Here is a 53,473-nt window from a genome sequence, read left to right as displayed (position 1 = left end):
GTGTCTTCATTGGTCGCAAAAGCATCATCGACAATATCCACTACAGGATTAATGGTAATGCCTACGGTATCGCTGTCGAGCAGCGCACCATCGGTGGTGCTCATGGTCAAGGTATCGGAACCGTGGTAATCGGCTACTGGACTGTAGCTTAAGCCGTCTAAAGCCGCAGTGATTGCTGCGGGAGAACCGCTTAAAGTAACCGATCCTGTGCCGTTATTGGTGATGGTCACTCCAGCGGTTGCAACAGCCGTCAAACTGCCATGCAGTACAGAAACGGTCGTCGTCACCACCGCACTGTCAGTATCGGCCACACTCAAGGCATTGCCATTGGCAGAGCTGAACACTCGAGAAGCGTCTTCACTCAGGATCTGTGCGCCAGACACGCTGTTGACCGGAGCATCATTCACCGCATTCACCGTCATAGTAACGGTAGCCGTTTCTGTTGTTCCACCAGAAGTGACGGTGTACGTAAAATCAGTAGTTCCGTTGAAATTAGCGGCTGGGCTAAAACTTAAAGTACCATCGGCATTCAAAAGAACCGTTCCATTCACAACATTGACAGAACCACCTACAGCGATGGCCGTACCGTTAATCGCAGTAATGGTATGACCAGCATTTTCAAACGTATCATTGGCATTAACATCCAAAGTAACAGGGGTATTTTCGTTAGTAATTGCTGCATCGTTGGCTATGTCGGCTACTGGATTAATGTTGATGGTCAAGTTGGATGTATCACTCGTAAAACCATCCGTCATGGTGTACGTAACCAGTGGTACTGGTCCGTTATAATCTGCTAAAGGAGTAAAATTAAATACGCCATTGGCATTAATCTGCAAGCTTCCGACTCCGGCGATAGTTGCCACATCTCCAGCTGCGTATGTGTTTGCATCCCCTGAAACGGTAAAAGTAGCCACGCTCACTGCGCCTTCGATACTATTCGTACCAGTTAGTACATTGCCACTTAAGACGGTGTCTTCGGATACAGTAAGATTTTCATCTGCATCACTAAAAGCATCGTTCACTGGTGTTACGTTGATGGTCAAAGTATTCGGGGTAGGATCAAGGTCTATTCCACCGTTTAAAGTGCCTCCATTGTCCTGAACCTGGAACGTAAAGTTAATTGATCCACTCATATTGGCAGAAGGAACGTATACCAAGGAATTGGCATTAATGGCTGCAACACTAATAATTTGCCCGACAGCAACAGCAGTACCGTTTAAATACAAAGATCCGTCCACGGGTAGTGTGTTGATTTTCACCGCAAGAAAATCATTAGCGGAACTATCATCAGGATCGGTAAAACCAAAATCTGCTGCCTGGATAACAACTGGTGTGTCTTCTTGGGTCAATATGTTTTTATCTGCACCTTCTGGTGCGTCATTTACTGAACTGACACTTAAGGAGAGAGTAGTACTGTTCTCCATAGTTCCGTCAGACATTGTATAAGTCGTGGTTGGAATTGAGCCGTTATAATCCACTACGGGAATAAAGCTAAAATCTCCATTAGCCAATAGAGTTAATTGGCCTTTACCGCTAATTAAAGCCGTCTGCCCTGCTTGATACAAGGTAGAATCACCATCTACTCTGAAGGTAGTGATGTATACGGAATCACCTTCAGGATCGCTTTCATTGGCCAATACATTGCCAGTCAAAGTCGTTTCTTCTCGAGTATTGTAATTTTCTGAAACTACATAAGGAGCATCATTTTCACCATGAATATTGACGGTTATCTGTTGCGTGGTACCGTCCATAGAGACTGCATCAAAAGTAACTATACGTACTTCACCTGCTCTAAGCGCATCAACCATGGGACTGTTACTATGCAACTCATAAGTCCATGTTCCTGAATTTTCCAGGGAAAATGTTCCCAAAAGACCTGTTCTTACTTCAGGAATAAAACCATTAATACTGGTTATTTGGGCCGTAAATTTAGGCACCCCTGCTATTGAATTGTTAAGACCACCTGATTCACTGACATCACCAGCAAATATACCACTTATAATTTGAGGTGGGATAATAATATCAGGTATTACCAACGTGTCTAATTGTGTTGAAATTTCATTTTCTGGTCTATACACAATTCCCTGAGGCTCAACCGATGAGAGATAATTATCAAAGGACGCAGCAAAGGTAGAATATCCTGAAAAAACATGTCCTGAGCCATACAAAGGATCTATATAAAAGGAATCACCACCAGATCCAGTAATTTCGATACCGGCCGCAGTCGCACCAAGAATATCAAGGATCAGGGAGGGATCAATGCCTTTTGCCAATGCTTCTTTGATGATTTCTTCAGTCATATTCAAGGCACCAAATTTTAATGCCGGAGAGATTCCATCAAGAGGAAAAGGCTTATTTAAAGCTAATGACTCTGGAAATCCTTGAATAAATTGGATATAGGCCTCACCACTCAAGAGCGTGAGTACATCACCTTGATTCAGTGTTGCGCCTGGCTTGACAATCTGTGCTTCTCCCTGCGCATTGACTTTTTCAAGTATTCCGTTAAGAGCTCTTACAACACCGATGACTGCTTGTGTTAACATCATCTATCCTCGTGAAATTGGAACTACTCAAATTAAGAATAGCTCAAATGTAGAACAAATTAGCCAATTGATTGTAACAAAACTGTTAATATTTGAATCATTATGTATCAGTGAATCAATCCTTAATTACAGCACACTGAATAAATGAAAAGGATGTCTAATAGCGTAAATAGAATACTTAAAGAGCATCATCTTATTAATTACAAAATTAACCTATAATGATTTACAGTCACTGTAATAATTACAAGTATGTAAAGAACCATTAGAATTAAAATAGCAACAAGAGATCATCCAAATCAATAAATAATGCCACTATTAAGAAAAAAACGATGAAAAAAGAATCCAGAAAAAAATTAAATTGGAAAGAACGAGTTACCAACAGCTACTGTGCTTGCGACCGATTCATACGTTTTGTTATTGAACATTTTATCAAGGATGAATGTGCTTATATTGCCTCAGCTTTGTCATTCGCCACTTTGCTTGCAATAGTACCGTTGATGTCTGTGGGCTTAGCTATATTCTCCGCTTTTCCAATGTTCCAAAGCATGTCGGAGCCTGTGCAAAGCTTTATTTTTGATAATTTCGTTCCCGCTACAGGAAAAATCGTGCAAGCCTATGTACAACAATTTGCGGCTCAGGCATCCAGATTGTCCATTTGGGGTATTGCATTTCTTATCTTCACAGCACTGCTGGTTATGTTTACGATTGAACGGGCTTTTAATAAAATATGGAGAGTGACTGCAGCACGCCATGGAATAGCTTCATTCCTTATCTATTGGGCAATAATCTCTCTGGCACCGGTAATTTTGGGATTGAGTCTGGCTGTTAGTTCCTATTTAATCTCTATGCCTTTGTTTGCAGCACACCAACCGCCATTTATCCTATTGCACTACTCGCCCTTACTACTCTCTCTAATCGGTTTTACTTTCCTTTATTCTATAGTTCCAAATTGTCCGATTAAGATAGCGCACGCATTTTGGGGTGGTTTAGTGGCCGCCATTTTATTTGAATTGGCAAAACAAGCTTTTGCTTATTATCTGATTCAATTCAATACGTATGAATTACTCTATGGTGCTTTTGCAACGGTGCCTATATTTTTTATTTGGGTATACTGGGTTTGGCTGATTACCCTTTTAGGAGCAGAAATAAGTTATGCATTTTCCGTCCATCATCAACGCCGGGAAGGCAAATCTCTTGATGGATTCTCACACGCTTTGCTTTGGTTGCATCAACTTTGGTTAGCTCAGCGGCATGGGAAAGGACTCAGTTTTAGTGAGCTGGTCGATACGAGCAATCAACCTTTTAGCGAGGATGTTGATGAAATGATAAATGCTCTTATCCATCTTGAACTGATTCATGCGACAGCTGACGGTCATTACATGCTAAGCAGGGATCTAAGTCAGATCACCTTGTATGATTTAACTCAATTTTTGCCCTATCGTCTTCCAACACATATTGAACTGGATTATTCCAAATCATCTCTGGCCGAACAATGGCGTGCAACATTTAGAAAAAATGATAAAGGCTTACAAAAATCGCTTAATATTAATCTGGAAGAATTGTTTCGTAAAACGGTACATTGAAAAAATGGTTAACAAATCCCTGAAGTACAGTTTACTCCGGGATCGTTAACCATTAATTAACCGTTATAGAATATAACGAGCCAGATCTTCATCAGCCAATAACTGACCCAGATTTTTATCAACGTAAGCTCTGTCAACATGAACAGACTCCCCGGACTTATCCGTGGCTTCAAAAGAGACAACTTCTAATAAACGCTCCATGACAGTGTATAAACGCCGGGCACCAATATTTTCCATGCGTTCATTCACCTGCCACGCAACTTCGGCAATACGCCTGATGCCTGTTTCATCAAAAGTCAGGGTTAGACCCTCAGTTTCCATCAGAGCAGCATATTGTAAAGTTAATGAAGAACTAGGCTCGGTAAGAATCCGCACAAAATCCTCAACTGTTAAAGCAGACAATTCAACTCGAATAGGCAAACGTCCCTGTAATTCAGCAATCAGATCAGAAGGTTTCGCAACATGGAAGGCACCGGATGCAATAAACAGGATGTGATCTGACTTAACCATACCGTACTTGGTAGATACAGTAGTTCCCTCAACTAATGGAAGTAAGTCTCTTTGCACCCCTTCACGTGATACATCACCGCCACTGCCTTCAGAACGCTTGGCAACTTTATCCAATTCATCAATAAAAACTATTCCATTTTGTTCAACGCTTTCTATGGCTTTAATCTTGATGTCTTCTTCATTGATGAGTTTGGCTGCTTCCTCTTCTTGTAGTATTTTCATCGCTTTAGCGACAGTCATTTTGCGTGTTTTGGTACGATGAGTGCCTACTTGCTGAAACATGGATTGCAATTGACTGGTCATTTCTTCCATACCCGGAGGAGCCATAATTTCAATACCCACTGGTGTTGCAGCTATTTCAATTTCAATCTCATTATCATCAAGTGTTCCCTCTCTTAATTGTTTGCGAAACACTTGTCTTGCTGTAGAGTCTTTTTCTCCAGGTGTAAGACTACCGCGTGCAGGAGGCAGCAATACATCTAAAATACGCTCTTCAGCAGCATCTTCAGCCAAATGTTCGACTTTCTTCATGGCTGACTCACGTTCTTGTTTAATTGCAATATCCGTTAAATCACGAAGAATGGAATCTACATCACGTCCTACATACCCTACTTCAGTGAATTTAGTGGCTTCAACTTTAATAAACGGAGCTTGAGCGAGCTTTGCCAGTCTTCGAGCGATTTCTGTTTTACCAACACCCGTTGGCCCAATCATCAAAATATTCTTAGGCATAATTTCACTGCGTAATACTGGATCTTTAATTTTCATTCGACGCCAGCGATTTCGCAAAGCAATAGCTACAGCTCGCTTTGCATCGTCTTGGCCAATAATGTGTTTATCCAGTTCCTGAACTATTTCTCTTGGTGTCATTACTACACTGTTATTTGTTGTCATTATTCAATTCTTCTATGGTTAAGTTGTTATTGGTATAAATACAAATATCTCCCGCTATAGTGAGGGCTTTACGTACTATATCTGCAGCGGATAATTTGGTATTTTCCATCAATGCTTTTGCAGCCGCTTGGGCAAAGGGACCACCTGAGCCTATAGCGATTAGACTTTCTTCGGGTTCAATAACATCGCCATTACCCGTGATGATTAACGAGGATTTACTGTCAGCTACGGCGAGCACTGCTTCAAGCCGCCTTAACATTCTGTCTGTTCTCCAGTCCTTGGCAAGTTCAACTGCCGCCCTGACCAGATGACCTTGATGCATTTCCAGTTTGCTCTCAAAACGTTCAAAAAGGGTAAACGCATCGGCAGTCCCGCCCGCAAATCCGGCAATCACTTTGTCTTTATACAAACGTCTTACCTTGCGTGCATTTCCTTTCATTACAGTATTACCCAGGGTAACCTGACCATCTCCCCCGATAACTACCTGATTACCACGACGTACTGAGAGTATTGTTGTCCCACGATATTGTTCCAAAATAAAATCCTCAAATCATACAGAAAACCTACACATGGGGATGATAATGAAAAATTCAATGGGAGCTTGGTTAAAAAAATGAAATACCGTGCGGTAAAGTATCCACTTTGAGGTATTGAGCCAGGCTCTGACCAATATCTGCAAAGGTATCACGCCGTCCAATAAAACGCCCTTGTAATTTAGGGCCGAAAGCTAAAACGGGAATATGTTCTCGGGTGTGATCAGATCCCGGAAAAGTAGGATCGCAACCATGATCTGCAGCGATTATGACAATATCATCTGGATTAAGTACAGCTGACAATTCAGGTAAACGGGCATCAAACTCTTCAATAGCATAGGCATAACCTGCAACATTACGTCTGTGTCCGTATGAAGAATCAAAATCAACAAAATTGGTAAAAACCAGACTGCCTTGCGGAGCAGTTTTCATGGTGGCAAGCGTCGCATCAAACAACGCCATATTACCGTCTGCTTTAATTTCCTGAGTGACGCCTTGATGGGCATAAATATCCGCAATTTTTCCTATTGCAATAACCTCTCTTCCTGCATTCTTTAGATAATCCAGTAACGTTTTTTCAGGAGGTAAAGTAGCATAGTCTTTACGATTAGCGGTGCGTTTGAAAGAACCGTGCCTACCGATAAATGGTCTGGCAATCACTCGGCCGATTTGATACTCATCCACAAGATTTCGCGCAATCTCACAAATATCGTACAAGCGTTGCAAACCAAAGGACTCTTCATGCGCTGCGATTTGGAACACACTGTCAGCGGAAGTATAAACTATTGGTTTTCCAGAACGAATATGCTCTTCACCCAACTCATCGAGTATGGTTGTACCGGAAGCGTGTTTTTCACCTAAAACACCAGGTAATCCCGCTTGTTTCACAAAAGAATCTATCAGTTTTTTAGGGAAGCAATGAGGCGTGTCGGGAAAATATCCCCATTCAAAAGAAACAGGTACACCAGCGAGCTCCCAGTGCCCACTTGGCGTGTCCTTGCCCAGACTCTGCTCAACTGCATAGCCATAATAACCCTCTGGCTCTGGCATAGTCGCTAAATCGACAAATTTTAGTCCTGAGCTGGCTACCGCTGCATGAAATAAACCCAGTTTGGCTAGATTAGGGCACTTTAAAGGCCCTTGACGTAGGCCCTCAATATCGCAGGCGCCACGTTCACACGCTTCATAAATATGAACAAAGGTATTAGCACCCTCATCACCATAACGTGAAGCATCCAGACTGGCACCTATGCCAAAAGAATCCATCAATAAAATACAAACTCGTCCTGTCACTATTGATACTCAGCTTGTTTACAATACGTCTCTTTTAATCCAATCAACAATAAAAATGCGATCACCAATCCGGCTGGTAATATTATCGCAGCATGCTGATACGCTTCTAACAAATAAACGGGAACCTCGTTAATCATATGCATGCCGCCGTAATTGGTTAACAAATTACTAAACACATTTTGATAAACCAGGTATCCGCCTTGAGTTAATATAGAAATAACACTTACTGCCGTTGCAGTCATCACCGGAGAACTGCTTTCAGCAACCAGAGCGTAACTAATAACCTGAGCAGAAGTAAAGAACCCCAACAGGAAAAAAAGAACGGTCATAACATTCACAGAAACAGGAAGATACAGTACCGCTAATACCGTAAGCATGGAAGCAAAGACACCCAGTTTCATAGGTAGAATTCGTAAACCCACTTTATCAGATATCCATCCAACCAAAGGCGAACCAACGATAGCTCCCAAAAACAACATGCCATTGACCATAGAAGCCTGTTCAGCACTAATACTCAACCGCTGTTCCAGATACAAGGTACCCATCATGGCGCCAAATACGGCAATTGCCATATTCATCAAGCTGGTATAAAAAGCAGCACGAACATACTGAGGATTAAGATAGGCACTTTTGGCTGCAGCCATAACTTTCAGAGGTTTTCCCTCTTTTTTCACAGCAAAATGCGGCCTTTCCTTAATCCAAAAAAACATGACAACCAACATGGCAAATCCAAGTATTCCAACATCCAGAACCGCCTGTCGCCAACCGACATAAGCAACAAGTTTGGTTAATGGGTATTGAGCCAGCATTCCACCCGTCATAGCCATAGTAACTATGGCTCCGGTAACCAAAGCCATTCGTTTGGGCGGAAACCAGTGGGAAGCCAACCTAACGGGGCCAAGAAAACAAAATGCACTTCCTATGCCCGTGATAAAACGACAGAACAATGCAACATAAAACGAATGCGAATAAGCAAGAATAAATGTACTCACCACACACAAAGACATGGCAAATAAAATGGTATTTTTAATCGAATATCGGTCCAGTATCATTCCCGCAATAAACAGAAAAAGAACATTTGATAAATAATAGATGCTGGATAAATAAGCCATTTTATCGGCTTGAATATGATAATCTTGCATGATGTTTGCAGCGATAGAAGCAAACATATTTCCTTGAATAAACTCGTAAAAGAAAAACAGAGTTGCGGCAAAACAGACTATCCAGGGTAAAAAAGATGATTGCCTGACATCATATTCTCTCAACTCATCCACTCTCTGCATTATTACTTCTCCTGATTGTTATCGTTTGCAGTATGTTTCTCGGGTCATTAACACAGCAATTAAAGCCGCAAAAGCAGCTACAGGGAACATCCACATGGCAAATTGAAAATCTGCAACGGTATATTCAGAAACTGCAACACCTGCATGATGCGACATCAGCCATCCAAATAATACCTGGCCAACTCCGCCGCCGCCCATGATAATCACTGAAGCAATACCAGTAGCAGCCCCGGTGTTTTCTGGTTTATTGCTTTCTGCAACCAGGGGGTAAGATATCACCTGGGTACTGGTAAAAAAACCTAAAGCGAAAAAGATAATGCCAAGAAGGGTTTGAGAAAGAACAACATGCATAAATAATGGAATAACCGTTATTAAAGTAGCTACTGCCCCAAAAATCATCAACGGTTTACGGCGTCCTTGCGAATCAGAAAGCCAGCCAACCAGCGGACAACCAATCACACTTCCCATAAAAATCAAACTCACAACATTACTGGCTGCAATGTCAGGTAAATGATGAACCACCTGAAGATAACTTGCACCCCACAAGGCACACAAAACCATAATTGGTAAATTAAGAAGAGAAGTAAACAAACCAGCCAACCAGTTTTGTTTGTTGCGCAGCGCCTTGATAAAGCTGGATAAAACCTCACCCTGGTTGGTGCGAGTGAGTACTGGCGAATCGGCAGGTTTATCCTGAACAACCAAATAAATCCAGATTAATAAAACCGCTCCAACTGCACCATCAATAAACAATGCGCGTCGCCAACCAAAAAGTTCATAAAGATAGGCAAAAGGAGTATGAGCCATCATCCCGCCTATGAAAGCCATGGTTACCAGGGATCCAATAACCAGCGCCTGCCTGCGTGGCGGAAACCAATGAGAAACCAAAACAACGCATGAGAGAAAGCAAAACGCATTGCCAATCCCAGAAAGAAAATGAAAAAAGGAGGCCAGTAGAAATGACTCAGTCGTTGCAAAACCAACGGTTCCAACAACACAAATCAACATGGCGGTCAGAATAACCCTGCGTGTAGAAAAACGGTCAAGAATTATCCCAGCAGGTAAAAGAAACAAAATATCAGCCCACAAATACGCACTGGACATCCAGCTTAATTGAGTAGCGTCAATGTGAAAATCATCTCGTAACGGCTGATTGATTACATCAAAAATATTCAGCTGGAAGAACTCATAGAGAAAGAATAGGCCTGCAGATAAGCAGACGATCCAAGCCATTAAGTCACCACGAGGTATGCATGTTCTTGAATCTACTGCGACAGAATGCGACACTGTTACTCCTTCACAAGGCTTAAAAGTTGCGGCAAATTATACCAAAAACTAAAGAAGATTGGTATCTTTATTGAACAATTTATTGCTAAATTCTGAAAATCCCGCTTCTTTACGCTTAAAATGCAGTCTGCAGGTTGAAACATAAGATTCATTACCTCCGATTAAAACCTGTTCCCCTTCCACTACCGCATTCCCATAAGCATCAATTCGCATATTCATAATTGCTTTACGCCCACAATGGCAAATAGTCTTCAACTCTATCAGTTCATCCGCCCAGGCCAGTAAATATTGACTTCCAGGGAATAGTTCCCCTCTAAAGTCAGTTCGTAAACCATATGCTAATACAGGAATGGACAACTTATCAGTAATTTCAGTTAGTTGATGGACTTGTTCTCTGTTAAGAAACTGTGCCTCATCAATGAGCACGCATGCGTATTGCATCCCTTTTTGTTGAAATGTGCAGGTAATCGCATACAAATCGTCTGTTGGATTAAATGCAAAAGCCTGTTCTGCCAAACCAATTCGCGAAGTAATGGTTCCTGATTGGTAACGGGTATCTATCGCTGGGGTAAACAACAAAGTGTGCATTCCACGTTCTCTATAATTATGACTGGACTGCAACAAGACCGTGCTTTTACCTGCATTCATTGCAGCATAATAAAAATAAAGTTTTGCCATGATGGAATAGGCTCGTCTGAAAAGGCGCTACTTTACTATGACTTGATTAGAGAAACTACCATTATTGGAAAGGAAATCGAATTAAACGCACCCAACTGATTTTTATGAAATCAAATCGCTTAGATTAATTACTTTACACACGGTAGGTAACACCCCATGTCATCCCGAATGGAATGAGGGATCTCCTGAATTTGGCACTGTGCGATTCAAGGAAAGACCCTTCACGCCACTCAGGATGAGTGACGCTTTAAGTAAAAGCTATAACCAAACCAAATTAACAATGAAGTGCGGGGCTATGCATCAGAAAAACAGTATTTTCCTTATAAGTTACAGTCGCAACCCGATTCCATTTCGCAAACAACTCTGCTGGAATCTGCTCCACATTAAGTTCATTAATGACCAAATAGTTATCTGGATTTTTAGCGAACAATTGACACAGATAATTAATATCTCGTGTGGCGACCACCTTGCCAGAAGTGTAAAATTGTGCCGAAAACCAGGTATAAAAATCCCAATAAACCAAGCTGCTTCCTGGAATGGGGTGTTGATTCAACCAGGCAGTAACGACAGGCTTTTGCGTTTTGGCAACACTATCAGGTTTTACCGCAAATACGACTGTAGCCAGCAAAAAAACCGCTCCGCTGACCAAAGAACAATGAGCTATCCATTGACTCTTTTCCAAAGACGGATTGGAACGATTCCACACTTCAGTGAAAAATAAGGCAAATGCAGGCAAAGAGGGAAATACGTATGGGTAGATGATATTGCCAGCAAAAGTAAAGAATACAAGCGGCCCAACCATACAAATAAAAATAAAACTCAACCATCCGTCATCGTCTTTGAAAAATGACGGTAAAATTCGTCCATGCTGTAACAACCACTTACCGCCAATTATACTCCAAGGAAAGACACCAAGAACTGCATACACCCATATCATGCCCCGAGGCGCATTGTGAGCCATTCCGTATTTATCCCCGGTCCATCCAGGGGTTAAAAAGCGATTAAAGTGCTCACCAATGATAAAATAATTCAAGAATCCTGGGGTACGCAGTTCAGCCATAATGTACCAGGGAAGCGCTATGACCAAAAGCAGCACGGTGCCTTTAAACCAGGGCAGCCTCTTCCACAAATTGTTCCACTCATTACGCAACACTACCCAGAAAAATATCGGGATTCCAACCAGAACAACTGCTATTGGGCCTTTTGCCAAAAGCCCAAGACCCAAGGCAATAAAAAAAACATAAGACCAGATTTTATTTTGATTCACCACGGCATGCCAGAAAGAAACTGTTGCCAAAGTGGTGCAAAAGACCAGTGCAGGGTCGGTCATTACTGTGCCTGCGTCCAGAAAAAAATAGAATGTTCCTGCCAGCACCACAACAGATGCCATTCCGACAATGGCTCCACTGTGTTTTTTTGCCAAGTCCCATATCAGTGCCAAAACTCCAATAGAAAGCAAAAGCCCCGGTAAGCGAGCAGCAAATTCGTTAACACCAAATATTTTCATGGAAAAGGCAGAAAGCCATACTGATAAGGGGGGTTTAGCCCAGAAAGGAACCCCGTAATCATGTTGTAAAGTGATCCAATCACCCGTTTCAAGCATTTTGCGTGCTATTTCTCCGTAGCGAGCTTCTGTAGAGTCGTTTAAAGGAATGAAATAACTGGCTATAATGCGGCATAATAAAAGAAAAATTAAAACAAAAACCGCATTGGAATAAAATTTCTGTCGGAACAGATCGTCACTCTTGGTATTCAAATTAGTCCTCGAAAACATTCATCACCCAAACGCTACGGTGCACACAATTAATTCATATTGTGATAGAAAAAGCTCAATATAGTACTCCTAATGAGAAATTATTCAATATTTTTGATTTTTATAGCTCTTCACATGACAAACAAAGTTTTTACCGTTCGCAACAGAGCTTTTCTCATCATGGTTTTAGATCAGCCAAAAATTACCTGTTTATTGTTGTTGAATCCCAGAATCAGCGGGTTGAAAATGTATAATCTAATGATTTAATGACTATCAGAAAAGGGCTTTAAACTTATTTTGCAAGTCACGACAAATTGTATAATGGAAACACATGACGCAAAGAACACTTTAGTTTAAACTGAGGCCTGTAAGTACTTCTTACATCACATTGATTTGGACTTTTGGAGAATAACATGAAGTTTTTTTTAAAGGATTTTGAAAGCCTGAAAGCTGGCTTTTACGAGTGCTATGAGTTCATGCACAAACGTAAAACTACAATTGACGAGAGAAGAAAGGACGGACTTGAGTTTTTAAAAATGGTTATAGAAGAACTCGACTCCCAGATTGCTCGAGAAAAAACTCCAAACCTAGTTCTAAAATTAAATGAAAAATGCGCCAGTGTTCTTTACGGTGCCATGTGCATGATTAAAGAAGATATTGAACGAAACCGACGTGTTGGCGAGTCTAATGGAAAAATGTTCGAGTACATGGACAAATCCATGGGAATAGACGATGAAAATAAACCCAGCCCTCAGCAATATGTCACATTCTACAAAACATTCAATCAGTTTATGCGACAAATATACATAAAAAACAATTCCTTGCATGGTTTTAACACCCGTCACAAGTTCATGAGCCTACCTTTGGAGAAGCTCGTGCAATTTGTTAAAACAAGTTTCGAGTTAGAACAAACTGCGCACGAACATGTCAACAACAATTTAAAAACAGAAGATCCAATAAGCACTGATATCCCCTATTTTAGAGTAGCCAGAGCGATTTCACCTGTTTTAGTTCAACCATATAAATCTTTTTGGGATCTGAAAGAAAAACTGCGTCAACTTATTGTTAATGAAAAAGCAGATAAAAATGTAACTGAAATAAATCAAATTCGTAACAAACAAAGAGTAAATCAACTCGAACTCCTTGAGAAACTGGCAGAAAATTTATCCTCTACAAGCCCCTCAATTATCAGCGATCAGGTAAAAACAGCAATACTTGCGGGAGCAATGTATTTGGTTCGTGGACAAATAGCCATAGAATACCATCAAGATCCCACTGGCACCGACGATAATAACTCGCTTGTTCACAAGGAATTAACTTCAATCCTTGATGCTAAAAACTCAATCAAAGAGTTTACAGAGCAACTGGTTACAGCCGCTCATGACTACATACGCCATCAATTAGTTCAAAAAAACGAGGATACAGAATCGATAAGATCAGCACATCGCTTTTCTACGGTAGACTTTTCGTACTTAACATCATTGCTAAACTTGGCACAAGCAATGATACGCAAATGTCGTGACGCAGCACTTGAACGTTGCGTTAACTTGGCTAAAAACGCAGAGGAAGCAGGAAAACCTAAAGCGGCAACTTCAAGTGCCAGTTCTTCTATATTCAGAATGTTTAGCTGGTGGCAAGCTGTCGATGAAAGCGAAGAACACAAAGAACAGGATGAAGAAAAAGCGGTAGCTGCCTCTTCCTCAGCCTACTAAAAATGCAGTTTTTTGCGTCAGATAATCATTAGGCTCCATGCTTAATGACTAAAAAAGCAGCAGTTCTCGGCTCTGTAAGTCAAACTGCTGCTTATTATCCAATAAAGATTTTTTTATTATCCTGCGAAATAAGCCATTTCGCTTAAATTTTGCTACAATGCGTTTCATCGAATAACCTATAGACCTAAAAGACAGTTAATATCCAATGAAAATCAAATCAGTTACCAATGCCATTGTATTTTGTTTCATCCTGCTAACCCTTTTGTCATCAGCATTATTTGCGCACAAAAAGGAAATCGCTATCACCATTGATGATTTGCCTTTTGTCGGGGAATACCGAAATTTTCATTTGAATATGATCATGAACACCATGAAGGAACACAACATCCCTGCGACAGGATTTATCATTGCCAGAGAAGTTCGTAATGACAATTGGGAGATATTGCAAAAATTTAGAGAGTCAGGGTTTGGATTGGGTAATCACACCTATTCCCATGCCAATCTCAATGCCCTCAAGACCAAAGAATACATCAAAGAAATCAAGCAAGCAGACACCATTTTGGCGCCTGTTTTGACCGAACCAAAATATTTCAGATACCCCTATCTGGCCATGAGTTCAGGAAGCAAAAAAAATAAAATTCTTTGTTACCTGGCCAAAAAGAATTATCAGGTAGCCCCTATTACTATTGACAGTAAGGATTTTGTCTTTAATCAACGCCTGCTATCGGTGCCCGAAATAAAAAGACGGGATTATCTTGGCGAAATGAAGCCCTTTTACCTTGATTTTATATGGCAGCAAACCGTCAAGGCTGAAGAGCACACTGAATATCATCATAACCCTGATCAGGCGCAAATTTTACTCATCCACGCCAATTTGCTCAATGCCTACGTTTTGCCTGATATCATTAAACTTTACAAAGAAAAGGGATATACCTTTGTTAATCTGGAGGATGCTCTCAAAACATTCAAAGAATCTGCGCACTGCCCTAAAACGAACAAAAAACCCCAATTGTTAGCCCAGAAAAAAGTAAACACCCCAATTACAACGGATAAAGAGATAGAATCCTTTATAGACTGGGATTAATTTATCCTAACCCAACTTATCACGCACAATTTATGATATAATTGCGCCAAATACAGCCAAATGAATTGGGGGCTTTACCTAAACCACCCCCAATACCCTTGCATTACATTTAAGGAAACAACATGAGTTTTTCATCATTGGATTTAATCGAACCAATTCTCAAAGCCGTAGAAGAATCCGGCTATACCCAACCCTCCCCTATTCAGGCTCAAGCCATACCTGCTGTATTACGTGGTAGCGATGTTCTTGCGTCAGCTCAGACCGGAACAGGAAAAACAGCCAGTTTTGTTTTACCTGTTTTGCAACAATTGAGCAGCAAACCACGCGCTAAAAATAACCGCACCCGAGTGCTGATAGTCACGCCTACCCGAGAATTAGCAGCACAAGTTCATGAAAGCATTATCCAGTATGGTAAATACCTCAATCTTCGTTCAGCCGTGGTATTTGGCGGAGTAAAAATTAATCCGCAAATGATGCGATTGCGTTCTGGAGTCGAAATTCTGGTTGCAACCCCCGGACGATTGCTTGATTTACATCAACAAAGAGCGATTCAATTTGATGAAGTCGATACGTTGATATTGGACGAAGCGGATCGCATGTTGGACATGGGCTTTATTCATGACATCAAACGCATCATCAAATTGCTGCCTGGAAAACGACAAAATCTGATGTTCTCTGCAACATTTTCCGAAGAAATACGTACTTTAGTTAAGGGAATACTGAATCAACCGGTTGAAATTGACGTTGCTCCACGCAACACAACGGTTGTTGCAATTAAACAAAGAATCCATCCTGTAGATAAAAGCCGTAAATCAGATTTACTTAGTCACCTTATTCACAAAAATAAATGGGGACAAACCCTCGTATTTGCCAGAACCAAACACGGAGCAAACAAATTGGTGAAACAGCTGGCTGAGAATCAAATTTATGCCGCAGCAATACACGGAAATAAATCACAGTCACAACGGACAAAAGCATTGGCTGAATTCAAATCAGGTGAACTGCATATTTTGGTAGCTACTGATATTGCCGCACGCGGGATTGATATTGATCAACTACCCTGCGTTGTCAACTTTGATCTGCCCCAGGTTGCCGAAGATTACGTACACCGCATAGGCCGAACCGGACGAGCAGGCGCATCAGGTTTGGCTGTTTCTTTAGTATGCGCAGATGAAATCGGGCAACTCAATGCCATTGAAAAATTAATCAAACGCAAACTGGATCGTATCGAAATAGATGATTTTGAACCGACCCATCATCTTCCTCATACCGCTGCCCCTATAAAACCGAAAAGACACATGCCTTTTAAAAAGAAACCCGCTCAATCAGGCAATAAAACAGAGCGAAAGCCTTTTGCCAAACGTTCAGGAAAATAACACATATCCTCTTTTATGTAACTTCCCTCGTACTTAATTGAGCTTACCGAATGTTCCCCTCTCCCCTGCGCATAGCACAGGAGAGAAGGGAATGATGTGTATCAGTAGATTCTTTAAAAAATGTTCTACCTGACAGGAGATCCCTTACCTGGGCTTGAGTTTGAGATGACACAGGGAGTTACCAAAAAACGATTATTTAATGTCATACCATATTATTATCGAGTTTTTTTGCACTTTTTGGATAAAAAGTCACAGCAACAAACAAACCAAGCCATAATACCCAAAACACCAATATAAGACGAGTAAATAGACTATACTTAACTAATAAATTGTTAATGAGTGATAGAAGGGGGCTGCGTTGAACAGGAAGTCTGGTAGCTCACATGTTGTGAATAAACTTGATGCGCATAATGTTCTTGTATTATACGCAATTCATCTTTTGTCATTTCAACCCGAATTGCAGCCAATAAAAACGCCCATCAACAAAACGCAACAAAGATCATTTTTTGCGGCATTCACCCTGATTGAATTACTGATAACCCTTTGCGTTCTTTCTATACTGCTTATGGTGGCTATACCGTCCTTCAGGACTATGGTGTTAAACAACAGATTGGCCGCTAATGCCGACTCATTGGTCAATGCCCTGAATTATGCACGCAGTAGTGCATTAAGCCAGGCTATGACGATTAAAGTATGTCCGCTGAGCACTCCTGGTTCAACTGTTTGTGGCGCAGACTGGAACACGGGATGGATTATTGTCACACAACCCACCTCAGGAACAGCCACTCTGCTTAAAAGCCAACAAAGCCCCAGTGGAGCATCCAGTCTGACAGCAAACACTGTTGAAGTTCTTTTTGACCGATTTGGGCTATCAACGACACAAAGTAATTTTACTTTATGTGACGACAGAGGCGGAACATTTGCTCGTTCGGTTGAAGTGCTGACCACCGGGTATGTGCAAAGCAGCTCCACTCCGGGGCAAGCAGTCTGGAACAACGGCACTCTTAACTGTCCATGATGGAGAATTCAGGGTATGTACAACAAACTTAGGGTAAGTCCCCGACAATACGGAATGACTTTGTTGGAAATACTGGTTTCAGTTGTCTTGCTGGCCATTGGATTACTCGGAATTGCCAGTATGCTCATGATCGCAAACAAAGCCAATAACTCCAGTTATGCAAAACTTCAGGCAGTTCAATCGGTATACACTATTTTCGATAGAATCCGCACCAACGCTCAGGCAGCGATTAATGGCAACTATAATATAAGCAATATAGGAAGCAATGGCTTACCCACCTCTGTGCCTACGCCTTCGGTACTGTGCACTACGACAACATGTACACCAAGCCAAATGGCGACCTATGATACCTGGTATTGGCTTACAAAAGACGTTTCCAAGCTCCCAAACGGCAGCGGTTCGATAACTGCGGCGCCGTCAGGTAGTGCAGGAACTACTGTAATTACGGTTACAGTTCAGTGGGATGACAGCCAGGCACAAAATGAGTTAGGTGCAGCAAGTGCAGCATCCTCTAATCCTAATTTTGTCCGATTAAGCATACAGAGCCAACTATGAAAAAATACCCGGTATACCAACACGGTTTCTCTTTGGTTGAACTCATGGTTGCAAGCCTTGTTGGTCTGTTGCTCAGTTATGCGGTACTCGAAATTTATCTGGCACAAAGCCAACTGTATAAAACATCCAATTCTCAGGATTTGATTCAAAGCACAGAAAATGCCATAGCCAACCTGGTTGCTCCGGTCATTCGTGCTGCCGGATTTACAGGATGTGGTAATGTGACATCGGCTGTGTCTAATTTAAATCCCGGTGGCCCTGCTCCTTTAGGCACCATCAACGACAGTCCAACCATGCTCATCGGCTATAGCGGCAGTGCCGCAAGTTATACCATTACCCAAGAAAACCCACCCAACAGCAGTAATGCAAATAACTGGAATCCAGCGCTGGTTTCTTCTCTGGTTGGAACTGTCCAACCAGGAACAGATGTTCTAATCATTCTGGGCTCCGCTCCCAGTAGCGTTCCCTTAGGGGTGACAACAATAGATCCCGGAAGCAGTTCTCTGACCCTGCAAAGTGTCAGTGGCGCCAACTTATCCAGTGGTCAATTTGGGGCAGTTTCTGATTGTATTAAATCAGTTTTATTTCAAATTACCGGGGTAGCAGGAACAACACTTTCTCATGATGCAGGAACAGGAATTCTGCAAAACACAGCAGGCAGTTTTCCTGTAAATTTTCAGGCAGGTGCTCAATTCGTTCAAATCCAGCAAACCGCTTTTTTTGTAGGACAGGGTCAAGGAGGGCAAAGTGCGTTAATGCGTGCCATATTAAACGGAAACAGTTGGACTGTAGAACCCCTTGTGCCCGGCATTAACATAATGAAAGTTCAATACGGCATAGGCACCAATGGGGTGGTCAACCGATACGTGCCGGCAAATGCAGTGACGGATTGGACGCAGGTTTATTCGTTACGATTGGGGTTTTTGATTGAAGGAAAAACAGGCTCTGGCACCTCATCCACTAACCAATACACTGTTTTGGATACGGTCGTTACAGTACCTACTGATAACCGTCTTCGCCATGTATTTGAACTGACTGTACATTTGAGGAATGCCATATTATGAACACCTTATCCTCACTCAATCAATTAAAACAACAAGGATACATTCTCATTACAACATTAGTATTAATGAGTATGCTCACTGTTATGGCTTTAACTCAGTCATCACACAACACCACTCAGACCCGAGTGGCAACAAATGCAACCGATTTTGAAATCAGTTTTGAAAAAACGGAAGGGGCTTTAAATGAGGCCGTAAACAAAGTGTTAAACGGAACCTATACGACGCAAAATTTTCTTGCAAATACCAATGGACTTTATGTCTTTGATCCCGCTATAGCTCCAATCTGGCAAACAGTAAACTGGGGTAGTAGCAGTTCAGTAATCCACAGTTTTCAGGGCAGTTCAGGAACACAATCCAGTTATGTGATTGAACAACTGCCTTCTGTCGTACAGCCTGGACAAAATATGAAATCGCCTACTTACGTGTATCGAATTACTGCACGCTCGGTAGGAGCCAATGGAACATCCTCCGTACTCATCCAAAGTACGATTCAACTTCAACAATAGGGTTTACTATGAATAGGCTCATCAACAAACCAGGACACTACACAAAAATTAGCCTACTGTTGTGTATGATTACGTTTGTATGGACCACAAGCCTTGCCGCCCCCACATTAAGTATTCCTAATATCCCAGTAATCATGGCCAGTCCCATCCATGCTCAAGTATTTATCGCCATAGGCAATTCACAATCCATGGATGGCAATTTAAGCGGAGCCATTATGACCGGCTCAGGTTCACTGGCATCAAGTTTAAGCACTCTTGGCAATTCAAGTTCACCTTTGAAATACAGTGTACCTTCGGGATTTACTCCACCAATTCAGGCAGCCGATGCATCGGGGCAAGCACCTTATACCGTCAATCAAAGTGGCGTTCTGGTTGACAATAGCCCCAGCAGGTTAAACGTCGCCAAACAGGGGGTTGAAGCCATTCTTGAAAATTACCTCCCCACTACCGATTTTGCTTTGGGCGTTTACAGTACCAGCAGTGTGCAAGCTTATAATACCTGGGTTTATTATATGTCTCCAGGTACCAATAATTTCAGCTTTACTAATACCCAGGTCGCTGGAAACCGCTACGTTGTTAATCCTTGTTATAATTACGGTTCGGCTTCTTCAACAATAGCAAGTAACTGTACTTCTATAGCCAGTTTTTTTGGTACAACCCTGGTTTCTTCAAGCCAATACATGCAAATTGGCGCATCAAGTGATGATCCGGAAATTAGCGACGTACTTTACTCTTCTGGCTCACTGGCCGGGGTATTTCTTACCTATACGGGACCAACTCCTGCTAGCCCATTTCCACCCAATTTTTCGATTAGTAATTACAATTCGGGTAATATATTACTCTCATACTCCAAATCCCTACCCAACATAGGCAGTTTTGCTACTGGCCCAACGAATGCCGGATTTGTTCCTTTCTCAAAACAAGTCATTTATGCCCGACGTGGTTTTGGTTATTATGGAAACCAATCGGCAACTACAGGTAATGTTCTAGTCCCAATGACCTCAGCAGGCAGTGTGCCGACAACAACCAGTGTTGCTAATGCGCTCAATGCTTTTTTACCTTATTTAAAACCCGAAACCAACTCTGCATCAACAACTGAAATCAAAGCCTCTGCTGTACAATCACCAATAGCAGGATTACTGACCAGAGCCAATAGTTATCTGACAGCTTTAGGCACTACCAGTGGCAATGGCTGTCCACAACAAAAATTCGTTATATTAATTTCAGACGGTTTACCGACCCTGGATCTAAGCGGTAAGCGTTGGCCTCCATTAGGAAGCGCTGCAGCGGCTGGATATGGCGTATCAGCAACCTTTAACGCCGATGGCTCCCTAAACACCACCAATAACCAGGCATTGACTGACGCTATCAATACCATAAAAACATTAAAAAACAATGGCATAAAGACCTATGTCATCGGTTTGGGGGCTGGAGTTGACCCAACCATTAATTCACAAGCTGCCGCAACACTCACTGCCATGGCGGTTGCAGGAGGAACTGAAAATTATTTTCCAGCAACGAATCCTGATACTCTGGTTGATAGCCTCAATACCATAATGGTGGCCATACAAAACGGTACATTCACTACTTCAGCCGCTGCAGTCAGTTCTACTCATCTCAATAGTGAAACGACTGAATATCAAGCCAATTTTGTATCCAGTGATCTGCCCTACCTGGATTGGACAGGTAATTTATTTGCCATTCAACTGGATCCAAATACCGGTATTCCCTCTGCGACAGTAAACTGGTCAGCACAAACACAACTGGATAATTTGGCAGGGGGTTCTGGATGGTCTAACAGCCGTTTGATAGCCACCTGGGATCCTCTGGCTGCGGCGGGTATTCCCTTTCGCTGGGATAGCCTTTCTGCAGCCCAAAAAGCCCAACTGCAACCCAGCGATGTGCTGGGACAAAGTCGCCTGGAATACCTTCGTGGTAATACCACCTTAGAAAAAAGAAATGGCGGTACTTTTAGAAATCGTTCTCACCTGCTAGGTGATATTGTCGACAGCCAGGTAATCTATGTTGGGGCTCCCGATGCACCGTATCTGGATCCAGGTTATGTCAGCTTTGTAAAGGCTCAATTAAACCGCCAACCCGTCCTTTATGTAGGTGCTAATGATGGGATGTTGCATGCGTTTAATGCACTTAATGGCGAAGAACTCTTTGCCTTTATTCCCAATGCCGTATTCGAAAATCTTCACAAACTAACGGCTCCACTCTATAACCAAAGCCATCAATTCTTTGTTAATGGCTCACCACAAAACGGTGATGTACAATTCGCAGACGGGAGTTGGCATACCATCCTGGTTGGTGGTCAGAATGCGGGAGGTAACAGCATTTATGCACTGGATATTACCAATCCATTGGGTTTAACCTCAGAAACTAATTTAGCCAATTCCGTGCTCTGGGAGTTTAGTGACGCAGATATGGGCTTAAGTTACAGTAGACCACAAATCGGTCAAATAGGCAGTTCATCATCGACCTCACTTAATTTTGCTGTATTTTTCGGTAATGGCTACAATAGCCCAAGCAACTCATCCATAATGTACGCCATCCATCCTCAAACAGGCGCACTCATTAAAAAAATTGACCTGTGTGCCGCAGTATCAGGAGCTTGTGATCCAGCACTTCCTCAAGGTTTATCTTCAGTTGCACTGGCACAGAAAGACGGATTACAAGGACAACCCATTTCTACAGTGTATGCAGGAGATCTGCAAGGAAATCTGTGGGCAGTCAATGTCAGTGAAACCGATCCAGCTAACTGGAGTGTGCGCTTACTGTTCCAGGCACGTGATGCAAACGGTACAGCACAGCCTATTACAACGGCACCAATAGTCACGCTAAACCCTAATTATCCCAGAAAACCAGGATTATTCATTCTTTTTGGTACCGGGCAATTAATTACATCCAGCGATCTGCTCAACACACAAACGCAAACCGTGTATGGGGTCTGGGATAAGCCATTAACTACGATTACCTACGCACGAACTGACCTGCAAGAACAAACGCTAAGCCTTGTTGCCCCGGGTACTTCCGGTTTAGCGACGTCCATTCTGACAGTGACTGCGAATAAAATAAACTGGAACAATAAACTGGGTTGGTTTGCTGATTTGGCAATACCTGGTCAAAGAATAATAACCAATCCAGAATTGATCAATGGCACCTTTATCGCTACCTTAAACACCCCCCCATTAACGGCCTGCGGTGTTGGATTTTCATCTATGTTAATGGAACTCAATTATCTGAATGGCGGATCATTCCTGCGTGCCCAGATTGACATTAACGGCGATGGTGGCTTTGATATTCAGGATCAGTATAATGGCGCTTATGCTGTAGGGATCACATTATCAAACAGTTATGCGAACTCACCTACAGTATTAGGACCTAACCAAAATAATCAAATGATTATATTAATCACGCAATCAAATGGCGTACAGACGTCCATTATCAACCCTAATAATACCCCAAGAAAAATTGGATGGTGGCAAATTGAATAAGGGGATAAACATGAACATGAAACAGGGTCGTTTTAGGGAAGGCTTTACGTTAATTGAGCTGATGATTGCGCTGGTAATTATTGGCATTCTGGTTTCATTTGCCTACCCATCCTATCAGCAATTTATCCAAAAATCCCGAAGAGCCGATGCCTTGGCGATACTCACTCAAGATCAAATTATTTTTGAACGATGCTTTTCGCAAAATTTTTCTTATGCTACAGCCTGCGGTGCCTTACCCGCTTTTCCTCAAGTGACCCCAGAGGGTTTTTACACTGTTAACATTTCAAACCTTACAGCAACGACCTACACCCTAACAGCAACACCTCTGGGTAGTCAGGTGAATGATACTCAATGTGCCAGCATGAGCGTTAATCAAGCCAATGTCAAAACAGCCGTTGATGCAACGGCAACAGCACATCCCGAATGTTGGAATCCCTGATTAAGACGTTACCAAAATACCGAGATTAGAGGTTTTTTTAAATCCTGCTTTACATCAAGGCTCCTTATCCAGTACATTTGCTCGCTCATGGAAAGTCCAACTTAGAATTTAATGGAAATTTTTTGTTTTTTTATGGGCATACTTTATTGGTATACCTTCAATCATTGTTTACCTGCGCTAACCCTGATCATTTTTTTTATTGTTCCCCGCTACCCAATATTCCTTTTGTTTTGTGCGGGTATGCTGGTTGCCCTAACCCATTACTGGATGATTGCGCCAGTTGGAATGCCTGATGCTGAGGTCATTCCTAATGCAGTAATTCAAGGAAGAATTGCCTCAGTTCCTGTCAAAAGTGCAGATAAAACAAAATTTCATTTTAATATTGAACGCATCAACAGTCTTCCAGCCAAGGGGCTTATTCAATTAAGCTGGTATCACAAAGCGCCTGATTTACATGTTGGGCAGGTTTGGCAATTGGCGGTCAAATTAAAAAAACCACGCAACTACCGTAATCCCGGCAGCTCCAATTACGTGCAAACCTTGTCTGCACGACATATTGACTGGACGGGTTATATTCGCAATGGAAACAATGCATTAATTAAAGAACAGTCACCTGTAACCTGGTTGCAAATTCGTGAACGCTTGGGAAATGCTTTGACGCAAAAAGCACCAGACAAAAGAACGGCCGGAATTTTAGAGGCATTAACGTTAAACCTGACAACCCACGTAGGCCAGGAAGAATGGGAATTATTCAGACGCACAGGAACCACTCACCTATTCGGTATTTCAGGAGAACACATTGCCTTGGTATCGGGATTAGTTTTTTTTATTGTGCGTACTTTATGGTCGCTCAGTGTACGTTGTTGTTTGCTCGCACCAGCCCTATCTATTGCCGGGGTTGCCGGATTTGGGATGGCTTTGTTTTATTCTTTCCTGGCGGGTTTTGAACCACCGGTTCAAAGAGCATTGATCGGGTGTTTTTTTTATACTTTATATTGCCTGGGAATACACAGATATACCATCTGGCAGATATGGCGCTATGCGCTTTTTGGTGTTTTATGTCTTGAACCTCATGCGGTATTCATGCAAGGCTTTTACTTTTCTTTTCTGGCCGTCGCCTGTTTACTCCTTACGCAACAACGCTTTGGATTAAAAGGAATCAAAGGAAATCTTGCCTTGCAATTAAGTTGTCTCGTTGGTTTGATGCCCCTGACCTTGTATTGGTACTCCTATGGTTCTATTAACGGATTTATCGCTAATTTGTTTGCAATTCCACTGGTGGGATTTCTTATTGTTCCTTTGGCATTGATAATGCTTATAGTGAGTTCATCCAGTTGGTCTGGCCTGTTAATGTACCCTTTATCCTGGCTAGTTTCGCTCTTGTTTCATCTGCTCAGTTGGACGGAACAATTGGCTGGAATCAATATTATCTGGTCATTAAATTCAATAATATCCGTGCTGTCTCTAATGGCTGCTTTATTGATTTGGATCATACTCCCAATAAAACCCTTGAAATACCTGGCCATAATATGGATCTTGTATCCTTTTGTTCCTTACAAAGAAAGCATAAAACAAGGAGAAGCTTTAATTCGAATTCTGGATGTAGGTCAGGGATTAGCTGTAGCCATTCAAACTCAAAATCACATAGCGCTCTACGATACTGGCGATCAGTTTTTTCAAGGCAGTGACTTGGGGAAAATGGTTGTTCTTCCTTTCCTTAACGATGTTGGTATCAAAAACATTGACGCCATAGTCATCAGCCATCCAGACAGAGATCATCTTGGAGGACTGGATTCAATTGAACAAGAAATCAAAGTAGAGCAATTAATTGTCAATGATCCCCAATTTTATCACCGGGGTTTAAATTGCCATGATTATCCAGAATGGGAATGGGATAAAGTCCGTTTTCGTTTTTTTCCAATTCATGATGATTTTAATGACAAAAATAATAATTCGTGTATTTTACAAGTCAGTACCTCAACCAGCAGCATTTTATTTACCGGCGATATTGAAAAAACGGCGGAAGATTATCTGGTACGCACTTACGGTGAGGAACTGGCCTCAGATGTGTTAGTGGTTCCCCACCATGGCAGTAAAACATCGTCTTCTTATCGGTTTTTACTGGAAACAGCTCCGTTGTATGCCATTGCCTCGCTGGGATTTGCTAATCGCTTTCATTTTCCTCATAACAGAACCCTGGACAATATGAAGTCTTTGCATATTCCATTTTACAGAACAGATGAATGCGGTATGGTTCAAATAAAACTACCATCTCATGGAATACTCAAAAAACCCTCGTGTTATAGTGGAATAAAATAACATAAGAGCTGCAAATGATTCAAAAAAAGAGCAAAACTTGCTAAACTCTCCACCCTTCTTTATTTTTAATGAGCACCATGACCAAATCACGCAATTCCATTCTTTTTCTTGGACTTCTCTCCGCTTTTTCTTTGGTGACGTTTGATTTATACCAACCATCGATTCCTCACATTACCCGTTTATTTCAAACAACCCCCTACCTAAGCCAACTGACTTTAAGTATTTATCTGTTTGTTTTTGGCATCACGCATCTTTTTTGGGGACCACTAATTGATCATTTTGGACGACGGGCCATACTGCCCGGAAGTTTGTTGCTTGCTTTGCTTGGTAGTGTAGTCTGTATTTTTGCACCCAATATCACCACGTTGATATTAGGACGCACCATTCAAGGATTTGCTTTATGCTGCTCCAATTTAATTGCTTTTTCAACATCCAGAGACTTTGAAGATGAAGTGGAACGAGCAAAAATACTCTCCTATATTTCCATGATAGTATCCGCCTCCCCCATATGTGCTCCAGTTATTGGTTCTCTGGTTTTTTGCTATTTAGGATGGCAATTTAACTTTATCTTGATGGCCATAATAGCTCTGATTCTCTACATTCAATCACGGCGAATGCTGCTTGAATCACCCTTCTGGAGCCCGCCAAAAACAGCGTTTAAACCAGGCAAGATATTCAAAACCTACAAGACATTACTTGGTGATTCGTCTTTGTGGTCTTCTGCATTTATTATGATGTTCAGTTTTACGGCAGTGATGCTTACTGTGATTAATTCATCCTATCTGATCATTGATGTCCTTGATTTTTCGCCTTTAGCTTTTGGTATTATTTTTATATTCAACGGAGTTAATATCATCGTAGGAAATTATTTGGGCATTTGGCTCAGAACCTGTTTCAAGATGACCACAACGATTTTTATGGGGAATGGATTGATTATTCTCGGTGGAATGGCAATGTTACTGTGCACCGAATTGTACGGTTTCAGTCTGGAAGCCTTGTCTTTTGCGCTAATTTGTAATTTAGGGATCAGCGTCAGTGCTGCACCAACAATGTCCCTGGCACTCTCTGATTTTAAAGAAAATGCCGGTATGGCTACAGCGTTTATAAGCACCATTCGTCTTTTGGGCTCCTCCATTTTATCCATGATGGTCGCTTATTTCCTAACAAAAAATATTTATGCGTTACCCATAGGATTAATGTGTTGCGGTATATGTGGCTTTTATTCTTCATGGTTGTTTCTACAACATATAACACGTACTGAAAACACACCGATAGAGAAAATAAAAGCAAGCGCTTGATTAACGGGGTTTCATTCAGCCCACCCCTGATTATATGGTTGCCCGCTGGTGCGGGCATGACGAATTTTTTTTGGGGCATGTACAGAAAAGACTTTAGAAAAACTGTTTTATATTTGAACTGATTTATGGTACTCTAAGGCCTTATTTTCAAGCCTAAGCAACGCAATGACACCTGACCAATCTGTAAATCAAAGTAACGAATTCCCGCAAACGTTCGCTCAATTGCCTATAAGACAAGAATTACTCAAAAGTATTGCATCCTTAAATTATGAGGTCATGACCCCGGTACAAATGCAGACTCTGCCACTTATTCTCGATAATGTGGACGTCATAGCCCAGGCAAAAACTGGTAGTGGAAAAACAGCCGCTTTTGCATTGGCGCTTCTTAATCAGTTAAAAATTGAATTTTTTGGTGCCCAAGCACTTGTTCTTTGTCCTACCCGTGAGTTAGCAGATCAAGTAAGCCAGGCGATAAGAAGAATTGCCTGCATGATGCCTAATGTGAAAATCATCAATCTGTCAGGTGGTATTCCTATGAAACCGCAACTGGATTCATTAAGACACGGAGCGCATATTATCGTTGGGACACCAGGCCGAATTTTAAAACATTTAAATAAAGAATCACTGAATCTTGCCAAAGTAAAAACATTGGTTCTCGATGAAGCAGATCGAATGTTGGATATGGGCTTTCTGGATGACATGAAGACCATCATTTCTGCATGCCCAAAATCACGACAAACATTGCTATTCTCAGCGACTTATCCTGACGAAATTAAATCCCTATCGCAACAATTCATGCGTAATCCCCAAGAAGTGTTCATCGCAACGCCCAACACTGAGTTGCCTATAGAGCAACAATTTTATGAAGTGAACAAACAATCCAGTAAATTTCCCTTGCTAAAGGCCATGTTATTACACTATCAGCCAAGTTCGGCAATAATATTTTGTAATACCAAACAACAAACCGCCGATGTTACCGAACAATTGATAGAGGAAGGCTTTAGTGCCATAGCCTTGCATGGTGATATGGAACAAGTCGACCGTGATCTCGCCGTTCTCCGCTTTGCGAATCACAGCTGCTCCCTTCTGGTTGCAACTGATGTTGCCGCTCGTGGCCTTGATATAAAAGAACTGCCTGCGGTAATAAACTATGATTTGGCCTTTGATCACGATGTTCATATCCACCGCATAGGCCGGACAGGAAGAGCGGGTAATAAAGGATTGGCTTTAAGTATTACTACCCCCGCAGACGCCTCGCGGGTTTGTGCTATTGAAGATCAATTAAAGCAACCATTAACCTGGGGAAATACTACTGAATTATTAAACAGTAAAGGTCACATAATTATCCCTGAGATGATCACCCTATGTCTCGCTGCAGGAAAAAAAGACAAAATAAGACCAGGGGATATCCTGGGAGCACTCACTAAAGATGCCGGACTTGATGGCAGTAAAATAGGAAAAATTGATATTTCATTATTCAATTCTTATGTCGCCATCCATCACAGCCAGGCAGATCACGCACTCAAGGCATTAAAGAATGGTACGCTTATCAAAGGGCGTAAAATTATGGCGAGAAGCATGAAATAAATGAAGCACATCATCAGTGATCTGCCCAACCATTCATGCCAAAAAGTACTATAATTAAAACAGGATAAGTATTTAGGAGAATCATCATGACTACCCTGTTTTTGGCAACAGTGATTGGGTGGTACCTCGTTATTGTTAGCCTTTATTCATTGTTTTACTATCAGCAACTCAAATCCATTGCGGCTGAAATTATGGGACAAAAAGGATTGTTTTTTGTACTGGCTATAGTAACTTTGATTTTAGGTTTGCTTCTGGTTGCAAGCCATAATATTTGGGTTATGAGTTGGCCTGTACTCATTACAATCTTTAGCTGGATGGTCTTAATCAGCGGTTTAATTCGCATGTTCTGCCCTGATACGGCAGATAAAATGAGGCAATCCTTCATGGATGATCCTATAAAAATGCGCATTGCCTCTTTAGTATTTCTGATAGTAGGTCTGTTCTTATTAATGCAAGTCTATTACCCATTAATTTAAGATTAATGAAATGAAGCCGTGATGGAAGACGTCACGGCTTTGCTTTTGCCAGACCATAGCTATAATACGTCATCACCGTTAAAGACTATTGAAATTTAAATAAAAATTTCTGCATTTTGACTGACCAAATCATCCCAACTTAGAGAAATCCTCTCATTAAACACTGTACCATTTCCCAGAGCACCCTACTGCGTTCGAGAGGACGATCTTTTAAGACTGCAAAATGGATGACTAATTGCAAATTTAAGGTAATATAGCTCTATAGAACAATTGGCTTGCAACAAATCAAAGTAGCTCATCTTCAATTTTGCAAAAAAGCCAGTATACAAATATCTGCATTAGATTTTGGAAGTAAGGATGCACCTGACTCAGCATACGCTAAAAATACCGAAAATCTTTAGTCCGCATGTCTTTGTCGAATGGGGTATTAAACTTGCTTTTCTTCTCATTCTGCTTTTGGTTATTGTTCCCTTCTCTCCTAAAATGCCAGCACCTGGACTTGATGCCTCCTGGGCTTTAGGACTTAATCAGGCTGTTGCTCAGGGACTTTCATTCGGCAAAGAAATTATTTTTACCTTGGGACCTTATTCAGCCATATACACTAAATTTTATCATCCTTTAACTGATCTGATGATGATAGGAGGAAGCATCTATCTGGCATTGTCTTTCTGGCTTTGTATTGTTTTACTCATGCAAGGCGTCAAATGGCGATGGTGTTTTGCTTTTGCGGTACTTATTTTTGGGATGATTTATGCCAGAGACTCATTATTTTTTGCCTACCCATTAATCATGAGCTTGGTATGTTTTAAGAATATGGATCCTCATACCAACAGTTCTTATTCGATACAAAACAAATACCTTTTGCTCGGCATTTTGTTTGCGCCTCTTGGTTTATTGTCTTTAATTAAAGGTTCGTTGTTACTGTTAAGTAGTGCCGTTTGTCTTCTTTGTTCTTTATTTTTTGCCTTACACAAACAGAAAAAAATGGCGTTTATTTGTTTTATCTCACCACTGGCCTCGCTTGTTGTATTCTGGATTATCGCAGGGCAATCCATTATTCACATCCCCGCCTACATCTATAATTCAATGGTATTAGCCACGGGCTTTACTGAAGCTATGGCAGTTGATGGCGATAATAAAGAAATCGTTCTGTACTTGCTTTCTTCTGGTCTTATTGGATTGGCTATCATAAAACAAAAACATACAACTCATCTTATGCGATTTTTTTATTTCAGTATTTTTTTTCTTTTTCTTTTTCTTTCCTTTAAAGCGGGTTTTACCCGTCATTTTGGCCACTCATTTATTACCGGCACATCCATTCTGATTGCAGCATTGCTGCTTCCCTTTTTGTTTCATTCAAAATGGGTAGTAGTCGCCTTGATTACCTCCTTATATACAACCTGCTATATTGACGGCCAGCATACCAAAATTTCATTGCTTAATAATTTTATCTCAACCTACACCGCCTCATGGTACGGACTAAAAAACCGGATTCAGGATCCCAATTGGGTTAAAGAAAATTATCGTGTCACCATGAGCTATCTGCGCAATCAATCCTCACTTCCTGAACTAAAAGGCACAGCAGACATTTATTCTTATGATCAAAGTTACTTATTTGCATCAGATGCAATCTGGTCTCCACGCCCAATATTTCAAAGTTATTCGGTATTCACTCCAGCACTGGCCGAAAAAAACAAACAACATATTTCAATTCAGCATGGCCCTGACGTCATAGTGTTTCGTTTACAACCCATAGACGATCGCTTTCCTTCTTTAGAAGATGGAGTCAGTTGGCTGGAGTTCTTGAATAATTATCATCCTGTTCAACTGGTCGACCATTTTTTACTTTTAAAAAAGAATGAGCATCCCCTAATCGATAATACACCAGAAACGATAACCACTGAACGGCATTATTTGGGAGAAATTATCCAGTTACCCCAATCAAAGCATCCTGTATTTACTAAGCTAATCATAAAACCAACCCTTTGGGGAAAAATTGCGACAATCTTATTTAAACCTGCTCCTCTTGAGATTAGTGTTGTATTACATAATGGCAATAAAAGGCAATTTCGCATGATTGCCAATATGGCACAATCAGGTTTTTTAATTTCGCCATTAATCGAAGAAACCGCCGAGTTTGGTTTATTATTCAGTAACAATCCTTTTTTAGAGAATAAAAAAGTTAAATCCATCACGCTAACAACAAGCAAAAAGAACGCAAAGCACTGGCAAAGCGAATTCACCATCAGTTTTAAAAACATTACCAACCAAACCCATCATCAGATATAAAAATGTAACTTATAGAGCTTTGCCTTTTCACTATGCGCTGCGTGGGGGGAGAGTGATGAATGGGGGGATTTAATGGTATTGCGAAGCGACCTTATTATTAAAAAAAACCTGAAAAAAATTAAGTACTAAGGGAGTTATAAAAACATGAATTATTTATTAATAATTGGCTTTTATGTTTCAAATAAGTAAAGAAAGATCTGCGAAAGAAAAAAATGAACTAAAATTAGGCTCTTTTTTCACTGACTAAGTTCTGTGTAATACTGATGGCAAAGAATACCAAAAAGAAATACAAACTCTCTGAAAAAATGCAACGTTTGAAAAAACACATTCTTAATCTGCTCTCAGAAAAAAAAACCTTTATGGAAAAAGTGCACGAACGCAGCAAATTTATCGCTTTAATCACATTAGGTATTAATAACGCATTCAATATAATTGTCGCCCTTTTTCGCTCGTTTAAAACAATACCTATCATAGGGGGGATTTTCCAAACTATTGCTGCAATTCCTATGGTCATTAGCCTCATTTCTGACCCAACAATTACCCTCAAACAAAAAGCGCTAGGTGGGATATTGTGTCTCACTATAGGCGCTGTCGCACTTGCTGCATTTTTTCTTTTAAATGTGGCTGTTATGATATTTGCTATTATTGGTTCGTCTCTCTTTACCCTGTTTTTGGGATACGAATCTATTTCCCTATTAATGGATAAAATTGATAGTTCTAAAAACTATCATGAACAAAAAGAATTGAGATCATTGATAGAAAGCAGAAATTACCCTGATGGTGACGAATACAATGAACAGCTTGAAATTCGTGCTGTACAACTCAATTATATTCTTGCGAGAAAAAGCCTAAAAAAAGAAAGAAAAACCCTCCTTAAAGAAGAATTAGAGTTCATTAACGCCATTTTAGAACAGAAGAAAATCATCATTGGCGCCAATACTGCCAACAAAGCAGCCAAACTCGCAAAACTATATAAATCTCACCAACTTCAATTAGAACAATTAACGAAAATACTTGCCGAAAAATTACCGCTAGTTACTGAAGAAATAAATGACGATGATGAGTTACTCCAGGAAATCCACGCCATTCAAATGGCCATTTTGTCTACTAGAAAAGACATAGCCAATATAATAAAACCACTTGCTGAATATGATTTTGAGTATACCTTAGCCAAAGGTAAATTAGGATTATCCCTCTCTTCATTAACAATCAACACCATAACCACAATCATTTCTATCCTGATCTTGCTAATTGGAATGGGTGTCATAACAGCTCAACCAGTGTTATTTCCTATCCTGATAGCTATCGATACAACCTTTGCGGTTTTAGGCTTAATGCGATGGATAGCTGAAAAAGTAACTCTGCACGAAGAACAAAGCCATCAAAGAAAAAATGAAGAACGCCAAAAAGAGGGCATCCTGATTGAGGCACTTTGTGCCTATGAGTACGCTCTTGAAAAAAATAATGCGGCTGCACCAGAAAATTCAAACCCTACTGTGCCTGATTACGTAATAGCCAATACCGCAAAAGCGGATTCCGTTAAGCACAATAAATCACTTAAGTTCTTCGACAAACAAGAAGAAAAGCCTGCATGTCAAGCCGCAGACCTTTTTGTAGTCTTTGACGAAAACGACATTCTGGCAAACATGCCATAAAAATTTTTGACACGATGATTACATTCTTTGCACCATAAATTGCGGAACTGGGGTAACTATACCGGCATGATCAAATTGGTTCTTGATGCGCTCCTGTAAGTAATTCCGTGTTGCGGATATATCGGCAGTTCTTACCCAAACCATGAACTTGAGATCAAGTGCTGAATTGGTAAAATTATTAATACTGACGACGGGTTCGGGATCTTTTAAAACCTGTTCACAATTAAAGGCTATCTCCAACAACATCGATTTTACCTGACTAATATCACTCTCATAAGCAATGGCGACAACAATATCAAGACGTCTGGTCGAAAAGTAACTCAGATTGGTAATTTCAGATTTTATCATGGCCTCATTAGGGATTCTGACCAGCTTGTTATCTGATGTTTTAAGTTTGGTCGAGAGTAAATCGATAGAATCCACGACACCGCTGATTCCTTTAACTTCTATTGAATCGCCCACTTTAAACGGTTGTTCGAATAATAAAAATATGCCGCTTATCAAGTTCGACGCCGCTGTTTGCGAAGCAAAACTGATTGCCACAGTAAAAACCCCTGCAGCCCCCAATAAAACGCTCAACTTAAACCCAACTTGCTGTAGACTGGTCACTGCAAAAACAGTAAACACACCATAGTAGATAAACCTTCTGATCAACATGGTTTGATGACGAGAGAACCGTTTACTCAATGCCCGTTCAACCAATAAACCCAGTTGTTTTGCAAAAAAGTAGCCCACAACAAATAAACACAATGCACAAAGTATGTTGACTAATTTGTCTGGATTAACAAAATAACTTAAAAAACTACTCCACTTTAATTGTTCCATGAAACATCGACCTCATCTCATTTGTTGATTATAATCAAAAGCAATTTTTACAACAAAACGCTCTTGCAAAATTCTATCAGATTTATTTGTTCCAGCATAAAAGGATGAAATGAATACAATACCCCTCCAGAAGAGATGTGAATGGGTCGGACTTAATAAACCGCATTACGAACACTATCACGATACCGAATGGGGGGTTCCCGTTCATGATGACCAAAAACATTTTGAAATGTTACTTCTTGAAGGCGCTCAAGCGGGCCTGAACTGGGAAACCATCTTAAAAAGACGGGATGGTTACAGAGAAGCCTTTAAACAATTTAATCCCGAACTGGTTGCCTGTATGTCTGACGAAGAATTAAACATTCAATTAACTAATCCTCAAATTATTCGCAACCGCCTCAAGATACAGTCAACTCGCAAAAATGCCCGTGTCTTTTTAACAATTCAACATGAATTTGGTTCATTTGATGCTTATGTATGGCGTTTTGTTGCGGGTAAGCCTCAAATAAACCGCCCCAAAAGCCTAAAAGACATCCCGGCTAATACTGCCGAATCCGATGCTCTGTCCAAAGATCTAAAAAAAAGAGGAATGAGTTTTGTTGGCTCAACGATTATGTATGCTTACATGCAGGCTGTCGGTTTGGTAAACGATCATACTGTTGATTGTTTTCGTGCCCAGGATGTTATAGGTTAAAGTAGGTTTAGTCACTACAGAATAAAAAGCGATTATGAGAATCATTTATGCATAACTTGATGTTAATTTTTTTAGCGTTCCTGCTCGTTCTGCTCAATGCATTCTTTGTTGCTGCAGAATTTGGTATGGTTAAACTCAGAGCAACTAAAATTCAGACCATAAAAATTCATTATGGATTGCGTGGGCGCATCCTGGCGCAAATTCATCAGCAATTAGACGCTTATCTATCTGCCTGCCAGTTAGGAATTACTCTTGCCTCTCTAGGATTAGGCTGGATAGGTGAACCCGCCTTCGCTCACTTATTGGAACCGGTATTCGTCTATGCAGGCATCACCTCATTGCAAATCATCACCTTCAGTTCATTCCTGGTTGCCTTTACCCTTATCTCTTTTCTACACATAGTAGTTGGTGAATTAATGCCTAAATCTCTGGCCATCAGACAATCAGTCATTATTTCTCTCTGGACTGCAATCCCACTTTACGCTTTTTACTGGATTATGTATCCAGTAATTTGGACCTTAAACAGCTGTTCTAATTTTTTTCTTTCACTTCTGGGATTAGACAATTCGAGTCATCATGAAGGAATATACTCCAGTGATGAACTCAAACTAATCTTGAGCGGTAGCCATCTGCATGGTGATTTGGATAAAGACGAGCGGGAAATACTCGAACATACTCTGGATTTAGCCGAGCTTAATGTGACTGAAGTCATGCGCCCTGTCGATGAAATGATGACATTAAATCACGATGAACCTTTTGCAATAATTGCGCAAAAAATTCTAAAAAACCGATTCAGCCGTTACCCGGTATTCGATAAAACACAAAAAGATATGGTTGGCGTCATTCACGTAAAAGACGTGTTCGCTGATTTATTAATGCAAAAAGAAATAAACACCATAACACCGTATATAAGACCCATCCTAAAAGTATCCCACAAACTACCAGCAATGGATTTATTACGTAAATTTAAAGCAGGAATGCCCCATTTTGCTCTGGTTTACAAGAATAAAACAACCTTACTTGGATTTGTTACTTTGGATAACCTGTTGCATGTCATGATAGGCCGGATTAAAGATGAGTTTCATAAAACACACGATGATTGGATAAAAAATTCGGACGGTACAATTACAACTAAAGGAGATTGCTCGCTCTATTCCTTGGAAAGAGCCTTGGACTGCGACATCACGTTGACTCCTGAAGAGGAAGAGCTGAATACTTTATACGGTCTTATCATTACTCGTCACGGAAAACTGCCCAAAGAAGGCGAAGTCATTCAGTTTAATGAGTTTTCAGCCTGGGTTGAAAAAGTTCAGGATTCATCCATAGTACAAATTAAAATAGTACCTATAGCACAAAAAACATCCACAGATATCCTGCCAAAAATGACATGATGCCTTTATTGTGCCTTATTTTTTAAAAAATGCACGATTTCACTATTCATGTCTATTGCATTGGAGGAATGTCTTATCGTATTGCAAGTAACGATTGTACGAACACCGGCAGCTGATAACTTTGCAAACGCATCCTGGACAAAAAGAGCATGCACACCAATGCATACGGGCGCTGGAAGTTTCAAACGCTGCAAAATCCCCACCGCCTCAATCATGGTCTTGCCCGTGGAGATGATGTCATCAATTAACACAGGTGTTTTATCGAGATAACGATCGAGTTTTGGAATAGAGATTTCAACAGCATGATCTCCCTTTCTGTGTTTTTCTAAAACGACAAAAGGGGCCCCTGCTTCATCAGCAATATGGTGTACCCATTGTCTGCTCTCTTCATCAGGTCCAATAAGTAATGGTTTTTTGATGTTATTTTTTATCCAGCGTGCAATTGGTAGAGCCGCATGCAGTACTTGGGTAGGAATCTGATACAGCTCATTTAAAGAATGCCAACGATGTAAATGAGGATCTACAGTAATCAAGCCATCAAAGTAATGTGAGATGAGTCTGGCAAAATATTGTGATGTAATTCCCTGACCTGATTCAAATACTTTATCCTGACGCATATAAGCAAGATAAGGCGCAATCAAAACTACCTTACTGGCTCCTAAGGATCTCGCCGTTTCGGCTGCAAATATTAATGGCGCTATTTTAGGATTTGGTGTATCCAAACTGGCAATTAAGAATACAGAACGACTCATAACCTCGGATTCGATTTTAATTACTGTTTCCCCGTCTGGAAACTGATGCGCAGAAAGTGTGCCCAATTCATAACCACAAACTGTGTGAATGTCACAAGCAAGCGCATCAAAATCAAATAAGGGAAACACCAGTGGTTTTTTATCCATTAACTAACCTCAATCTGGAAGATATCATGTTCCTGGTGCAAAAAATCAAGCGCATAATTTAATTGCCCTTTGGTCTGGGCATGCACTTTGAATAAAGGCTGGGATTTAGCAACCACGCTATGCAAGGGAACAAACAATTCAACGCCTGCGGCTTTTTCTTCAGGAGCTCCAGCCAATTTCGCAACACGAGCTATATGGCGGTTATCTATATTAATAATAGTACCGGATACAGTCGATTCTATGGTATGAGAAAATGGCGCTTTGGGAATGCTCCTAAAACCACCCTGTGCTTCACAAATTGCTTGAAACTTGGCCAAAGCCTTACCGCTGTCAAGCAATTCGGTAGCCAGGCTTAAACCCTGGCCTGGCTCTATGCCCCGATCAAACTCAAGGACTTGGCCAGCAAGAACCAAGGCGTGATCCCTTAAGCTTTGCGGCGCATTAGCATCCCTTTGAAGCACAGACAGTACATCAAAGGCCTCCAATGCTGGGCCTATACCTCGTCCTATGGGCTGAGCACCATCAGAAAATACAATTTTAATGTGCAAGCCAAACGCATGAGCTACTGTTTCCAGAAAATTTTTAAGGCGTTTTGCTCGTTCTATAGACCGGACTTTAGCGGTTGTTCCAATGGGCATATCAATAACAATATGAGTTGAACCAGCAGCAATTTTTTTGGACAAAATTGAGGCAACCATCTGTCCTTCGCTGTCTATATTAGCCGTTCTTTCAATTCGGATTAACAGATCATCAGCAGGACTCAAAGCCATGCAACCACCCCAGACCAAACATCCATTTTCCTTTTCCACCACTCTCCGCATTGTGGCTAAATCGAGATCAACACGAGTAAACACTTCCATGGTATCGGCTGTACCGGCAGGAGATGTGATGGCTCGTGATGATGTTTTTGGGATCATCAAACCGTATGCGGCAACAATAGAAACGACTATGGGCGTCGTTCGATTTCCGGGAAGCCCACCCACACAATGTTTATCAACAATAATCGATGCAGGCCACGTGACCCTTTGCCCTGTATCAATCATCGCTTGAGTTAAATCTATCACTTCTTTTAGAGACATTCGATCAGCTGAACTTGCAGCGATAAACATGGCAATATTGATATCGGATAATTGTCCCGAAATAAGATCTTCAATAATTTGTCGGGTTTCATTCGCTTTCAATTCATGGCCATAGATTTTAGAACGGATATAACTCAATGAATCAAGTGGCTTGGGATGATTAACCGTAATCGTATCACCAGGTTGTGCGGACAGTAATTCCCAGGCGTAACGTGACAGACTTGCTTCATTATGCCGCAATAATTTGGTCGCAATAGTATTTACAGTGGCAATAATGGAACGATCCTTCAAGCTCACTCTGACTCGAGACTGAGAATTAAATCCTTCCGATTTACATATATGACAATCTTCTCTCATGTAAATAATAGGGTCTTTAAATGTATCAATACCCAAATATTTCAAGGTCAAAGTAGGATATGCATCGCTCATCATAAGCTCGACTAAAGTGAATTAACAGGAATATCCGTATTCAGTTATTTCTCAGGAAATAACTCAACTTATAATAACAACAGTATGGCACAGTCCGTCCCGTAAAAAAAATACCATACGGTTGCAATATACTGATAATTGGCTACAGTAAAGAGTAGCATTTTATTATTTAACGGAGTAAACAATGAACAAAATACTGCCATCCATGCTCGCCATTTTTGTCTCAGGCCTTCTTATCACCACAGCTCACGCTGATGATGCCGGAGCAAAACAGTTAACAGGAACTCCCAGCGAACAAATTCAACAACTCAATTCACAACTACAAGCCCAGTTAATCCAAATTCAAAGCACACAAAAACAACAAATAGATGCCCTAAACGCCCAATTACAAAATCAGATAAAACAAATGCAAACGCAATTGCAGCAACAAATCCAGACAGTAAACTCCCAAACTCAGGATCAAATGCAAAAAATACAATCAACACTGCAAGATCAAATCAAGCAAGTCCAACAACAATTAATCCAAAGTAAAAATCAGTAATGTCTTTGTCCACTATATGGCACTGATTCTGTTCGTTGCATCACAGAATCAGTGCCTGGCGATACTGGATAAATTTTTGGTCCATGGTATAGTAATCCTCAGGTCAATTCACGTTATCAGACAACAGGCTCAGACATGTGCCTCTTAGTCTATGCTGCCTTGCTCGCTGTCTGCTCTATCAGACTCACACGGGTAGAATAGTTCTCAACCAAACAGCAATGACTTCTGTCCGATAACCCGTTCTTAACCCCCTGATATAAGGATTTGTTATGTGGGTGAAAATTCGTAATACCTTGGGACCGCTACTGCTTACTCTTTGCTGTCCTCCCTTTGTCATGCTGATGTGGTACACCAACACACAACTGGATGGTTCATTTACGCAATTATGGACCATGATAAGTCAAACAGGATTTTTTTCCACGCTATACACCATTTGGCAACCGCTCTTTTGGGGCACAAGCACGGCATGGATGATTATTGGATGTTTTGTGGTATTTGAACTGATCCTGATGCGCATATTGCCGGGAGCAACGTTTTATGGCCCCATTACACCAAAAGGAAATATCCCTGTGTACAAGGCGAATGGAGTATTGGCTTTTGTAACCACCATCACCACATTTTCAGTTGCCAGTTTTGGCTTAAAATTATTTCCAGCCACCATACTTTACGATAATCTTGGTGGTTTGTTTGCAGCACTTAATGTGTTTAGCCTGGTATTATGCCTCCTGTTGTATTTGAAAGGAAAATTCGCCCCCTCCTCTTCTGATGCCAGCAGCAGCAATAATGTAATATTTGATTATTATTGGGGTACAGAACTCTATCCCCAAATCCTGGGTTGGAATATTAAAAAGTTCATCACCTGCAGATTTGGCATGATGAGCTGGGGAATATTGTTACTTTCTTACTGCGCCAAACAAGTAGAATTGGGTGGCTTGACTAACTCCATGCTCATATCCGTTGCCTTGCAGCTCATTTACATAACCAAATTTTTCATCTGGGAAACAGGATATCTGCGCTCGCTGGACATCATGCACGACAGAGCTGGTTTTTATATTTGTTGGGGCTGTATGGTTTGGGTTCCTTGCATCTACACCTCCCCCAGTATGTACCTTGTTCTCCATCCCATTAACCTGAGCTTTGGATGGGCAAGCGTGATCTTTATCTTGGGCGTAACCTGCATCATGATCAACTACCTGGCTGATAAACAACGGATGATGACCAGAGAAACGCAGGGTAATTGTCGAATTTGGGGTAAAAAACCCAAAACATTGGAAGCTCATTACACCACTGACCTGGGCAAGGCTGAAAAAACCCTGCTCCTTGCTTCTGGCTGGTGGGGCGTTGCGCGACATTTTCACTACGTACCTGAAATTGCAGCGACTTTTTTCTGGTCTGTTCCTGCGTTATTTACCCACTTTTCACCCTATTTCTATGTATGCTTCTTAACAATATTACTTCTGGACAGAGCTTTTCGTGATGACAAGCGATGTGCGCAAAAATACGGTAAAGACTGGGCTAAATATTGCGAGTTAGTTCCCTATAAAATAGTGCCATTAATTCTTTAATACGAAGTAATAACAAAAAAACGATAACGCCCCAAAATCTGCTGGTTGGGGCGAAAAGTTATTCGGCACGAAGTTTTTCATATCCGGCTTGTTTTTTAATATCTTTTTTTCTGATACAGTCATATATCGTGTGAAATTAACTACAAGGTCAAGGAATGATGAAAAAAATTTTAGTTATCGCTATGTGTTTTTTTAACCTTGCCGGATTTGCCTGTTCCAATGCTTTGCCAACAGATAATCCTGGTTTTTGTGCTTCGTTCAAATCAGCAGCAACGTGCTACTGCACCTCTTCTGGAATTCCTGCTGGCATGTGTCAAGATATGAATACCTTATACCGTAGGATGGTAGGTACTTTTGGTTCATTACAAAAAGCCTGCGAGTTCCAGCGTTACACCACTACCCAAGATTGCATGGATAACTGGAATTGTTATTTATTCGGTGGTACTGATTCACGCGGCAGATTATGCAGCGCTACCCGTAAACCCTGTCAATAACCTATTTAAATCAGAGTAAATTATTGTGTTTGAGAAACAGTTTTCTTTTTTTCTGCTTATGTCTTTAACGTTTATTTCATTAAGTTCTTATGCCAAATTAACGGGAACTGTTCAGAAACACCATCCCTTTTATGCAGGAGTGTCCGGCGGCTTTGGCTCCACCACTTGGAAAGGGTTGGTTCCTGATTCAAAAAATCAAAATATGGCTCTGATGATGTCCACCCCTACCGAAGTTAAAGAAGGTGGGGAAGTATGGGGGCTTTTTGCTGGCTATGAACTGAGCCCCTATTGTTCTATTGAAACAAGTTATTTGCGTTACCCTGATGCAACAGTTTATTTTGATCCGTTCAGTCTGTTCAGCTTTAATAATGACAACCGAATTGCGTTCACCTCTAAAACCGAAACAGTTAATTTGATGGGCAAAATAATGCTTGTCGTTCCCAATTCCCCCATCAAAATTTATTCAAGCGCCGGGATTGCTGAATTACACAGAGACGACATACTCGTTAACGAATGGCTTTTAACACCTTCTTTTGGCGCAGGGATCAATGTCACCTTGTCAGAACACTTAATGGCCGAATTAGGCGCTAATTACACAGCAGGATTTGGTGAGTCTCAACTGGAACCTACCTCATCCTATATGCCTTTTCTTTATTCCGTATCTTTGCGTTTGGGTTATTTCTTTTAAACAGTAAGTCCAAATAATTAATTCACGCAGTTCCGTACACTTTGATTGGATATGAGCTTTCTAGCCCGTTAAATATTCAAATATCTTATAATTTGTTCGATTTGTTTTTTTGAAGACTTCAAGCCATCAACAATTAGATCAGCCTTATCCTTAAACCTGCTGTCGTCAAATAAAGGTCTTGATTCATTCAAGTAACTTTCTAATTCGTTTAAAAGTTCTTCTTTAGATTTATCAGTATTTTTATAATCTCTCAGCACCCACCGACATAAAGAAACATCTAAGGGGACGTTAATATGAATCCAAGTATCAATATAATCTGCTGTCTGCCGGTGAAATCGACCTAATGGTGCATCAAAAATAATATATTGCCTAGGGTTAACAACGAGATTCTTTGCTGGGTGGATGATTGATTCCCCAGACTTAAGAGCTTTCAGAACCTCGGCTAATTTTGGGTAGTCCCATTCGGTATAATTTTCCCCTCTTTTGTACCAATCAATATAATCTTCAGGGCCTCTGGAAATCTCATCAAAATCATCCCAAGCGATAACGGGGCTTTGAAAATATTTTGCAAGCTCAATAGTTAAGGTAGTTTTCCCAGCACCCATATTTCCGCTAATACCAATGATATGAGGGTTTGTAATTTTATTCATTTTCTGTGAGATCTTTTGACAACTCTTCTTCTATCTGCTCTATAGTTGATAATGCTTTCTTAATGTTATCAGGCAGTGACTCATTAATCTTATATTCTGCAAGTCCAATTGGTTTAGTCATATCCATTTTTAACCTCTTCTGAATAAGAACGGGGAGAAGCCAATAATATAAGAAAAAGAAATAATATTATACAAACAACCAAATACGCTGAATTTATTTTCATAATATTCGTTATGTTCATATGTATGATTTTTCCAGTTATCAGTAGCATTCTTATCGACTGCGTATGAAAATTCGTTATGCACCAGACAAATTTATTGGAAATGCCTTAGATCTTACAACTGCTCTGAAACCATATGTTTTTGGGACACTGCTTGTTACATTAGGCAGATATATCCTTTGTTGTGGAACACTTTATTCTGTTTTATTCTGTTCTATTCTCCGCCTCGTCATACACTTCGTTCTTATTCCTTTTACCAACAGCTATAAGGGGGGAAGTCGGGATATGTGTGTAAATAGGTCACTTCGAAGTTTCAATGGCATTTAACCTCTTGCTGTATATGGATTATAGGCAATTATCATAGAAAATAATTTACCATCCAAAAAAAGCAACAATATAGTCCAGTTTACGTTCAACTCTATCAGAGTTAAGACATAAGGTGGTATAAATTGAACGAATTGTTCTACTGGCAATAAAAATGGTCTATAGCCCATAAGCAGCAAGGGATATAGACTGTATGAATTATGAAAAGTCCTATTTTGACACGTATCCCGACTTCCCCCGATATAGACACATAAATACTCACATACCGGGTCAGGTGTTAGGAGAAAAAAGCGAAAGTATAGTACAATGTAAGGATAATCACGATATGAGTTATTTATGGCATCGACACAAACCGATTTAATTGAAAATTTGCATAATGATCTCTACGAATCGATGGATTTTGTAACGACTAAATTTATAGCCATATCAGAAGAGATAAAAAGTTATATTGTTTCTTATCAAAATTATAAGCTAATAGATCGAAAAGCATATAGTAACCCAAAAAACCCATTCGAAACTGTTGAAGATATTATTATATTTTTACGAAAAAATATTTCAGATAGTGTCATAAAAGAATTCGATGATATTCAACAACCAATTATTCAAGAATCACACAGGATGGCAGTTATTTTTGTATTTGAAGTCGTCGATGGTCAAGTTGTTGATACAAATGAATTGTCTCGAGAAATAAAAGAGTCTATTAATGATAAATTTAGTCAAGTAATTTATAAGGACGGAATGGGGCATATGGATTTGGGCAATAGATTACCATCTGGTGTTTTATTTTATGTTCCAATGACAGATATAAGCCACTTCGAGGACTTTATAAACTCTTCTGGAACTTATATATGCATGCCGAGGCAAATCAGCATGTCTATTGCAATTGAAACATGTGAATTTGAAGCTTTTAATAAATTAATCAGACAAGAGGATGTTAGAGTATTGACCACGATCAGTCCTATAAAACATTCTTCTAAAATTGAGATCATCTTGACAATTCCGATCGATATTAGCGTTAAAATGTATGAAATTATGCTAGCAAGTTTATGGGTTGAAATGATTTATTGCCCTCCTGAGTTCATCCAGAAAGTAGATAACGATGAACTTGTTAACCGTGCCAAACAAAACGGTATTTTTATTCGTACTGCTCTTATAGAAAAAAATCAGAGTAACGCAATTGCACAATTGAGATCAGACACTGTGTTGCGACATAGTACGTTTCGTATACCAGTTCACAGTTTTCGCGAATATAAGGTGCATAGCAAATTTTGGGAACTTGTTCCCGTTATTGATGGTTATTGCTATATAACAACATGGCAACTTGCATGTATAACTGGAAATAAACCAATTATTGAATGCCTGGATAATTTTGGGGTAACACCTGAATCGATTGATAAAAATTTGCTCGAAAAGATTGATTTGTTTATTTTAAAGGCTGGCTCACTTCCCCTGACATCTGAGTTTTTCTCGGCTCATGACTCAGCTTTGACCCATGCGACTCAACAAATGCGATTATTATATTTATGCTTCGGACAGATATTCAGTGATGTGCTTCCCCCCATAGCCAGGACTGGTGTTTTGGGTGAACTATTGAGTTCTATTGTTGATGACACTAACCTATTAAATTCCCAATCATCAACTACTCCAAGCCCCCTTTAAGACTATACTTATCGCAGTCATCACATAATAGAGAACTTGATGGAAGAAAAACGGGTAAGAATTAAAAAAATAATCATCTTTGATTATCAGATAAAAGAGGATATTGATTGCTATGTAAATGGAATTGTTGAGCATTCAAATGAAATTTTTATGCTTTTTACTATGGATCTGCTTTATAAAAATGCTTGTTTGAATCTGAAGTATTCAGAATATCTTAAACAATTTGATTATCCTGACGTGGTCAAGCAATTTCGGACACACCAGTTAAGCAACTTTTATTAAAATCTGTTCTTCATCGGGGGAAGTCGGGATACGTGTCAAAATAGGACTTTTCATATTTCATACAGTCTATATCCCCTGCTGCTTATGGGCTATAGACCATTTTTATTGTCAATAGAACAACTTGTTCAATTTATATCACTTCATGTCTTAACTCTGATAGAGTTGAACGTAAACTGGACTATATTATTGCTTTTTTTGGATGGTAAATTATTTTCTATGATAATTGCCTATAATCCATATACAGCAAGAGGTTAAATGCCATTGAAACTTCGAAGTGACCTATTTACACACGTATCCCGACTTCCCCCCATCTACGGTCTGATTATCACGATTACTAGACTTAGTGGAAAATAATCAGACTGGGCATGACTGATAACCAACCACCAATATACTAGTGTGAGTAAACAGGAAAAAGAAAACTAATTATATATATGAATTTTAAATAGACAAGGGACTTATTTTTATCCGACCAGTTGATGTATTCATATTAATAGCATCTTTTATGAAGCTATCTAAATAATTAATATTTACTACTGGGAGGATAAAGGATAATACTTCCGATTCTTCCTCTCTTGACACAAACTTGAAATTATTACCTAATTTAACTTTATGCAAAACCCATCTAAACTCGTCAACTTCTGTTTTATCGGGATTGTTATAATCCACAACCCATATGCTAGCGTTTGTAACAATAACTGGAGTAATATAAGAAACACCAGAACTTGCACTTTGTATAAAAGCAGAAATAGCATCATTAATTTGTAATTGTGCTTTATAAAAATTATTTTCATCATCATTTCGGGAGCTTTTTTTCAACTCCTTAGTATTATTGTTAAAGAAATCCCCCGTAAACGTACAAAAATTTTCGCCTTCAAAACCCACCAGTCGGAAATTCGTGCCCTCGATATTACGGCGACGCATATCGGCCATATTATCTTGCTCAACAGACTCCTTAACCAGAATTAAAGCAGAAGAGCTATCAGTGCCTTTACACTCAATAATAAAATGCCTATCTACATACTTATTAGCAAGTAAATCGATTTCTAAAGACTCATCATTTAATTTCACTAAAACATTATGCTTAGTACAAAACCCATTTTTTTCAAAAATGCTCTTCGTTTTAAATTCCAGATTAAAACCATATTTATTAGCTGCAGTTTTTACTAACTCTTCGTCTATCACCCCAAACACCCCTATAAAATTGTTAGGCAGCATTTTCTATTTCAACAACCAATCCTAAATGATCTCGATCAATCATATCTTGCAAACAAAGTCGAACAAATTGCTTTTTAGAGTATCCTAGCAAATCAGCATATTCAGCAGCTTTTTTGGGACTAATAATTCTTCTTCCATGCTCTATGTCACATAAAACCTGTCTGGAAACTCCTAGCATTTTAGCAAATTCAACCTGACTTAACTCTTCTCCCTGACGAATTGCAAGGATAAAAGAACCTAAGGTCAATTTTTCGCCCATAAGATTTTCAAGATATTTCAATGTTTCTTGTGTGTCTTTAGTAATCATGTTTGTTCACCTCAATAATTTCTACAATTTCCATTTGCCCAGCTTTATCAATAATATAAATGGCACGATATGACTTTGATAATCTAATCGAACGCTACCCCTTACGATCTCCATATAAGGGCTCATCATGATATCCAGGTATTTTTCTAACCTCACTTAAACCATCATGCCCTACAGCATTAATCCATGCAGTTAATTTAGCTATAATGTGTTTAGGAAGTTTATTTAAGCTAGGTATTAATTTCTTCCTTAGCACAACATTATAAATTTCCAAGCTAATCTATTGTTATTGTTTTAAATATATTGTACACAAAAAACGTGTACAAATCAAGTTAATTGAAATATGTGGGGATAAAAACGGGGGGGATGTTTACTTTCCAGATATCACCGAATTAGAACACTTTGCATTAAACTGTTTTTTCCAAGAACAAATTCCATAGATTGCAAATGATGCAGCTAGAATTGTAAAAACATGAGATATGATCTCTATAATTTTTGCTGTACAATCCATTAACCGTTCCCCCTTTCGCAGCAGAAGAGGGTCAGATCTTGATTTTTGTTTTAAAATAGAGAAAGCAAAAAGCAAGATCTGACCCTCTATATTTGAAAATGCACTTAATTTAGAAGAGCTTGTTAACAAGGATGATAAAACTGTAGATGATACTGTAGCAATTGACTTTCAAATAGCCCGCTTTCGTAAAAAGATTGAAAAAGCTGAGAGACGAGGTCAAGATTTTATAAATAAGGATGAATTGGACGCAAAGCTTCGTGAAGAAATGAAATTTACTGATATGAGAATGACTATACGTGGCTACCAAAATGGTGGAATGGGAGGAGGTTACTTTCGTGAACCTGTTCCTAGAGATAGTCAACAGAAGCGACAAAATGCACTTGAATTTTTAGGCCTATTTACCCATAAAAGTGGTAATTTTTCCCAAAATGATACTGTAGTTAGTGAAGAGACCCCCTCTTTTAAAATAATTGGAAACTATAAACAACATATAAAGGCGGTGGCTATAATCATTTTATTATTTGTCCCCGCCTCTTCTAACGTAACGCTCCACTGATTTAGTCCCTTCCTGCAAATAAGAAAGTTCGTTAGGGCATAAACTCATACAATTTATACATGTAATCATAATTAGAAGAAATCTACTGATCCATCGTACTTTTCATCTGATCCGGGCATTTTTAAATAACATTCTTGCGCATTATTGCTAAAGTTATGCACAATATAATATTGGTCGTAATCGTCATCATTTGCTTTCTTGTTATCTAATAGAAATAACGTGGCACTAACACAACCGATACCAAACAATAAAATAAATGATTTTAAATGCTTATTAATGAAATAAGCTCATTCTCCTTGAAATGATAGATATCGTATTAGCCCCGTTTCTGTAATTTAACCCTGTTTAGCATTATCTCGCTAGGCTCTTAATTCATGCTCGATGGCTTGTCTAACAAATTCATTAAGCTTAATTCCTCTATCAATAGCTGCAATTGCTGCTTTTTCGTGTAATGACTCCCCAACTCTCACATTGAAAGTACCTTTAAATGGTTTCTCAGGATTAATATTTTCTTTTTCGCACATAAGGAGATAATCATCAACAGCCTCTTCAAAAGCTTTTTTTAATTCTACAGCACTCTCGCCCTCATAATTTATCAAAGCTTTAACAAACTCAACTTTTCCAAAGAGAATCAGATCATCTTCATCAAGATGAATTGAACCATGATAACCTTTATATTTCAGCATATCTTTCATAGTAGCCCTTCCTTCTTAAGCTGCTCAATAATTTGTTTCAACATATACATTTTTATCACAGGTTTGGGGTGTGGTTTATGAAGCAAAATCGGAGAGTATATTTCCGATATAAATCTCACACGCGAGCCACTGGTTTTTCCAACGTTGCTCTCCTTATACCCAAAAGAAAGTAATAAGCTTTTCAACTCCTCCCAAGTAAAATCTGTGGGGCGAGTTATTAATCGTTCTTTTAATTTCTCTTTTTTTGTCATTATAAAGCCACACTTTTCTTTTTATAGAGTATATCATGTTAATGAATTTTCGCAACTAATTTCAGTTGCAAGTAGAAGTTAATTAATCGGGGGATTTATTTACGTCCCTACTCTTCTCTTTCCGCCAACATAAAATTAACAAGTAATTAGTAAATATATGTGGTTAACCAATCAAAGTTAAGTTACGTCTTATTCTTATGAGATAGATAACAATCAAGTATAAAAAATGCTGGTAGGGTATGCTAGGGTCATCTACTGATGAGCAAAATTTAAACTTGCAACAGGATGACCTCAAAAAAGCCGGTTGTAAAAAATTCTTTGTAGAAAAAATGACAAGTAGCAAAATTGATCGCCATGGCCGACCTAGGTCTATATATACATTCATCCACCTCTTCCACACGACCTCTTAAGGAACCATTTTTGATAAATGCATATATTTATATTTTTTAATCAGGGCATTATGTTCAAATACAATTCTAATTGGTATGGTTGATGAAGAACTTTCTGCCTCGTTTTTTTTAAATACTTTAAATCCATCAAAATAGGTAAGATTTCCTTTGCTAAGAGCTTTTTTCCCCATTTCAAGAATATGTTTTTTGCGCTTGGTGATTTTTGGTTCAATTTCTGCCCTTATTTCAAGGTGCATCTCCCATAGCTTATCTATATAAAACCTAAGAAGTGATGTAATATCTTGTTTATCCGTACCTTTTGCTTTTAATAGGTTGTTGATAGAATCCTTTCTAATTTTATCCATTACAGGGTCTTCATTTCCTTCCTGGCTATAATACTCATAGAAGTCATTATCACTTTTTAAACTAGATAAGATTACAGTGGGTTTAAGTTTTGTTACGTGATACTCGTCTCCATCAACCTCCTTTATACCATTTGAAATTTCGAATGCTGAAGCAGCAAATCCATAGTGTTGAGTATAATGTCGTAGTTCACTCATGAAGGAAAACACCGTACATTTTTTTAAAAAATCAGTTCTTTTCTGGTTAAAGATGTCCCCTTTATTTTTAATTAATTTTATATTCCTATTGCTGTACTGCATGTAATTATAAATACTTGCTAAGGTGTTGGATATACGTTGGTTCGCATGAATTCTAATACTGCCTAATTGTTGCTCATCAATTTGCTGCACACTTTTTTGAAGTGAATCTTCAAAAATATATGTTTCATAATCAAAGTGATTTAAAATTGTTATATGAAGTGCTTCCTCAAATTGTAAAGCAGCTAAAATCTCATTCTTGGCAAAAACAAGCCCATCATAATCTCTTTTATTTATTTCTACTTCATTGTTTGACCCTAATAAGGGAGAGATAAAATACTTGGTATTATTAAAATTCATTTAATTTCCTTATAAGCATTTATATATAGTTTGGCCTCATATCCACCTAAATCATAAATTTACAGAATCGTCCGTATGTTAGCAGAGTGGAGTTATTCCATTTTTCTACTCTGTCACCCAACGACAATCAACTAATTAGTTAATAAATCTGGTTAATTTATCTTCGTTATGAAATAAAATATTTATGAATAAGTTAACTCCAACGAATTTGAGTTATCTAGTATTTACAATTTCACAATCATCGATGTTATTTCGTTTAATGGAGAAGATCATTTTTGTATTAAATCTCAAAAACCTAAAAAATGACGTTGGCCATGAATAAAAAATAGTTATATTGATATTTCTTATCTCATCATTAATTGAGGCAATATTATCAGACAAGGAAACCAGAGTAGATCTATATTCAATATGATCGTTACAACTATACAGCTTCATATTTACTGTTGTTGAAACGTTCGGAAATAACACTAGAGACTCTAAAGATTTCTTATTTGGTTTGTTTAACAAGATTGAATTTTGGTTACCTTCAAAAGTCAGGTAATAATAATGTCCTTTGAAAAATTCAGACTTATTCCACTCGATTTTTAAAGGCGACTGTCCAAGATTTGTCAAAACTAATTTTATCCCATGGCCAGCATTATTTTGAAGTTTCGTGCGATCTATGTCTAATTTAAGCCAAGGTCGACTATTTTTTTCCGTAATAATAACTGCAATCATTGCGATGAATGCTGAAATAATTGATATTATCAAGCTAGCTGTCATTTTTTATTATCTCCTTATATATAATTTTAAATTAGCAGATCATCAGAAAAATAAACAATCCAAGACATTTCGGTGTTATCTCGTGCAAATAGCACGCACTCAGTCCAGAAATAGAACTGGATAAAATAGTCTATTTATTTATCGTTTTACGAATCATCAAAGGAGCACCTTGATGGTCAGTTAGTATTCACCACATAAGATTGACATTTGACATTAATGGCGATATCTTGATCAAAATGGATTGTATTTACAGGAGTTAAAATGAATAGCAAAGTTATACCTTCTTACGAACATTTTTGTGAATCTTTATACGAAGCAGTACTGGCAATTCACGACCAATCGGCTTCTTTAAATGATCGAATTTTAAATTTATCTAAACTTAATTGCACCCACAACGAACTGCTTGGATTAGTTAAGCAGGAATTTGCTGATTTTGACTCAAGCATTACATTCCCTAATTTCATGATTTTACCTAGGGTATTTAGTGAAGTGCAATTTAAAAAAGAAAGAGACCGCTTAATGTATTCTATAGATGAATACAGGGAGCTTTTACTAGTCGTTGCAGAAACAAAAAGAAAATATTGCCGCTACCATTAGCTTCAAGAGATTCGATGATCTTATTTTAGCTACTAAACACTAATTCTATTCTGCCAGACGCAATGATGTCTATTAACTTATAAGTTAGTAGACATACAGATATATTACAAAAAAAGTGTCTATTAAATCGAAAATAGATATATAATAGAATTTAATTCTATTAATCGATTTAGGAGACATTATAATGCGCCTTTTTGGCTATGGCCGTGTTTCTACCAGTCAACAGTCTCTAGAAATTCAAATAAGCTCTTTAATAAATGCTGGAGTAGCTCCAAATAGAATTTTTACAGACAAAATTACTGGAGCTATTATCGAAAGAGATGGTTTAAATTTATTGCGAATGAAAGTTGAAAACGGTGATATTGTATTGGTAACTAAACTTGACCGCTTAGGTCGGGATACAGCAGATATGATTAATTTGATAAAAGAATTCGATAAAATTGGTGTTTCCTTTAGATTTCTAGATGATGGAATAAGCACCGAAGGAACAATGGGAAAAATGGTTGTCACAATTTTATCGGCAGTTGCCCAAGCTGAACGGCACCGTATTCTAGAACGCACTAATGAAGGCCGAATGGAAGCAAAATTAAAGGGAATCAAATTCGGTCGTAAAAGAAAAATAGACAGAAGCAAAGTGCACACTTTAATTGCTTCGGGTATTGGCGCAAGCGAGATTGCCAAGCAATTAAGCATAGGACGCTCCACTGTTTATAAATTATTAAAAGACAGTTCGGTGAGTTAGAATGAAAATTAATCCAATAAACTAGCTCTTTCACTAAACAAATCGAAAAAATTGAACTGACCTTCTGAGCTTATTAAAGGATTTATAATGACGAGCATAATTAACCTTCTTGAAAACAGTGTTTCAAAGTATATAAAGGAGATGACACAACAAGCTACATTAACACAAAAATTATCTGAAGAGCTCATAGGAAATAAGCAGAGTGTACTAGAATGGTCAAAGGAAATGTCCAGGCCAATTAGGGAGTTTTCAGAATATTTCGAGAAATTAAGAAAGAATAGAGAGGAATTTATAGAAAATATTAGTAAACAGAGTGATTATTCAGCAGGTTTAATAATGAATGTTCTCTCTCCATTCCTAGCAAAAAGAGGTTGGTTTATTACAGGTGGTGAGTTTTCCTTTAAGGGTTTAAAAGCGCTTGCTACAGCGATTCAGAATACAAATGATACGGATAAAAATCTTGCAGATACACAAGAAAAAGAATTAGAAAACTTTTTTATTGATCACATCACCTCATTAAGTAAAACCTATCAAGAAGAGATTTTATTAACCTGGCCACATAGAAAAAAGATAATTGAATCAGCTTTTAAAGCACATCAAGAATCAATTTACGAGCTGTCTGTTCCTGTATTTTTATCCCAATCGGACGGTATATGTGAAGAAATATTCGGAAGTTACTTATTTACCGATCATAATGGAAAATTATACGATGTGGTAGAAAATAAAATCAATGAGGTCCCAAATAAAAGTAACTTAAGAAAGTCTTTTGTTCAGCTTTTAATAATCAAAAATGAAATGCGAACAAAAACATCTGATAGAGATATTAATAAAATAATTGATCCTTTCTATTGTCCTGTTAATAGACACGGCGTATTACATGGCCTAGATGTCGATTATGGTAATCGAGCAAATAGCCTTCGATGTATCAGCTTATTGTCGTTTTTAACTACAGTTAAGACATACTTCGATTAATAATAAGATAGCAGGTACTGGGAATTAGGTGTAGTTTTGTCAGGTTAGAATCAATCGGTTTAGGACAACTTGCCAATAAATTAAAACCACCACCCTATCCTGACGAAAACAAAGAGTTAGCCTGCGTCAATATAGGGTATACCTCAAATATACATCCTAATTAATCTGCTTCTATTATTAATATGATTAAACAAGTTATGATATAAATATTAGAAATAAAGAAATTAGAAAGACATTGAGAATGTTATGAATCAGCATGAAATGGCTTTAAAATGGGCAATTCAATACTTAACCTCAAAAAAATATTCAATCATTGGATACGAGAAGATTATTGAAACCTCCTATTCTGTTGTTTACAAAATGGATACATCAAAAAGCAGAATATATTTAAAACAAACACCTAAAGAGTTGTTTTTAGAACCAACTACATTAGCTTTTCTTAACAAACATCATTGTGTGTGTATTCCGGAGCGAAATGATCACCAATTCCGGCCGCATTTGATCGCAGATTCCGGAAACACTTGATCAGAGATTCCGGCAT

48 protein-coding genes are annotated in these 53,473 nt (G+C 39.3%); 29 read left to right on the top strand and 19 right to left on the bottom strand.

Annotated features, from left to right (window positions below; genetic code table 11):
* A partial coding sequence (locus Lwor_RS12080) for a tandem-95 repeat protein (RefSeq protein ID WP_193786620.1) occupies window positions 1–2,546 on the bottom strand: 2,546 nt, incomplete at its 3' end.
* A gap of 326 nt (window positions 2,547–2,872) precedes the next feature.
* Here Lwor_RS12080 and Lwor_RS12075 point away from each other — a divergent pair.
* A complete protein-coding gene (locus Lwor_RS12075) occupies window positions 2,873–4,126 on the top strand; it encodes a YihY family inner membrane protein (RefSeq protein WP_058494138.1) in 1,254 nt (417 codons plus the stop codon).
* 63 nt (window positions 4,127–4,189) lie between these two features.
* Here the strand turns inward: Lwor_RS12075 and hslU are convergent, their stop codons facing one another.
* The 7 genes from hslU to Lwor_RS12040 form a co-directional block, all read right to left on the bottom strand.
* Window positions 4,190–5,530, bottom strand: coding sequence for an ATP-dependent protease ATPase subunit HslU (gene hslU / locus Lwor_RS12070; protein WP_115091037.1), 1,341 nt, complete (start codon window positions 5,528–5,530; stop codon window positions 4,190–4,192).
* On the bottom strand, window positions 5,517–6,065 hold the full coding sequence (hslV, locus tag Lwor_RS12065) for an ATP-dependent protease subunit HslV (RefSeq protein WP_058494137.1): 549 nt from the start codon (window positions 6,063–6,065) through the stop codon (window positions 5,517–5,519). Before hslV ends, hslU begins: the two co-directional genes overlap by 14 nt.
* Window positions 6,066–6,135: 70 nt before the next feature.
* Window positions 6,136–7,356, bottom strand: a complete 1,221-nt coding sequence (locus Lwor_RS12060; RefSeq protein WP_058494136.1) for a phosphopentomutase — start codon at window positions 7,354–7,356, stop codon at window positions 6,136–6,138.
* Window positions 7,356–8,639, bottom strand: coding sequence for an MFS transporter (locus Lwor_RS12055; protein WP_058494135.1), 1,284 nt, complete (start codon window positions 8,637–8,639; stop codon window positions 7,356–7,358). The genes Lwor_RS12060 and Lwor_RS12055 overlap by 1 nt, the downstream gene beginning before the upstream one ends.
* An 18-nt stretch (window positions 8,640–8,657) precedes the next feature.
* Window positions 8,658–9,926: an MFS transporter gene (locus tag Lwor_RS12050; RefSeq protein WP_058494134.1), complete on the bottom strand. Its 1,269-nt coding sequence runs from the start codon at window positions 9,924–9,926 to the stop codon at window positions 8,658–8,660.
* A 48-nt stretch (window positions 9,927–9,974) separates the two neighbouring features.
* Window positions 9,975–10,604 carry a thymidine kinase gene (locus Lwor_RS12045; RefSeq protein ID WP_058494133.1) on the bottom strand — a complete coding sequence of 210 codons (630 nt, stop codon included), beginning with the start codon at window positions 10,602–10,604 and terminating at the stop codon, window positions 9,975–9,977.
* 274 nt (window positions 10,605–10,878) lie between these two features.
* The gene (locus Lwor_RS12040; RefSeq protein ID WP_058494356.1) at window positions 10,879–12,360 is read right to left on the bottom strand and encodes an ArnT family glycosyltransferase; all 1,482 of its coding nucleotides are present in this window, start codon (window positions 12,358–12,360) and stop codon (window positions 10,879–10,881) included.
* A gap of 410 nt (window positions 12,361–12,770) precedes the next feature.
* Here Lwor_RS12040 and Lwor_RS12035 point away from each other — a divergent pair, with 410 nt between their 5' ends.
* From Lwor_RS12035 to Lwor_RS11965, 15 genes are all read left to right on the top strand, one after another.
* A complete protein-coding gene (locus tag Lwor_RS12035) occupies window positions 12,771–14,069 on the top strand; it encodes a hypothetical protein (RefSeq protein ID WP_058494132.1) in 1,299 nt (432 codons plus the stop codon).
* Window positions 14,070–14,274: 205 nt separating this feature from the next.
* Window positions 14,275–15,153 (top strand): polysaccharide deacetylase family protein, encoded by an 879-nt coding sequence (locus tag Lwor_RS12030; RefSeq protein WP_058494131.1) that lies wholly within the window; start codon window positions 14,275–14,277, stop codon window positions 15,151–15,153.
* A 122-nt stretch (window positions 15,154–15,275) separates the two neighbouring features.
* A complete protein-coding gene (locus Lwor_RS12025; protein ID WP_058494130.1) occupies window positions 15,276–16,529 on the top strand; it encodes a DEAD/DEAH box helicase in 1,254 nt (417 codons plus the stop codon).
* Between the two features lie 358 nt (window positions 16,530–16,887).
* Window positions 16,888–17,547 carry a GspH/FimT family pseudopilin gene (locus tag Lwor_RS12020; protein WP_238584666.1) on the top strand — a complete coding sequence of 220 codons (660 nt, stop codon included), beginning with the start codon at window positions 16,888–16,890 and terminating at the stop codon, window positions 17,545–17,547.
* Between the two features lie 15 nt (window positions 17,548–17,562).
* Window positions 17,563–18,102 carry a type IV pilus modification protein PilV gene (pilV, locus tag Lwor_RS12015; protein WP_058494129.1) on the top strand — a complete coding sequence of 180 codons (540 nt, stop codon included), beginning with the start codon at window positions 17,563–17,565 and terminating at the stop codon, window positions 18,100–18,102.
* Window positions 18,099–19,166, top strand: coding sequence for a PilW family protein (locus Lwor_RS12010; RefSeq protein WP_058494128.1), 1,068 nt, complete (start codon window positions 18,099–18,101; stop codon window positions 19,164–19,166). Before pilV ends, Lwor_RS12010 begins: the two co-directional genes overlap by 4 nt.
* Complete coding sequence (locus Lwor_RS12005; RefSeq protein ID WP_058494127.1) at window positions 19,163–19,672, top strand: pilus assembly PilX family protein; 510 nt, start codon at window positions 19,163–19,165, stop codon at window positions 19,670–19,672. The genes Lwor_RS12010 and Lwor_RS12005 overlap by 4 nt, the downstream gene beginning before the upstream one ends.
* A 65-nt stretch (window positions 19,673–19,737) precedes the next feature.
* Entirely contained in the window at window positions 19,738–23,172 is a 3,435-nt protein-coding gene (locus Lwor_RS12000) for a pilus assembly protein (protein WP_338011237.1), read from the top strand.
* A gap of 16 nt (window positions 23,173–23,188) precedes the next feature.
* The gene (locus Lwor_RS11995) at window positions 23,189–23,611 is read left to right on the top strand and encodes a type IV pilin protein (protein ID WP_058494354.1); all 423 of its coding nucleotides are present in this window, start codon (window positions 23,189–23,191) and stop codon (window positions 23,609–23,611) included.
* 111 nt (window positions 23,612–23,722) lie between these two features.
* The gene (locus Lwor_RS11990; protein ID WP_058494125.1) at window positions 23,723–25,930 is read left to right on the top strand and encodes a DNA internalization-related competence protein ComEC/Rec2; all 2,208 of its coding nucleotides are present in this window, start codon (window positions 23,723–23,725) and stop codon (window positions 25,928–25,930) included.
* A gap of 77 nt (window positions 25,931–26,007) precedes the next feature.
* Complete coding sequence (locus tag Lwor_RS11985; protein ID WP_058494124.1) at window positions 26,008–27,228, top strand: MFS transporter; 1,221 nt, start codon at window positions 26,008–26,010, stop codon at window positions 27,226–27,228.
* Between the two features lie 165 nt (window positions 27,229–27,393).
* Complete coding sequence (gene dbpA, locus Lwor_RS11980; protein ID WP_058494123.1) at window positions 27,394–28,815, top strand: ATP-dependent RNA helicase DbpA; 1,422 nt, start codon at window positions 27,394–27,396, stop codon at window positions 28,813–28,815.
* An 86-nt stretch (window positions 28,816–28,901) separates the two neighbouring features.
* The gene (locus Lwor_RS11975; RefSeq protein WP_058494122.1) at window positions 28,902–29,291 is read left to right on the top strand and encodes a hypothetical protein; all 390 of its coding nucleotides are present in this window, start codon (window positions 28,902–28,904) and stop codon (window positions 29,289–29,291) included.
* Between the two features lie 357 nt (window positions 29,292–29,648).
* Window positions 29,649–31,580 carry a hypothetical protein gene (locus tag Lwor_RS11970; RefSeq protein WP_058494121.1) on the top strand — a complete coding sequence of 644 codons (1,932 nt, stop codon included), beginning with the start codon at window positions 29,649–29,651 and terminating at the stop codon, window positions 31,578–31,580.
* Window positions 31,581–31,843: 263 nt separating this feature from the next.
* Window positions 31,844–33,235: a T4SS effector SidA family protein gene (locus Lwor_RS11965; RefSeq protein WP_058494120.1), complete on the top strand. Its 1,392-nt coding sequence runs from the start codon at window positions 31,844–31,846 to the stop codon at window positions 33,233–33,235.
* Between the two features lie 18 nt (window positions 33,236–33,253).
* Here the strand turns inward: Lwor_RS11965 and Lwor_RS11960 are convergent, their stop codons facing one another.
* A complete protein-coding gene (locus tag Lwor_RS11960; RefSeq protein ID WP_058494119.1) occupies window positions 33,254–34,060 on the bottom strand; it encodes a mechanosensitive ion channel family protein in 807 nt (268 codons plus the stop codon).
* A 109-nt stretch (window positions 34,061–34,169) separates the two neighbouring features.
* Between Lwor_RS11960 and Lwor_RS11955 the strand changes: the two genes are divergently transcribed.
* Window positions 34,170–34,754 carry a DNA-3-methyladenine glycosylase I gene (locus Lwor_RS11955; protein WP_058494118.1) on the top strand — a complete coding sequence of 195 codons (585 nt, stop codon included), beginning with the start codon at window positions 34,170–34,172 and terminating at the stop codon, window positions 34,752–34,754.
* Between the two features lie 47 nt (window positions 34,755–34,801).
* Window positions 34,802–36,145: a hemolysin family protein gene (locus tag Lwor_RS11950; RefSeq protein WP_058494117.1), complete on the top strand. Its 1,344-nt coding sequence runs from the start codon at window positions 34,802–34,804 to the stop codon at window positions 36,143–36,145.
* 5 nt (window positions 36,146–36,150) lie between these two features.
* On the opposite strand, the gene Lwor_RS11945 is transcribed toward Lwor_RS11950, so the two are convergent.
* Together Lwor_RS11945 and Lwor_RS11940 are read right to left on the bottom strand one after the other, a co-directional pair.
* Window positions 36,151–37,044, bottom strand: coding sequence for a ribose-phosphate pyrophosphokinase (locus tag Lwor_RS11945; protein WP_058494116.1), 894 nt, complete (start codon window positions 37,042–37,044; stop codon window positions 36,151–36,153).
* On the bottom strand, window positions 37,044–38,552 hold the full coding sequence (locus Lwor_RS11940) for a thymidine phosphorylase family protein (protein WP_058494115.1): 1,509 nt from the start codon (window positions 38,550–38,552) through the stop codon (window positions 37,044–37,046). Before Lwor_RS11940 ends, Lwor_RS11945 begins: the two co-directional genes overlap by 1 nt.
* Window positions 38,553–38,736: 184 nt before the next feature.
* Here Lwor_RS11940 and Lwor_RS11935 point away from each other — a divergent pair, with 184 nt between their 5' ends.
* The 4 genes from Lwor_RS11935 (at window position 38,737) to Lwor_RS11920 (ending at window position 41,840) form a co-directional block, all read left to right on the top strand.
* Complete coding sequence (locus Lwor_RS11935; protein WP_058494114.1) at window positions 38,737–39,093, top strand: hypothetical protein; 357 nt, start codon at window positions 38,737–38,739, stop codon at window positions 39,091–39,093.
* A 269-nt stretch (window positions 39,094–39,362) separates the two neighbouring features.
* Entirely contained in the window at window positions 39,363–40,658 is a 1,296-nt protein-coding gene (locus tag Lwor_RS11930; RefSeq protein WP_058494113.1) for a phosphatidylethanolamine N-methyltransferase family domain-containing protein, read from the top strand.
* Between the two features lie 155 nt (window positions 40,659–40,813).
* Window positions 40,814–41,152 (top strand): hypothetical protein, encoded by a 339-nt coding sequence (locus Lwor_RS11925; protein WP_058494112.1) that lies wholly within the window; start codon window positions 40,814–40,816, stop codon window positions 41,150–41,152.
* 25 nt (window positions 41,153–41,177) lie between these two features.
* On the top strand, window positions 41,178–41,840 hold the full coding sequence (locus tag Lwor_RS11920; protein ID WP_238584665.1) for an outer membrane beta-barrel protein: 663 nt from the start codon (window positions 41,178–41,180) through the stop codon (window positions 41,838–41,840).
* Window positions 41,841–41,908: 68 nt separating this feature from the next.
* Here Lwor_RS11920 and Lwor_RS11915 read toward each other — a convergent pair whose 3' ends face one another.
* A complete protein-coding gene (locus Lwor_RS11915) occupies window positions 41,909–42,490 on the bottom strand; it encodes an AAA family ATPase (RefSeq protein WP_058494111.1) in 582 nt (193 codons plus the stop codon).
* Window positions 42,483–42,617, bottom strand: a complete 135-nt coding sequence (locus tag Lwor_RS14235) for a hypothetical protein (RefSeq protein ID WP_274519235.1) — start codon at window positions 42,615–42,617, stop codon at window positions 42,483–42,485. Before Lwor_RS14235 ends, Lwor_RS11915 begins: the two co-directional genes overlap by 8 nt.
* Before the next feature lie 754 nt (window positions 42,618–43,371).
* Between Lwor_RS14235 and Lwor_RS11910 the strand changes: the two genes are divergently transcribed.
* Both Lwor_RS11910 and Lwor_RS11905 read left to right on the top strand, forming a co-directional pair.
* Window positions 43,372–44,694, top strand: a complete 1,323-nt coding sequence (locus Lwor_RS11910) for a hypothetical protein (RefSeq protein WP_058494110.1) — start codon at window positions 43,372–43,374, stop codon at window positions 44,692–44,694.
* 39 nt (window positions 44,695–44,733) lie between these two features.
* A complete protein-coding gene (locus Lwor_RS11905) occupies window positions 44,734–44,976 on the top strand; it encodes a hypothetical protein (protein ID WP_058494109.1) in 243 nt (80 codons plus the stop codon).
* Window positions 44,977–45,414: 438 nt separating this feature from the next.
* Here Lwor_RS11905 and Lwor_RS11900 read toward each other — a convergent pair whose 3' ends face one another.
* Together Lwor_RS11900 and Lwor_RS11895 are read right to left on the bottom strand one after the other, a co-directional pair.
* Window positions 45,415–46,191 carry a PDDEXK family nuclease gene (locus tag Lwor_RS11900; RefSeq protein ID WP_058494108.1) on the bottom strand — a complete coding sequence of 259 codons (777 nt, stop codon included), beginning with the start codon at window positions 46,189–46,191 and terminating at the stop codon, window positions 45,415–45,417.
* Window positions 46,181–46,498 (bottom strand): helix-turn-helix transcriptional regulator, encoded by a 318-nt coding sequence (locus tag Lwor_RS11895; protein ID WP_058494107.1) that lies wholly within the window; start codon window positions 46,496–46,498, stop codon window positions 46,181–46,183. The genes Lwor_RS11900 and Lwor_RS11895 overlap by 11 nt, the downstream gene beginning before the upstream one ends.
* Before the next feature lie 752 nt (window positions 46,499–47,250).
* Between Lwor_RS11895 and Lwor_RS11885 the strand changes: the two genes are divergently transcribed.
* On the top strand, window positions 47,251–47,565 hold the full coding sequence (locus Lwor_RS11885) for a hypothetical protein (protein WP_147279869.1): 315 nt from the start codon (window positions 47,251–47,253) through the stop codon (window positions 47,563–47,565).
* 359 nt (window positions 47,566–47,924) lie between these two features.
* Here Lwor_RS11885 and Lwor_RS11880 read toward each other — a convergent pair whose 3' ends face one another.
* From Lwor_RS11880 to Lwor_RS11865, 4 genes are all read right to left on the bottom strand, one after another.
* Entirely contained in the window at window positions 47,925–48,260 is a 336-nt protein-coding gene (locus Lwor_RS11880) for a type II toxin-antitoxin system HicB family antitoxin (RefSeq protein ID WP_058494105.1), read from the bottom strand.
* Window positions 48,257–48,511 carry a type II toxin-antitoxin system HicA family toxin gene (locus Lwor_RS11875; protein ID WP_058494104.1) on the bottom strand — a complete coding sequence of 85 codons (255 nt, stop codon included), beginning with the start codon at window positions 48,509–48,511 and terminating at the stop codon, window positions 48,257–48,259. The genes Lwor_RS11880 and Lwor_RS11875 overlap by 4 nt, the downstream gene beginning before the upstream one ends.
* Before the next feature lie 406 nt (window positions 48,512–48,917).
* Window positions 48,918–49,859, bottom strand: a complete 942-nt coding sequence (locus Lwor_RS11870) for a hypothetical protein (protein ID WP_058494103.1) — start codon at window positions 49,857–49,859, stop codon at window positions 48,918–48,920.
* A 213-nt stretch (window positions 49,860–50,072) separates the two neighbouring features.
* Entirely contained in the window at window positions 50,073–50,621 is a 549-nt protein-coding gene (locus Lwor_RS11865; RefSeq protein ID WP_058494102.1) for a hypothetical protein, read from the bottom strand.
* Window positions 50,622–50,882: 261 nt separating this feature from the next.
* Here Lwor_RS11865 and Lwor_RS11860 point away from each other — a divergent pair, with 261 nt between their 5' ends.
* The 4 genes from Lwor_RS11860 (at window position 50,883) to Lwor_RS11845 (ending at window position 53,457) form a co-directional block, all read left to right on the top strand.
* The gene (locus Lwor_RS11860; RefSeq protein WP_058494101.1) at window positions 50,883–51,218 is read left to right on the top strand and encodes a hypothetical protein; all 336 of its coding nucleotides are present in this window, start codon (window positions 50,883–50,885) and stop codon (window positions 51,216–51,218) included.
* Window positions 51,219–51,402: 184 nt separating this feature from the next.
* A complete protein-coding gene (locus Lwor_RS11855; protein ID WP_058494100.1) occupies window positions 51,403–51,960 on the top strand; it encodes a recombinase family protein in 558 nt (185 codons plus the stop codon).
* 87 nt (window positions 51,961–52,047) lie between these two features.
* Entirely contained in the window at window positions 52,048–52,932 is an 885-nt protein-coding gene (locus Lwor_RS11850; protein ID WP_058494099.1) for a hypothetical protein, read from the top strand.
* Between the two features lie 246 nt (window positions 52,933–53,178).
* Window positions 53,179–53,457, top strand: a complete 279-nt coding sequence (locus Lwor_RS11845) for a hypothetical protein (protein ID WP_058494098.1) — start codon at window positions 53,179–53,181, stop codon at window positions 53,455–53,457.
* The last annotated feature ends 16 nt before the right edge of the window (window positions 53,458–53,473 follow it).

It is taken from the genome of Legionella worsleiensis (assembly GCF_001467535.1).
GTDB lineage: Bacteria > Pseudomonadota > Gammaproteobacteria > Legionellales > Legionellaceae > Legionella > Legionella worsleiensis.
This window is presented reverse-complemented; position numbering and strand designations above follow the sequence as displayed.

Coding starts and splice junctions, on each gene's coding strand:
- Lwor_RS12045 (WP_058494133.1), bottom strand. CDS start 10,604: ATGGCAAAACTTTATTTTTATTATGCTGCAATGAATGCAGGTAAAAGC.
- Lwor_RS14235 (WP_274519235.1), bottom strand. CDS start 42,617: ATGGATATGACTAAACCAATTGGACTTGCAGAATATAAGATTAATGAG.
- Lwor_RS11970 (WP_058494121.1), top strand. CDS start 29,649: ATGCACCTGACTCAGCATACGCTAAAAATACCGAAAATCTTTAGTCCG.
- Lwor_RS11845 (WP_058494098.1), top strand. CDS start 53,179: ATGAATCAGCATGAAATGGCTTTAAAATGGGCAATTCAATACTTAACC.
- Lwor_RS11935 (WP_058494114.1), top strand. CDS start 38,737: ATGAACAAAATACTGCCATCCATGCTCGCCATTTTTGTCTCAGGCCTT.
- Lwor_RS11870 (WP_058494103.1), bottom strand. CDS start 49,859: ATGAATTTTAATAATACCAAGTATTTTATCTCTCCCTTATTAGGGTCA.
- Lwor_RS11875 (WP_058494104.1), bottom strand. CDS start 48,511: ATGACAAAAAAAGAGAAATTAAAAGAACGATTAATAACTCGCCCCACA.
- Lwor_RS11880 (WP_058494105.1), bottom strand. CDS start 48,260: ATGAAAGATATGCTGAAATATAAAGGTTATCATGGTTCAATTCATCTT.
- Lwor_RS11945 (WP_058494116.1), bottom strand. CDS start 37,044: ATGGATAAAAAACCACTGGTGTTTCCCTTATTTGATTTTGATGCGCTT.
- Lwor_RS11900 (WP_058494108.1), bottom strand. CDS start 46,191: ATGCTGCCTAACAATTTTATAGGGGTGTTTGGGGTGATAGACGAAGAG.
- Lwor_RS11860 (WP_058494101.1), top strand. CDS start 50,883: ATGAATAGCAAAGTTATACCTTCTTACGAACATTTTTGTGAATCTTTA.
- Lwor_RS11965 (WP_058494120.1), top strand. CDS start 31,844: ATGGCAAAGAATACCAAAAAGAAATACAAACTCTCTGAAAAAATGCAA.
- Lwor_RS11905 (WP_058494109.1), top strand. CDS start 44,734: ATGGAAGAAAAACGGGTAAGAATTAAAAAAATAATCATCTTTGATTAT.
- Lwor_RS12025 (WP_058494130.1), top strand. CDS start 15,276: ATGAGTTTTTCATCATTGGATTTAATCGAACCAATTCTCAAAGCCGTA.
- hslU (WP_115091037.1), bottom strand. CDS start 5,530: ATGACAACAAATAACAGTGTAGTAATGACACCAAGAGAAATAGTTCAG.
- Lwor_RS11990 (WP_058494125.1), top strand. CDS start 23,723: ATGGAAATTTTTTGTTTTTTTATGGGCATACTTTATTGGTATACCTTC.
- Lwor_RS11855 (WP_058494100.1), top strand. CDS start 51,403: ATGCGCCTTTTTGGCTATGGCCGTGTTTCTACCAGTCAACAGTCTCTA.
- Lwor_RS11975 (WP_058494122.1), top strand. CDS start 28,902: ATGACTACCCTGTTTTTGGCAACAGTGATTGGGTGGTACCTCGTTATT.
- Lwor_RS12075 (WP_058494138.1), top strand. CDS start 2,873: ATGAAAAAAGAATCCAGAAAAAAATTAAATTGGAAAGAACGAGTTACC.
- Lwor_RS12030 (WP_058494131.1), top strand. CDS start 14,275: ATGAAAATCAAATCAGTTACCAATGCCATTGTATTTTGTTTCATCCTG.
- Lwor_RS11995 (WP_058494354.1), top strand. CDS start 23,189: ATGAAACAGGGTCGTTTTAGGGAAGGCTTTACGTTAATTGAGCTGATG.
- Lwor_RS11955 (WP_058494118.1), top strand. CDS start 34,170: ATGAATACAATACCCCTCCAGAAGAGATGTGAATGGGTCGGACTTAAT.
- Lwor_RS11930 (WP_058494113.1), top strand. CDS start 39,363: ATGTGGGTGAAAATTCGTAATACCTTGGGACCGCTACTGCTTACTCTT.
- pilV (WP_058494129.1), top strand. CDS start 17,563: ATGTACAACAAACTTAGGGTAAGTCCCCGACAATACGGAATGACTTTG.
- Lwor_RS12035 (WP_058494132.1), top strand. CDS start 12,771: ATGAAGTTTTTTTTAAAGGATTTTGAAAGCCTGAAAGCTGGCTTTTAC.
- Lwor_RS11950 (WP_058494117.1), top strand. CDS start 34,802: ATGCATAACTTGATGTTAATTTTTTTAGCGTTCCTGCTCGTTCTGCTC.
- Lwor_RS12010 (WP_058494128.1), top strand. CDS start 18,099: ATGAAAAAATACCCGGTATACCAACACGGTTTCTCTTTGGTTGAACTC.
- Lwor_RS11910 (WP_058494110.1), top strand. CDS start 43,372: ATGGCATCGACACAAACCGATTTAATTGAAAATTTGCATAATGATCTC.
- Lwor_RS11915 (WP_058494111.1), bottom strand. CDS start 42,490: ATGAATAAAATTACAAACCCTCATATCATTGGTATTAGCGGAAATATG.
- Lwor_RS11925 (WP_058494112.1), top strand. CDS start 40,814: ATGATGAAAAAAATTTTAGTTATCGCTATGTGTTTTTTTAACCTTGCC.
- Lwor_RS11940 (WP_058494115.1), bottom strand. CDS start 38,552: ATGAGCGATGCATATCCTACTTTGACCTTGAAATATTTGGGTATTGAT.
- Lwor_RS12000 (WP_338011237.1), top strand. CDS start 19,738: ATGATTACGTTTGTATGGACCACAAGCCTTGCCGCCCCCACATTAAGT.
- dbpA (WP_058494123.1), top strand. CDS start 27,394: ATGACACCTGACCAATCTGTAAATCAAAGTAACGAATTCCCGCAAACG.
- Lwor_RS11895 (WP_058494107.1), bottom strand. CDS start 46,498: ATGATTACTAAAGACACACAAGAAACATTGAAATATCTTGAAAATCTT.
- Lwor_RS12005 (WP_058494127.1), top strand. CDS start 19,163: ATGAACACCTTATCCTCACTCAATCAATTAAAACAACAAGGATACATT.
- Lwor_RS11960 (WP_058494119.1), bottom strand. CDS start 34,060: ATGGAACAATTAAAGTGGAGTAGTTTTTTAAGTTATTTTGTTAATCCA.
- Lwor_RS11850 (WP_058494099.1), top strand. CDS start 52,048: ATGACGAGCATAATTAACCTTCTTGAAAACAGTGTTTCAAAGTATATA.
- Lwor_RS11865 (WP_058494102.1), bottom strand. CDS start 50,621: ATGACAGCTAGCTTGATAATATCAATTATTTCAGCATTCATCGCAATG.
- Lwor_RS12055 (WP_058494135.1), bottom strand. CDS start 8,639: ATGCAGAGAGTGGATGAGTTGAGAGAATATGATGTCAGGCAATCATCT.
- Lwor_RS11985 (WP_058494124.1), top strand. CDS start 26,008: ATGACCAAATCACGCAATTCCATTCTTTTTCTTGGACTTCTCTCCGCT.